Source organism: Alteromonas halophila (assembly GCF_014651815.1).
GTDB lineage: Bacteria > Pseudomonadota > Gammaproteobacteria > Enterobacterales > Alteromonadaceae > Alteromonas > Alteromonas halophila.
Map to the genome: position 1 here is coordinate 173,014 of NZ_BMXP01000001.1, position 40,825 is coordinate 213,838.

The following is a 40,825-nucleotide window of genomic DNA, read 5'->3' on the forward strand; positions in this document are numbered from 1 at the left end:
CAGTGGATTGAGGAGCAGGAAGGCGACGTTGACTGGCTGGCATATGTTGATGCCGTGCAGTCTGCCGACCAGAAATTGTCCGAACAGGATCGTAAAGCGCTAATTGACAATGAGCTTGATTCAGAAGATGCGTTATTGGCAAAGGCCATGCTGGCACTTGAAGAAGTTGCACACCCCCCGGCTGACTCTGATGGCCTTATCACCCTGACTGACAGTGCAGGCAAAACCTTCACGACGTCTATTGGTCCGGTGATTGAGCAAATTGTAGGCAAACTCAATGACGCCGAAGGCTCGGACAAACATCAGCAGGATCTTCAAGCACTGGCCGGTGTGCTGCTGACGCTGCAAAAAGAAGGCGAAGTGAGCATTGACAGTGATACGGTGATGACCAGGCTGGCTGACGCCTTACCCGCAGTCGATGCCAAAAAAGGCAGTGAGGCCGAAAAAGTCAGCGAATTAATTGCCAGCGCACTGAGTCAGGCAAACGCAGAAAACAAAAACCAGTCTCAGGATGAGGGAGACGAGGCACTGTTGCTCTCCTTAATTCAGAACGAGCTGAGCGCTGCCGATAAGAAAAAGAGTGACAGCCAGCTCAGCGCCGGGAAAGACAACGCCAGCATAATGTCGTCAGCAATGAATGCCACGTCGCAGATGGCCAGCGATGACAATTTGTCACAACTAATGCAGGACATGCAGACGATGTCGGACGCGTCCGCTGAGGATATGACGGACGCACTGAGCAGTAAAATTGTGGCGCTGATGCCCAACGCCAGCAGTGAGCAGCAACAAACGGTGAAAAATGCACTGATCTCGGGGATCAATGAAATTCAGCAGCAGCTGAGTAAAGGGCATGAGCCGGGTATTGATTTAAAAACGGTGATCCAGCAGGCGATGACCGAAGCGAATATTGCACAGTCTCAGTCAGTAATGACACAGATTGAGCAACAGGCAGCGCAGTTGCATCAGGTTGTTAGTACCGCGCAGCAAACCATGCAGCAGGTTCTTACTTCGCAGATGGTATCAGCCGATGCGGTGATACAGGAAAACAGCCAGATCCGCAGCGAGTCAGGCAAGGGGCAACAAAGCACTGATGCCATTGACAATAAACCCGTCAACATCACCAAGGCAGAAGGACAACAGCAGCTTCAGGAAAAAATCAGGTGGATGGTCAACAGTCGCAGTACGCTGGCTGAAATTCGTCTTGATCCCCCTGAGCTGGGAAGTATGCAGGTACGGGTGAATATGAATGGTGACGCTGCCAGTGTTAACTTTGTGGTGCAGTCACAGCAGGCCCGGGACGCGCTGAATGATGCCATGCCACGCCTGCGTGATATGTTAAGTGAGCAGGGTATTGAGCTGGGAGAATCGTTTGTACAGCAGGAAAGCGGCGATGGCAGCGGCGAAGCTGACGGTCAGGCCGGCAGCGGTAATGGACAGTATGCCAGTGAGTCGGATGAAGACACCGAGGTTCGCGAACAGCCTCTGACCCGCCAGGAAACCGGCGGTATTGACTATTATGTGTAAGTAGCAGGAATTTCGACGTAAGCAGCATTGCGATTTGTGACTGAACCTTGATAATAAGCGTCCATCGTCACTACAAGGGAAAGACATGGCAGAAGAAGAGTTACAAATAGAAGATAGCGGCAAAAAGGGCAAGTTGATGATTATCATCATTGCCGTGGTGCTGGTGCTTGGCGGCGGCGCAGCATACTTTCTGCTGTTTAGTGGCAGTGATGAGCCTGCAGCACAGCAACTCGAGGCAACACAAAACAGCGCGCCGACACCACAGCAGCAAAATGCTGAAGTTGGGTCTGCATTGTATGTGGCCATGCCTCGTCCGTTCGTGTTTAACGTGCCGGGCAGCGGACGTGACCGACTGGTTCAGATAAAAGTACAGTTAATGGTGCGCGGCTCGGAAAATGAAGAAGTCGCCAAGTCGCACATTCCGTTGATAGAGGGGACCCTGTTGCAGGTTTTCAGTACCTCTAACGCGGATGATTTAGTCACCGAAGCCGGAAAAATTGAGTTGCGTGATCAGGCCGCCAGTGAGGTGCAGCGCGTAATGAATGAAATTGCCGGTAGTGATGTGGTTGAACGTGTATTGTTCACCGGTTTTGTAATGCAATAACAGGATGACACTGTGAGCGATTTATTATCCCAGGACGAAATTGACGCGCTGCTACACGGCGTTGATGATGTCGAAGAAGAAGAAGCTGGCGAAGGCGAGTCAGATGCGTCTGCGCTGGAGTATGACTTTTCCTCTCAGGACAGGATCGTTCGTGGGCGTATGCCAACACTGGAGATTGTTAACGAGCGCTTTGCGCGGCACATGCGGGTAAGTTTGTTTAATATGATGCGCCGCTCTGCCGAGGTCTCGATCAATGGCATACAAATGATCAAGTTTGGTGAGTACATACATACGCTGTTTGTACCGACCAGCCTGAATATGGTGCGCTTCCGGCCGCTCAAAGGAACGGGGCTGATTACCATGGAAGCGCGTCTGGTGTTTATTCTGGTAGACAACTTTTTCGGTGGTGACGGACGTTATCACGCGAAAATTGAGGGGCGTGAATTTACCCCGACCGAGCGGCGAATTATCCAGATGCTGCTGAAAATTATTTTTGAAGATTATAAAGAAGCCTGGGCGCCGGTAATGGATGTGTCCTTCGAGTATCTGGACTCCGAAGTGAACCCGGCCATGGCAAATATTGTCAGCCCGACAGAAGTGGTAGTGATTAGCTCATTTCATATTGAGCTGGATGGTGGTGGCGGTGACTTCCATGTTTCGTTGCCGTACAGCATGCTGGAACCGATCCGCGAATTACTCGATGCCGGTGTACAAAGTGATAAAGAAGACACCGATCTGCGCTGGAGTAAGGCACTGCGTGATGAAATTATGGATGTGAATGTCGCGCTGACCACCCATATGCTGGATGTGGATATTCCGCTTCGCAACATTATGGAGTTTAAGGAAGGGGATATTATTCCGGTGGAGATGCCGGAACATATCACGGTACTGATTGAGGATCTGCCGACATTCCGGGCCAAACTCGGACGCTCCAGAGACAACCTGGCACTAAAAATTACTGAGAAGATCCCACGGCCTACCTCCGTGAAATCAGAACTGCAGTTATTAACCCGTGGCGGACGCATTATTGATAACGATGCCGAGCTGCAAGTACTCGAAGAAGACCTGTAATGAAGGGGAATACCCATGAGTGAAGAAGACGGTATGGACGATTGGGCAGAAGCCATGGCAGAGCAGGAAGAAGCAGAAGCCGGCGGCGATGAAAACAGTAATGCCGCGGGTGATGAACACGCCTCTGCTGACGATGATGTCAAAAAACCGGAACTGGACGAGCTGGAAGATGAGTCCCTGTCCGGTGATGAAAAGAAAAAACTGGATACCATTTTAGATATCCCTGTGACTATCTCCATGGAGGTAGGACGCAGCCAGATTAGCATTCGAAACCTGCTTCAGCTGAATCAGGGATCGGTGGTCGAACTTGATCGGGTGGCGGGTGAGCCACTGGATGTGCTCGTGAATGGCACGTTGATTGCTCATGGAGAAGTAGTAGTGGTCAACGACAAGTTTGGTATTCGGTTAACGGATGTTATTAGTCAAATCGAAAGAATTAAAAAGCTCAGGTAAAACATCATTAAAATCAAGGGTTTGCGCTTTGCTGCCCTTGCTTTTCTGCTTTTCTGCCAGCGCGCAGAGCGATAACTCCCTCACCAGTGTGAAAAGCGTAGTGTCAATTTTCCTATCACTATTATTAGTGATTGGGATTATTTTTGCGCTTGCATGGGTGATGCGACGGTTTAATGTCGCTCACGCCGGCAGTGGCCAGATGAAAGTAGTCGCCAGCATGGTTGCCGGGACCAAAGAGAAAATCATGGTTATCGAGGTGGGGGATGAACAACACCTGGTCGGTATCACGCCTAATCATATCTCGCACTTAAGCAAGCTGGAAACGCATCTAAAGAGCAAGCAGAGCCCGCCCGGCAGTGGCGGTGGGGCCGATCAGTTTAAGCAAAAGCTGGTACAGGCTATGGCCGGGAAAATGAATCCGGCGGTGAAGCAGGAGAACAAACATGACTAAACGTCACCTTTGTCTCATCACGCTTCTTCTCGCCACGATTGGCTATCTGGCGCCTGCCCATGCCCAGCAGGGGATTTCCGCCGTCACCGTAACCAGCAATCCGGATGGCAGTCAGGACTACACTATGACCCTGCAGGCGCTGTTTATTATGACGGCGCTGAGCCTTATCCCAGCCTTCGTACTAATGATGACGTCATTCACCCGCATCATTGTGGTGCTGTCAATCTTACGTCAGGCCATCGGTCTGCAGCAGTCGCCGTCAAACCAGATCCTGATTGGGGTCAGCCTGTTTTTGTCGATGTTTATCATGATGCCGGTGTTTGAAGAGATCAACGAACGTGCCCTGCAGCCCTATCTGGATGAGGAGATGACGTCAAAAGAAGCCTTTGATGAAGCCAAAGGCCCGATGCGAGACTTTATGCTGGCACAAACCCGGGTAAAGGATTTAGAAACCTTTGTCACCATAGCCGGTGAAGAAGACAAGTACGATGATCCCCGCGATGTATCGTTGAGCATTCTGATCCCCGCGTTTGTTACCAGTGAGCTGAAAACCGCCTTTCAGATTGGTTTCATGCTGTTTATTCCGTTTCTGATCATTGATTTGGTGGTCGCGTCGATTCTGATGGCCATGGGTATGATGATGCTTTCGCCGATGATCGTGTCTTTGCCTTTCAAACTGATGTTGTTCGTGCTGGTGGATGGCTGGAACCTGGTGTTCGGCACGCTGGCGAACAGCTTCGGCATGGGCGTGTAGGGGGACGTATGGCACCAGAGGTCTTTGTTGAAATTCTGCGCGAAGCCATGTTTATGGTGATTGTGCTGGTGTCAGCCGTCATCGTGCCCAGTTTGATAGTAGGGCTGATAGTCGCGGTCTTTCAGGCTGCCACATCTATCAACGAACAGACCATGAGTTTCCTGCCACGTCTTATTGTAACCTTGCTGGCGCTGAGCTGGGGGGGAAACTGGCTGGTGCAGCAGTTAATGGACTTTACCTTCCACATGGTCGAGCTGATCCCTCAGGTCGTGGGCTGAGTCGGGCACGCTGCCATGGAATTTGACCTAAGCACTCTTAACCAGTTTCTTGCCGATTTGCTGCTGCCATTTCTGCGCATTAGCGGACTGTTTGCGGCGATGATCGGCTTAAGTGCGCGTTCGGTATCACCACAGCTACGCGGCATGCTGGCTATACTGATTTCGCTAATCATTATTCCTGTTGTGCCGCCGGCACCGGTGACTGATCTGGTGAACCTGGGTACCTTTGTGCTGGGTATACAACAATTGCTTATTGGCGTGGCAATTGGCTTTATATCCATGCTGGTGCTCAACACCTTTGTGCTGGCAGGTCAGATCATTGCGATGCAGACTGGTCTTGGTTTTGCCTCTATTGTTGATCCGGTTAATGGCATCAATGTCCCCGCTGTAGGCCAGTTTTACCTTATTCTGGCCACACTGTTGTTCTGGGCGCTGGACGGGCATCTGGCCATGATCCGCATGATCGTAATGAGCTTTGAGGCATTTCCCATTGGCGATGTATGGTGGACCGGTGAGCAGTTTAAAGCCATTGCTCACTGGGCGGGATGGATGTTTGTGGCTGCACTGACGCTGTCTCTGGCACCCATTGTATCACTGCTGGTCGTCAATCTGGGGTTTGGCGTGATGACCAAAGCAGCGCCGCAGCTGAATATTTTCAGTATCGGCTTTTCAATCGCTCAGATGATGGGACTCATTATTATCTGGGTCACACTGCCCAATTTCACGTCGCATTTTACCAGTCAGTGGGAGCGGGCCCAGCAGTTTATGTGTGAACTTTTACGAATTTGTCCGAGTTAGGCTAAACCATGTCAGACGCGCACGAAAAAACAGAAGAACCCACAAGTAAGAAACTTGAGGATGCTGCCAAAAAAGGACAGGTGGCGCGCTCCAGAGAGCTCTCAACCACGCTGGTGCTGGTGGCGAGTGCGCTGGTCGTAATGATCATTGGCGGCTGGATGGCCGAAGCGCTCTATCGTGTGATGGGCCGCACATTCACACTCTCTCGGGACGAGACGTACGACATCACCCATATGTTCTCAGCGCTGGACACAGCCGTTGATGCGGTGGGGTGGCCACTCTTGTTTTTCATGATTGTTTCCACTATTGCGGGCATTTACGGTTCAGTTGCACTTGGGGGATATAACTTTTCCTGGCAGGCGGCGCAGCCAAAGGGCAGTAAAATGAATCCTGTTAGTGGTTTTAAACGCATGTTTGGAACAAACGGGCTGGTGGAGTTACTCAAAGCATTGGCAAAAGTTTTTGTCATTGCGGGGATGGGGTTAGCTTCATTATTGTATTTCAAGGATGAGGCTTTACACCTGGATATGGAGCTCTATCCGCGCAATATTTTTCACGCGCTGGATATGCTGGAATGGGCTTTCTTGCTGCTGGCCTGCGGTACGATCCCAATTGCGCTTATCGATGTGCCTTATCAAAAGCATAAGCACAATGAAGAAATGAAAATGACCAAACAGGAGGTTAAAGACGAGCGCAAAAACGCCGAAGGTGATGCAGAGGTCAAAGGCCGCATTCGTCGCCTGCAGTACCAGTCTGCTTCCCGCCGCATGATGCAGGACGTGCCCGAGGCAGATGTGGTTGTCACTAACCCGACGCACTTCTCGGTTGCCATTAAATACGATGAAGACGGCAGCCGTGCGCCTGTTCTGGTGGCCAAAGGGGCGGATGAACTGGCCATGCACATTCGTAAAATAGCCACAGCAAGCGATGTTCCGCTGCTACCCTCACCCATGCTGGCGCGGGCTATTTACTATTCCACCGAGGTGGATGAAGAAATTCCCAGTAAGCTGTTTATGGCCGTGGCGCAGGTGCTGGCATATGTGTATCAGCTGAAAGCCTTCCGTGCCGGCAAAGGCAAACGTCCCAAGCCGCTCAAAAAAGACCTGCCGATTCCGAAGGAGCTGCAGCGCTAGGGACGATGCGAATAAGGCTATCATCTCTCAGCGAATGCGTGACCTCTTTCAGATCCGGCGCAAACCTCGTTCAGATTTACCGGCAAACATGGCTACACGTTGTTCGGCTCGTTTGTTGTCGGCGAGGTATTACCGGCTGACACACGTGCCATCGTTGTTAGTGATTCTACTGCTTATCGCAGGAACACCCTATCGAGCCGTCGGCATTTTCCCACTCTGTATAGTGCCCGTTCGCGCCCGCTATCTGGCCTGCCTGCGACGTACACTCCATACGTAACTGATTACAGTAAGATGCACTACCGCCTACATCAATATTCGATATATCTTCTACGACCGCGTGGTCAACTGAGCCGCTGCTGCAACCGCCCAAAATAACCAGACCACACATCAACAAACATTTCATCACTGGTACTTCACTCCTTGTTACCTTCTGGTAATGCGACACCGCTATCCTGAAAGAAGTTCAGTCAATCATAGGTGGTGCCGATACACAACAGACCGGAGGTTACGGAATACGTTTATGTTTTTAGAACAATGGGGTACGTGTGGCGATAGACTGAGGAAGTAACGATCACGCCGTCGCTTGTGAAACCGATAAGCTGTGCTCCGTCAACGTACGTAACCGGCACTGAAATCACGAAAGGAACGCGATAGAATGCGTGCTTTTATGTAAGTAGAACGCAGTCGCGAAGCAATACAATGGCAATCAGCAGCTGGCTAAACAAAAAAATATACAAACGATCAGTCAGGTTCTGGCTTCTCATGCTGTTCGTTTTACCGGCCGTTCCACCGCTCGGCGCGACCTTTGGCTTACTGGCCTTTTCCTACTTTCCCTGGCCCATTACGTTTGATGTTGAAATGCCCGAAATCGCAGACAGTAATAGCGAGCTTATTGTGCTGGTCCACGGCAAGGGCGACACTGCCAGTACCTGGTCACTGGACTTCGCAAAATCATTAGGTAACAACGTGCTGGGTGACACCCAACAGGTATTTGCGATGGATTGGTCCGATTATTCTGACAACCTGTTTCGTTGCTCGAACAACGGCCGCCGGGTGGGTCTGCAAATTGGTGAGGCACTGGCGGCCAGTCCATCACTTAAAAACGTGCACCTGATTGGTCACAGTGCCGGCGCTTTCGTTGTGTATGGTCTGTGTGAAAGTCTTAAGCAACATAATCCTTCCATAACGGTGCACGCCACGTATCTTGATCCGCTTGGCATTTACAGTGGCTTTGACTGGAATTTCGGGCCTCGTAACTTTGGCTCCTGTGCTGATATCAGTGACGCATACATTGATGCGGATGATGGGGTGCCCGGCAGCAATGTCCCCCTGGCGCATGCCCACACGTTTAATGTTACTGCGCTAAAAAACACTGGCAATAATGCCTATCAGGGCAATGCTCACATGTGGCCGGTAGACTATTACCGGAACGCGGTGATGCATGATGCGCTGCCTTACTGGTCACCGGATGAAGAGGTGCTGCGCCGTTTTCCACGCGGTGAGCATACCGTGTTAACAGAGCAATAAGCCTGATAGCTATTGGGTGATGTGCACTGGCATGCACCGATGCTTATCATTCTGACGCCGCAACTGCCACGGATTCACAAAACTGGCACGGTGTTTGTAATTAGTCTCGTCAGACAGAAAAAGTGTCAAAATTCTGATAGAGACCTTAATCCGCTATGCAGTTATCCGGTTATTTACAGCGATTCGATAAAACGCAGCTTCAGCAGTTTTCCAGTGGCCTGGGCGCGCCGATTGTACTGCTGGCCATCATGGGCATGGTTATTTTGCCTATGCCGCCATTTTTACTGGATGTGCTGTTCAGTTTCAATATTGCCTTATCGCTGGTCATCATTCTGGTGGCGGTATTTACTAAACGTCCGATTGACTTTGGAATCTTCCCTTTAGTATTGCTGATTGCAACGGTACTACGGCTGGCGCTGAACGTAGCGTCAACCCGGGTTGTTTTGCTCTATGGGCACGAGGGCGGTGATGCGGCCGGGAAAGTCATTGAAGCCTTCGGTGAAGTGGTGATTGGCGGAAACTATGCCGTAGGTATCGTGGTGTTTGCCATCCTGCTTATTATTAACTTTAAAGTGGTTACCGCTGGTGCTGGCCGTATTTCAGAAGTCGGCGCACGGTTTACCCTGGATGCCATGCCTGGTAAACAAATGGCCATCGATGCGGATTTGAACGCAGGCTATATTGATCAGGACCAGGCACGCGCCCGGCGTGAGGAAATCACCGCTGAGGCTGACTTCTACGGCTCAATGGATGGTGCGTCAAAATTTGTGAAAGGCGATGCCGTGGCGGGCCTGTTTATCATGCTGATCAATATTGTTGGCGGCCTGTTTATTGGCATGATCCAGCACGACCTGGCATTTGGCAATGCAATCGAAGTCTACACCATTCTGACTATTGGTGACGGCCTGGTGGCGCAAATTCCTTCACTACTGCTGTCGGTGGCCACTGCCATTATTGTGACGCGTGAAAATGAAACCCAGGAGATGGGCAGCGAGATCACGGAGCAGCTGGGCAATCAGCAGGCGCTGTATATTGCGGCTGGAGTGTTGTTTGTTATGGGAATTATTCCCGGCATGCCACACTTAGCCTTCCTGTCATTTTCTGCCATGGCCGCAGGCTATGCGTTATGGCGTACCCGTCAGGCGAAAATTGCTGCGCAGCAGCCCGCTGCGCCGGCAGAAGTCAGTCAAAACGAACAGGTAGCCCCGGAAGTCAAAGAGCTGGGCTGGGACGATGTACAGCATGTCGATACCATCGGTCTGGAAGTGGGCTACCGGTTGATCCCGCTGGTGGATAAGTCGCAGGGTGGCGAATTACTGACGCGTATCAAAGGCGTGCGCAAAAAACTGTCACAGGAACTGGGCTTTCTTATTCCGCCGGTACACATTCGCGATAACCTGGATTTAGATCCCAATGCCTATGAGATTGCCTTATTAGGCGTCAATATCGGGGAAGCCCAGATAAGCCATGACGAAGAGCTGGCCATTAACCCTGGACAGGTGTTCGGAAAGCTGGAGGGGCGTGCCACTAAGGATCCGGCCTTTGGACTGGATGCAGTGTGGATCAAGCCGGGCAAACGCGAACATGCACAGACCCTGGGATACACCGTGGTAGACGCGGCAACAGTGGTGGCCACCCATTTAAGTCAGCTGTTAACCAACAATGCCTACCAGTTACTGGGGTACGAAGAGACTCAGCAATTGCTGGACATGCTGGCTAAGCATAACCCTAAACTGGTGGAAGGGCTGGTCCCCGATATTCTTCAGCTTTCAACCGTGGTGAAAGTGCTGCAAACCCTGCTCTTTGAAGGCGTGCCTATTCGTGACATGCGCACGATTGTGCAGACGTTAAGTGAATACGGGCCGCGCAGTCAGGACCCCGATGTACTGGTCTCTGCGGTACGTATTTCGTTAAAGCGTTTGATTGTTCAGGAAATCGTATCGGGCAACGCCGAGATCCCTGTCATAACTCTGGCACCAGAACTGGAACAGATGTTGCACCAGTCATTGCAGGCAGGTGGCGAAGATGGCGCTGGCATCGAACCGGGTCTGGCCGACAAGCTGCAAAAGTCATTGCAGCAGGCAAGTCAGAACCAGGAGCTGGAAGGCGAGCCAGCGGTGTTACTCACATCAGGCATGTTGCGGCCGGTGTTATCACGCTTCCTGAAATACTCTGTCGCTGGATTGAATGTCTTGTCTTATCAGGAAATTCCGGACGACAAACAAATAAAAATTGTCAGTTCTGTGGGTCAATAATCTGACACCCGAGTTGGTTACGAGGTTGCAATGAAAATCAGACGATTCTTTGGCAAAGACATGCGAGAGGCGCTCAGCCAGGTAAAAGCGGAGCTAGGTAGTGATGCAGTGATCATGTCCAACCGAAAGGTGGCAGATGGTATTGAACTGGTGGCGGCGTATGATAAAGAGCCGGACGCGGCACTGTCGTTAAAGTCAAAGACTAAAAAAGAGCAGACCACGCCCAGCCTGAGCGAGATCATTGGCGATGACGGCCCGGACACCTTACGCGCACTGCTTGAAAAACAGCAGGCGGGCGGTCAGCCAGGCAAACCCAATCCCGCGCAGCCGCAGGCAGCGGTTGCGCCGCAAACCGCTGCTGCGCAGCAGCAAGCGGCCAGCCAGCCTCAGGCCGCACAGCATCAAGATTACACGCCTGCAATGGATACCGCTTTTGATGCCGGTGCACCGCAGCAAACCGCAGACAGCGGTGACAGTTTGTCAGAAATAAAAGAAGAACTGGCATCACTGCGCAGTGTATTGCAGTTTCAGGTAGCCGATTTAATGGAAGCGAAAAAGCAGCGCCATCGCCCGGTGCATCATTATCTGCGCCAGCGGCTGATCGATATGGGCTTAAGTGAGCGTTTATCCGACCAGCTGATTCACTATGTACCCGCTGACTATACTGAACGCGAAGCCTGGGTTTACCTCCTTAACCTGTTGTCTAACCGCATCAATGTGACCGGTAACGATATTCTGTCGCAGTCGGGTGTCGTGGCACTGGTAGGGCCGACGGGGACTGGCAAGACCACCACGGTGGCCAAACTTGCTGCCCGCTACGCACAAAAATACGGTGTGGAATCGGTGGCCATGGTGACCATTGATACGTACCGGATCGCCGCGTATGAACAACTGGCAACCTACGGAAAAATCATTGGCTGTACAGTAAAAAAGGCGCAGAGCACCGAGGAGTTAGCCGATGTGTTGTTCCAGCTTCGGCATAAACGCCTTGTGTTAATTGACACGGCCGGCTTCAGTCAGCGTGACAGCCGTCTGATTAAACAGCTTCAGCAATTTGATACCGGGCAGATGCAGCGCGTGAAAAAATACCTGGTGACGCAGGCGAATACACAGTACCCAGCCTTACAGCGCATTATTGGTGCCTATGATCCGGTGAAGCTGGATGGCTGCATTTTCACCAAACTGGATGAATGCTACTCGCTGGGAGAGATATTAAGTGCGTCGGTTGAATATCAGTTACCGGTAAGTTATGTCACCGACGGACAAAAGGTGCCGGAGGATATAAAAGTGGCCGATGCGAAATCTCTGGTATCGGCTGCCGCAAAGCTTTATAAAAAGTACGGATTGAATCATACTAGTAGCACTAGTGTAGTAAATGCAGCACAAGCAGTATGATCGAAGATCAAGCGAGTAGCTTACGGAAAATGAATCAGTCAAGGTTAATTAAAGTCATTGCAGTAACGGGCGGTAAAGGTGGCGTTGGAAAAACCAACATCACTCTGAATACTGCAATTGCAATGGCCAAGCAGGGCAAGCGCGTGATGGTACTGGATGCCGACCTCGGTCTGGCAAACGTGGATGTCATGCTTGGACTGCGCGTAGAAAAGAACCTGTCTCACGTATTGTCAGGCGAGTGTACACTCGATGATGTACTGGTCACCGGGCCGCATGGGATAAAGATTGCGCCAGCAACGTCAGGTACGCAGGCGATGACCGAGTTATCGCCGACCGAGCATGCCGGTCTCATCAGAGCATTCAGCGAACTGCGTTCTCAGATTGATGTGCTTATCGTCGATACGGCGGCGGGAATTTCAGATATGGTGCTGAGCTTCTCCAAGGCATCGCAGGACATTATGGTGGTGGTGTGCGACGAGCCCACATCGCTGACTGACGCCTACGCACTCATTAAGATACTCAATCGCGAGCATGGTGTATTCCGCTTCAAAGTGGTGGCAAATATGGTGCGCGATGTCCGTGAAGGACAGGAGTTATTCAGCAAGTTATCAAAAGTAACCGGGCGTTTTCTTGATGTCGCTCTGGAGCTGGTTGCCACGATTCCGTTTGATGAAAATATCCGTCGGGCAGTGCGTAAGCAAACCGCCATTGTTGACGCGTTTCCAGGGTCGCCCGCGTCAGTGGCGATTTCTCAGTTGGCAACAAAAGCAGCATCCTGGCCAATACCTAATCAGCCAGGTGGACATCTGGAATTTTTCATTGAACAATTGGTGACGAGTAAAGTAGCGGGAAGTCAACGTTGAATAGCAAAGCCGCAGCTTACCAACAGCAAGCCGATAAATCACAACTTGTTGAACGACACGCACCGCTGGTGAAGCGCATTGCGCACCACCTGATGGCGCGTTTGCCGGCAAGTGTGCTGGTGGATGATCTCATCCAGTCCGGCATGATTGGTCTGCTGGAAGCCGCAAAAAACTTTGATGGCTCCAAAGGCGCCAGTTTTGAGACGTTCGCGGGGATCCGCATCCGTGGTGCCATGCTCGATGAAATCCGTAAAGGCGACTGGACACCCCGCTCGGTACACCGTAACAGTCGCGCCATAACGGAAGCGATTTCGCAGGTTGAAAGTGAGACCGGGCGCGATGCCAGAGACGCCGAAATTGCCACCAAATTAAACGTGAGTTTGCCTGACTATCACCAGATGCTTAATGAGGTAAATGCAGGTAAACTGGTCGGAATTGAAGATCTTGGTGTGTCTGAAGATGTGATAACCACGGAGCAGAACCGGGGCAGCGACACGCCGCTGGAAGATTTGATGCAAGGCGCTTTCCAAAAAGCACTTGCCCATGCTATTACTACATTACCTGAACGAGAAGCGATAGTGCTGTCTTTGTACTATGACGAAGAACTTAACCTGCGTGAGATTGGTGAGGTTTTAGAAGTCAGTGAGTCACGAGTCAGCCAGATACACAGCCAGGCCATGTTAAAACTCAAATCACGAATGAAGTCATGGCGGGCTGATAATTAGCCAATATTTACAACTATTTATAATCCTCACTGGAGGCCATTTTGGACAAGAATATGAAAATTCTCGTGGTTGACGATTTTTCGACCATGAGACGTATCATAAAGAACCTGCTTAAAGATTTGGGGTTTTCCAATATCCAGGAAGCGGACGACGGCAATACTGCGCTGCCTATGCTGCAACAGGGTGACTTTGACTTTGTTGTTACCGACTGGAACATGCCAGGGATGCAGGGAATTGACCTGCTGCGTGCCATCCGTTCGGACGACAAACTCAAACAATTACCTGTCCTGATGGTGACCGCTGAAGCCAAAAAAGAACAAATCGTAGCCGCCGCGCAAGCCGGGGTTAATGGTTATGTCGTCAAGCCGTTTACTGCAGCAACGCTGAAAGAGAAGCTTGATAAAATCTTCGAACGTTTAGGTTGATCCAGACGTCGTATAGTCGAACGAGGAACACCGGATGTCGACAGATGTAAACGTGCCTATCACGCTAGACGAAGCCAGGCAACTGGTTGCGTATCTCGAAGCTGGCGATAACGCGTCAGCGAAAGCGATACTCGAAGCCGTGTCGATGAAAGAGTCGATCGAACTGTTTGAAGAAGTGGGTAAACTGACCCGACAGCTACATGACGCACTCAACAATTTCCAACTTGATGAACGCATCGCCAACCTGGCTAATGATGACATTCCGGATGCGCAGTCTAGATTAACGTACGTGATGGAAGAGACGGAAAAGGCGGCGAATACAACGATGGATGCCGTCGAGGCCAGCATGCCCATTGCGGAAACACTTTCCAGCCGTATTGATAAAATCATGCCGGAATGGAAAAAACTCATGAGCCGCGAGATTGCGCTTGGCGAATTTAAAGCCCTGTGCACCGATATAGATCAACTGCTGGAAGATGCCTCACAGGAATCCGCCAAGCTAACCGGGTTGTTGACCGAAGTGTTAATGGCGCAGGGCTATCAGGATTTGACGGGTCAGGTTATACGCCGTGTGATTGAGCTGGTCAAAGAAGTTGAGGACAGTCTGGTCAACATGCTTACCATGTTTGGTGACACCGAACAGACACAAGAGCCTAAACAATCTAAAACCTCGTCCGATAAAGACAAAGTAGGCGCTGAAGGACCCATAATCGACGCTGAGAGTCGGGATGATGTGGTTCAGGGGCAGGATGATGTTGATGACCTCCTGTCTAGCTTAGGTTTTTAGGGGAGCAGGCGAATGTCGTTTGACGTTGACGAGGAAATACTACAGGACTTCCTGGTAGAAGCCGGAGAAATCTTAGAGCAGTTGCAGGAGCAACTCGTCGATTTGGAGAGAAATCCAGAGGATGGCGATTTACTCAATGCAATTTTCCGTGGCTATCATACCGTAAAGGGCGGTGCAGGCTTTTTGTCCCTGACTGAACTGGTTGAAATTTGCCACGGTGCTGAAAACGTGTTCGACGTCATGCGAAACGGACAGCGGACGCTTACACCGGAATTGATGGACGTGATTTTGCAGGCCACTGATGTCGTGGTCGAAATGTTCGAGAAAGTGAAAGCGCGCGAACCGCTGGAAGCGGCCGATCCCCAACTAGTTGATCTGTTACATAAACTCAGCGAGCCGGAAACGCCCGACGAGAATATCCTGAGTGAGGCGACTGCTGTTGGCGCAGCGCAAAATGCGCCAGCGTCTGACGATGAAGAATTTGCCGTAGAAGAGCCCCCCGAGCCTGCCGAAATCGATGCGGTTAAGACTAAAGAGCCTGACGGCAGCATTGAAGATATCACCGAAGATGAATTTGAAAAACTGCTTGATGAACTGCATGGCGAGGGCGCACCTGGCCGTCCATCGGAGCCGGCACAACAGGCAGAGCAGCAGAAGGCCGCGTCTGGCAAGAATGATGAAGACATCACTGATGATGAGTTTGAAGCGCTGCTAGACGAATTGCATGGTAAAGGCCAGTTTAACGCCGCGGATGACAGCGCCCCGGCTCCGGAACCACCACCGGCAGCATCGGAAAAGTCCGCGCAAAAAGCGGGTGCCGGTGATGATGAAATTACCGACGACGAATTTGAAAAACTGCTGGATCAGTTGCACGGTTCCGGCCAGGGTCCAACCGGTAAAGCCGGTTCTGCCGCAACGTCACAAGGCGCCAGCAAAGGCGCACAGAACAACGTGGATAAAACAGCCACCGATGCAGTAAATAAAGCCAAGGCGGCACAGAAGCCTACCCAAAGCAGCCCCAAGCCAGCTCCGTCGCCGGAAAAGCCGGCTTCATCCGGCAGCGCCGCACCACCGCCAGCAAAGAAAGACGACAAAAAAGCGACACCGCCGGCGCCGTCCGGAGAGACAACCGTACGGGTGGATACCAAGCGTCTGGACCAAATCATGAATATGGTGGGCGAGTTGGTACTGGTAAGAAACCGTCTGCTGAGCTTAGGAATTAACACCAGCGATGAAAGCATGTCCAAGGCCATTGCCAACCTGGACGTGGTGACCGGTGATTTGCAGGGTGCGGTTATGAAAACCCGCATGCAGCCTATCAAGAAGGTATTTGGACGCTTCCCTCGCGTTGTGCGCGATCTTGCGCGTAGTCTGAAAAAAGAGATTACGCTCAAACTGGAAGGCGAAGATACCGATCTGGACAAAAATCTGGTTGAAGCCCTGGCTGATCCGTTGGTTCACCTGGTACGCAACTCGGTGGATCATGGTATTGAGATGCCAGACGAACGCCAGGATGCCGGGAAGCCCAGAATGGGCACAGTACGGCTCTCTGCATCGCAGGAAGGCGATCATATTCTGCTTACCATTGAAGATGATGGTAAAGGTATGGATCCGGAGAAGCTGAAAGAAATAGCGATCAGCCGAAACGTGCTGGATGCAGATGCGGCAGCCCGCATGTCAGATGTAGAAGCGTTTAACCTGATTTTCGCCCCTGGCTTCTCGACGAAAACAGAGATCAGTGACATTTCCGGCCGCGGCGTGGGTATGGATGTGGTGAAAACCAAAATCAACCAGCTCAACGGGACCATCAATATTGATTCAAAGATGGGCAAAGGCACCCGTCTTGATATCAAGGTACCGCTGACACTGGCCATCCTGCCAACCCTGATGATCGTTGTGGGTCCGCAAACTTTTGCACTTCCGCTTGGCGCGGTCAGTGAAATAATCAACATGGATATCAGCAAAACCAACACCGTAGACGGCCAGCTGACCATGATTGTGCGCTCCAAAGCGATCCCTATCTTCTACCTGCAGGAATGGCTGGTGCGTGGTGGTCCCGGGCACATTGATCGTGAGAAAGGACATGTTGTTGTGGTTCAGATTGGCACCCAACAGGTTGGCTTTGTGGTCGATGCGCTGATAGGCCAGGAAGAAGTTGTGATTAAGCCGCTTGATGCATTATTACAGGGTACGCCTGGCATGGCGGGCGCGACGATTACATCTGACGGGGGTATTGCGCTTATTCTGGACATCCCTGGTTTGTTGAAACGATATGCCCGCAAGGCACTGAAGTAAGCAATCGCAATATAGCAATATAAAGGAAAGACGAGGTCATGGTGTTTAAAGTCCTGGTGGTGGATGATTCGACGTTTTACCGCCGTCGGGTAAGGGAGATCCTCGATGCCGACCGTGAACTGGAAGTGGTGGGTGAAGCGCGAAATGGACAAGATGCGGTAGACATGGTGCAGTCTCTGGCGCCCGATGTGGTGACCATGGATGTGGAAATGCCGGTTATGGATGGCATCACTGCTGTGAAAGCCATCATGCAACAGCGGCCTGTGCCGATCCTGATGTTTTCCTCGCTGACCCATCATGGTGCGCAGGCAACGCTGGATGCGCTGGAAGCAGGAGCGCTGGATTTTCTGCCGAAAAAGTTTGAAGACATTGCGCAGAACCGCAAAGAGGCAGCACAAATGCTCTGTACTAAAGTCCGGCTGATTGCCCGCCGGGGTATAGGCATTCGCCGTCCGTCACTGCGTGATGCAAAGCCGCTGCCCCCGTCCGCCCCCAAACAGAAATTTTTTCGCTCGTCGGGCTTATTGTCGGGGCGTAATGATGCCGCCTCACAGCCTACCGTATCGAGTGTCACGCGTTCCGGAAAATTGTATAAATGTCTGACCATCGGCGCCTCGACCGGCGGCCCAGTGGCCTTACAGAAAGTGCTGACACCGCTGCCTGCTGACTTTCCGCTTCCTATTTTATTGGTGCAGCATATGCCTGGCACCTTTACGCACGCGTTTGCAGAGCGTTTGAACGGCAACTGTAAGCTGGCTGTTAAAGAGGCCGAAGACGGCGATATATTGCGCGCTGGGCATGCATACCTGGCGCCAGGCGGTAAGCAAATGGTGGTTGAGCAGCAGGGAAGTATTAAGCGACTGCGCATTACCGATGAAACCGGCCAGGATAAAGTCAGTTATAAACCCAGTGTTGATGTAACGCTGCGTTCAGTGGCGAGTGTTTACGGCGGTGATGTGCTTAGTGTGATCCTGACAGGGATGGGGGCTGACGGCCGTGAAGGTTGCCGGTCGCTGAAAGAAAAAGGGGCCACTATCTGGGCGCAGGATCAGGCGTCTTGTGTTGTTTATGGCATGCCTCAGGCCGTGGCATCGGCAAATATTTCTGTAAAAAGTATCAGCATTGACGATATAAGTAATTGCATTCTAACGGAAGCGGGTTGAGCACGTCGGCCCACAATCCACTAATAGTTTGGTAGTCGTGAAGATTTGGACAATTGCAAACCAGAAAGGTGGCGTAGGCAAAACCACCACGACAGTGACGCTTGGCGGCTTGCTCGCTCAGCGTGGTGAACGCGTGTTGCTGGTTGATACCGATCCCCATGCGTCGCTGAGCTATTACTTTGGAATTGATTCAGAAGCGCTTTCAACCTCTGTTTACGACATTTTTGTGCGTGAAACGCCGGCAACCACCGATGATGTCCTCGACTGCCTGTGTCCGACAAAAGTAGAGAGTATGTACGTGTTACCTGCAACCATGGCGCTGGCGACGCTGGACCGTCAAATGGGCACGCAGCAGGGCATGGGATTGGTGCTTAAACGGGCACTTGCTCAGGTTGCCAGCGATTTTGATTATGTGCTGCTGGATTGTCCCCCGGTGCTTGGGGTTCTCATGGTAAACGCGCTGGCTGCCTGTGATAAGGTTGTCATTCCGACGCAGACGGAATATCTGGCGCTTAAAGGCCTGGACCGGATGATCCATACACTGGATATTATGGGCACGTCCCTGAATAAGTCCTTCGATACGTTAATTGTTCCTACGATGTTTGATAAACGGACGAATGCGGCACTGGCATCGCAAAAGCGGCTGATGACCGACTATGGTGAGCGGGTATGGGAAAGTGTCATACCCATCGATACCCATTTCAGGGATGCCAGTCAGGTACATTTACCTGCGAATGTGGAGTACCCGAAAACACGGGGCGTATTGGCTTACTCCAGGTTACTAAAAGAGTTGGAGCGATAACGCGATGGGTAAAAACTCTCCGTTTGCACGAGAAGGGGTGATGCAGGAATACCTTGATAGCCTGCTGCGCGCCCCGGAAGATCCCGCTGACGTAACCGCAAATACGGCAAAGTTGCTCGAAGATGCGGCCAGACGTATCAGCGAAGAGTCGACGGTGCCGCTGCCACCTGATGAGGACGGTGATAATGCAGACGTGGTGCAATCCTTTGATGCACCGGAAGCCGACACGCCGGATACAACGGCACCGGCGCAACAGCAACCGGCGTTAAGTCAGCAAGACATTGCAGCAACGCCAGTCGCATCATTGCTGGATGAGCAGTTTCAGGCACTGTTTTTTGAGGTCGCGGGGCTCACGCTGGCAGTTCCGCTCATAACCCTGGGTGGCATCCATCAACTGGAGAAAGTCGGTCCGTTGTTTGGAAAGCCGTCATGGTTTAAAGGTGTCATGCTGCACCGTGACGAAAAACTCAATGTGGTGGATACCGCACAATGGGTGATGCCGGAAAAATACGATCAAAGTCTTGCAGACGCGCTACACTATCGGTATTTGATCATGCTGGGTGAGAGCGAATGGGGCCTGGCCAGTGAAAACCTGGTGAATACGGTAACCTTGTCAAAAGCCGACGTTAAATGGCGGGAAGCACAGGGCAAGCGGCCCTGGCTGGCAGGGATGGTAAAAGAAAGAATGTGTGCATTAATTGATGTTTATCAGTTAATTGCTATGCTAAACAATGGCTTAGGTAGTAACGACCAGACGCCTTAGGAATGGGAGCCAAGGTTCATGAACGATAAAACAGCTAGTAACAATGCCGCTGAAGCAAATGATGAAATTCTTCAGTGGGTAACCTACCGTCTGGGGGATGAGACCTACGGCATCAATGTAATGCAGGTGCAGGAAGTCCTTCGCCATACTGAAATTGCGCCCGTACCCGGTGCACCCGATTATGTACTTGGCATCATTAACCTGCGTGGCAATGTTGTCACGGTCATCGATACGCGGGCACGGTTTGGTCTGCCGACAGCTGAAATCACGGACAATACCCGTATCGTTATCATAGAGTCAGACGAGCAGGTTGTGGGTATTCTAGTCGATAGCGTCGCTGAGGTGGTGTATCTCAAGTCGTCAGACATCGACAGCGCGCCGAACGTGGGTACCGAAGAAAGTGCGAAATTTATCCAGGGCGTGAGTAACCGAGATGGCGAATTACTCATCCTTGTCGATCTGAATAAACTGCTCAGTGATGAAGAGTGGGAAGAAATTCAGAATATGTAGCGTTGCTGGCGGAGCGCGGGTAATCGGTACGTTTACACGTAACTGCACTGCGCGCCCGCCGTCTGCTACTACCTTCACTAAAATACCGCAGTTACAGTGGGAGCCAATCAGTCACTTATGTCCTCGCTTTCGCTAGTCCAGCTTAGCCTCATTGCTGCGCTTGCCATGCTCACCGTGGCAGGCGTGCTGGCGATTGTGCTGCTTCATCAGCGCTTGCGCAAAACCCGGCAGGAACTTGAAAATGCCACTATCAGTCTGGTGTCGCTGAAAGAGGCTGTAAATGCACTTCAGCACCAGCAGAATGAAGATCAGACCCGCGTCGTGGTTGTCACCCGTCATTTAAGTACCATCGAAGAAAAGCAGACCGAGCTGGAAACCCAGATCCGCGACGTTAAATTGCAGGACCCGTCTATGCGGCTTTATCAGCGCGCTGCTGAACTGGTTAAACAGGGCGCGAGCATGGAGGAGGTTATGGAGGCCTGCGATATTCCCCGGGCTGAGGCTGAAATGTTGATCACGGTACATCGTAATCAATCCTGATAGAGTATAAATAAACGTTTGGACGTCTAGACGTAAAGATGTTGACATCTGTTCGGCAATCGCCACAATAGGGATCTGTCTTCCCAACCACTGGAGCTGTCATGCCGATTCGCATCCCGGACCAATTGCCCGCACAAGGGGTACTACTGGGCGAAAATATCTTCACTATGGACAGTGGCCGCGCCGCGTCTCAGGACATTCGTCCGCTCGAAGTGGGAATTCTCAATCTGATGCCGAATAAAATTGCGACAGAGGTCCAGCTGCTGCGGTTACTGTCTAATACCCCGCTGCAAATTAATGTCGACCTGATACGCATTGATAACCAGGCGCCGAAAAATACGCCCCAATCGCATATGGATGCGTTTTATCACGACTTCTCCAGCGTCGCTAACAAAAAATACGATGGACTCATCATTACCGGTGCGCCACTGGCGATGCTGGACTATGAGAAGGTCAAATACTGGGACAGTATAACGGCGATTTTTGACTGGGCGCAGCGTCACGTGCAGTCGACGCTTTACCTCTGCTGGGCGGCTCACGCTGCCATGTATAAGTTTTACGGTATTACCCGTCGGTTGCTGGATAATAAGTTCTCAGGCGTTTACCCGCACCGGGTCAAATCTCCGAATAATGAGCTACTGCGCGGCTTTGATCCTGTTTTTTACGCGCCACACTCCCGCTACGGCCATATAGACGTTGCTGATTATGAAGGGGTAGACGGCCTGCATGTTGTTGCTGAATCCGATGAGGTAGGGGCATATGTGGTGGCCTCTGAGGATAAGCGAATGGTATTTGTGACGGGGCATCCCGAATATGATGCGAACACCCTGGATGAAGAGTACCGCCGTGATCTGGCCGCTAACCAGGCGCCATCAGTGCCGGTTAATTATTATCTGCATGACGATCCGGCTTCTGAAGTAATGATGCGCTGGCGCGCGCACGGCAGCCTGCTGTTTACGAACTGGCTGAACTATTATGTCTACCAGACCACACCGTTTGATTTAAGCCAGCTTGCCGCCAAGCAACACAAGGTAAGGAGCCAGCATGAGTAACACAACCCTGACACAACTTCGTGATGCCGCTGCCAAACGTGTTTTGGTGCTGGATGGCGCCATGGGCACGATGATCCAGCAGCATGCGCTCAGTGAAGATGATTACCGTGGCGAGGCGTATGCTGACTGGCACTGCGATGTGAAAGGTAACAATGATTTGCTGTCAGTCACCCAGCCGGAGCTAATCTATCAAATCCACTGTGATTATCTTGAAGCCGGTGCGGATATTATTGAAACCAATACATTCAACGCGACTACCATCGCCATGGCCGACTACGATATGCAGGCGCAGTCTGCAGACATCAACCGCGCCGCGGCACGTGTCGCCCGACGCGCTGCCGATGAATTTACGGCAAAGACACCGGACAAGCCGCGCTTTGTGGCTGGCGTGCTCGGGCCGACTAACCGGACAGCGTCCATTTCGCCGGATGTGAATGATCCCGGCAAGCGCAATGTCAGCTTCGATGAGCTGGTGACGGCCTATGCCGAGTCTGTCAATGCACTAATGGATGGCGGCGTAGACATTATCATGCTGGAAACTATTTTTGATACGCTGAATGCCAAAGCGGCAGCGTTTGCTGTTGAAACGGTGTTTGAGGAGCGGCAGACGCGTCTGCCAGTGATGGTCTCCGGCACCATTACTGATGCCTCTGGCCGCACGCTTTCCGGGCAGACCAGTGAAGCGTTCTATTATTCTATGCGGCATATCAATCCGCTGTCATTCGGGCTAAATTGTGCGCTGGGTCCCGATTTACTGCGCCAGTACGTCGAAGAATTGTCCGCGGTCAGCGAATGTCTGGTCTCAGCACACCCTAATGCCGGGCTACCTAATGAGTTTGGTGAGTACGATATGGAAGGGCCGGAAATGGCCGCGCATATTGGAGAGTGGGCCGAGTCGGGCCTGGTCAATATTGTCGGCGGCTGTTGCGGAAGTACCCCTTCTCATATCCGCGATATTGCCGACGCGGTCGCAGGTAAGGCGCCTCGTCAGGTACCGCACTTTGCACCTAAAATGCGTCTGGCCGGCCTCGAGCCGTTCGTTCACTAGGAGGTTATGTGACACAACCAATCGCCACTTTTATCAATATTGGTGAACGCACCAATGTTACCGGCTCTGCCCGCTTCAAACGGCTGATTCTCGACGGTGATTACGAAACCGCCTTAGACGTGGCGCGCCAGCAAGTCGAAAATGGCGCCCAGATCATCGACATCAACATGGATGAAGCCATGCTTGATGCCGTTGACGCGATGCAGACGTTCCTTAACCTGATCGCCTCGGAACCGGATATCTGCAAGGTGCCGGTAATGATTGACTCCTCTAAATGGGAGGTAATAGAAGCCGGGCTAAAATGTGTTCAGGGCAAGGCCATCGTAAACTCAATCAGCCTTAAGGAAGGTGAGGCGCTGTTTATTAAACAGGCCAGTCTGATTAAACGTTATGGCGCGGCGACGGTGGTCATGGCCTTCGATGAAGACGGACAGGCCGATACCAAGGCGAGAAAAGTTGAGATCTGCGAGCGTAGTTACCGCTTACTTACCCAGACCGTAGGATTTGCGCCTGAAGACATTATTTTTGACCCGAATATTTTTGCCGTGGCAACCGGGATTGAAGAGCACAATAATTACGCGGTGGATTTTATTGAAGCGACCCGGGAGATCAGGGCGCGTTGCCCACACTCCCACATCTCTGGCGGGCTGTCGAATATCTCCTTTTCCTTCCGTGGCAATAATCCGGTGCGTGAAGCCATGCACTCGGTGTTTTTGTACCATGCCATTCGGGCCGGTATGGATATGGCTATCGTCAACGCCGGGCAGCTGGAAGTGTATGATGAGATCCCGGATAAACTGCGCGACGCAGTAGAAGATGTGATCCTGAATCGTCGGGATGATGCCACTGAGCGTTTGCTGGATATTGCGCCTGAATTTCAGGGCGATGGTAAAGCCGCTGCGAAGGAAGATTTAAGCTGGCGCGAACTGGAAGTCAATAAACGACTGGAGCACGCACTGGTTAAAGGGATCACCGACTATATTATCGACGACACCGAAGCGGCCCGCCAGGCTGCAGATAAGCCGCTGCATGTCATTGAAGGGCCGCTGATGGATGGCATGAATGTCGTTGGTGACCTGTTCGGCGAAGGTAAAATGTTTTTACCGCAGGTGGTGAAATCCGCGCGCGTTATGAAAAAGGCAGTGGCCTATCTTCAGCCTTACATTGAGGCAGAAAAAAGTGATGATGCGAAAAGTAACGGCAAGATCCTGCTGGCAACAGTTAAAGGCGATGTTCATGACATCGGCAAGAACATCGTCGGCGTGGTGCTGCAGTGCAATAACTTTGAAGTTATTGATTTAGGCGTGATGGTGCCCTGCCAGACCATTCTGCAAACGGCGCTGGACGAGCAGGTGGACATGATAGGGTTATCAGGCCTGATTACGCCATCGCTGGACGAAATGGTGCATGTTGCCAAAGAAATGGAACGTCAGGACTTTGATTTACCACTGCTGATTGGTGGCGCGACGACCTCCAAAGCTCATACTGCCGTAAAAATTGAGCACAATTATCATGCGCCGGTAGCCTATGTTGCCAATGCCAGCCGTGCTGTGGGTGTTTGCCAGAAGCTGCTGAACCGTGGGTCACGTGAGATCTATGCGAAAGAACTGGAAAAAGAGTACGATAAAGTACGTCAGCAGCATGCCAGGAAGCAGCCGCGTTCACGTCCCGTTACGCTTGAAGAGGCCAGAGCCAACGCGTTTGTACCAGATTTCAGTACACCACCTCCGGTGCCCAACAAACTCGGCGTATTCCCGGTTGACGCCGATCTGGCGACACTGCGTAATTACATCGACTGGACGCCGTTTTTTCTAACCTGGTCACTGGCCGGAAAATATCCCCGTATTCTGGATGATGATGTGGTGGGTGAGCAGGCCCGCAGTCTGTTTGACGATGCCAACGCCATGCTGGACGAGGTGATAGCAAGTGGCAGCCTGACGGCCAAAGGCGTGATCGGATTGTTCGCGGCCAACCGTACGCAGGATGATATTGAGATTTATCAGGATGACTCGCGCAGTGAGGTAATTGGCGTGTCGCATCATCTGCGACAGCAGACCCTGAAAAAAGACTTTGCGAATTATTGTTTGTCTGATTTTGTGGCACCCAAAGAGAGCGGCATTGCCGATTATGTGGGCGCGTTCGCCGTTACCGGAGGCATCGGTGAGGATGCGCTTGCTGAGCATTACAAGGCGGCCGGTGATGATTATAATGCAATTATGGTGAAGGCCGTGGCGGATCGCCTGGCAGAAGCCTTTGCCGAGTACCTTCACGAACGTGTCCGGAAAGAATACTGGGGGTATGCCAATGAAGAAGCACTTAGCAATGAAGAGCTGATTCGCGAGAAATATCAGGGTATTCGTCCGGCGCCAGGCTATGCAGCCTGCCCTGAACATACAGAAAAACAGCTAATCTGGGATCTGTTGGATGCTGAGGCACATACCTCAATGACGCTGACTGAGAGTTTTGCCATGTGGCCGGGCGCGTCTGTTTCTGGCTGGTATTTCTCGCATCCTCAGTGCCGATACTTTGCGGTAGCGAAAATTCAGGATGACCAGCTACATGACTATGCACAGCGTAAAGGCTGGTCAACAGAAGAGGCGGCGCGCTGGCTTGCGCCGAATTTACAGGATGGATAAACCTTTCAGTCAGGCCTGTGAAAATAACAAGGGCCCGATATTGCAAGTGTTGCGGCGTGTGCTTGCGGATAAAAAACGGGTCCTGGAAATTGGCAGTGGCACCGGGCAGCACGCCGTGCACTTTGCCGCGAATCTGCCTCACCTAACCTGGCAGACCAGTGATCAGCGCCAGTATCATAGCGGTATTCACCAATGGCTGGCTGATGCCGGGCTGGATAACGTGCGTCCCCCGCAACTTATCACCATAGGTGAACATCGTTTGCCTGCCAACACCTTTGACGCCGTGTACAGTGCCAACACAGCGCATATTATGCAGCCCCACGAAGTGAAAGCGATGATGCAGCAGGTCGCGGCAGCGCTCCCGGAAAAGGGCGTATTTTGTCAGTATGGTCCGTTTTTACGTCAGGGTAAGTACTCCTCACAAAGTAACCGCGATTTCGATGCGTCATTGCGTGCCCAGGGATATGGTGGTTACCGCGATATTGAAGAACTTCAGAGTTGGGCCGATACCCTTATCATTGAGGAAATAAATACGATGCCAGCTAACAATCTATTGCTTATCTGGCGCAGGGTATAGGGCAGGCTATATAGCTCTTAACTATTGCTGAAAGACGCATTTGTCAGCACCTTGATCGAAGTTTTCCTTTCAAAAATCAGTCATTTTGGTATAACCAATAGTCGAAAATGATAAAAAGATCAGGCTGCTTGTCTGGGAGCCAAACTGACAGAGGCAATCCGTGGACACGACCCGGTTTGCAACGACCAAACAATAAAAATGAGTAGGCACTATGAAGTCTTTGTCCCTCCAGAAGAAATTTATGTTAATTGTGGGAGGCAGTATTGCCGTCCTGCTGTTTATTACCGCAGTGATTGCGGTCAATTACGTTGGCAGCAAAACCCGTGAGACCGTTGAACAGGATGTCGCCAGTCTGGTTGAGGTGGAAGCGCTGGCAGTAGAGAGCTTTTTTGCCGAGTACGGCGGCATTGCCAAAGCGTTTTTAAGCAGCCCGTTTATTCATGACTTCTTCTACAACCACACCCAGCGTGGCGCTGCAGAATCTGCTATCCCACAGTCACGGGATATCTATCAGTTGTTCAAAAATATCAGTGAAAATGACGAAAACATTAAGTCTGCTTTTTTTGGCTCAGCGCTGACCGGTGAATACTTTTACGAAGTTGGGCGTGTCGGTGTAGATACTGAAGGGCCCGATGCAGGTGATGCTTCCAAAGGCTATTTTGCGACGCAACGTCCCTGGTTTAATACGGCTGTGGAGACTGGCCAGATGTATGTGACCCCGCCGGCTGTAGATTCTCAGGATGGCAGTGTGTCTGCGGTGGTGCAGACGCCGGTAACACATCGGGGAAAACTGATTGGCGTAGGGGGTGTTGATATCGCGATTAGTACCGTCGGCGAGGTTGTCGACAGCATTCGCTACGAAGGTAAGGGCACGGCCTTTTTGCTCGATGACGCGCAAAATATCGTGTATTTTCCCAAGCAGGGCAAGTCGCTGCCGCTCAGCCCACCCATTGCCTCATTTGACTCAGTTTTTGAAAACTCCAGTGGCTTCGGTGAACTGGCCACGCAGATCGCTAATAATGACAAAGGCATGATACCCGTAACGTGGCGCGGTGAATCTTACATTGCTGTTTTCAGGCATGCCTCACTCGATACCCCCCAGATGAACTGGTCTCTGGGGATCCTGATTCCCGAATCACTGATCACCGATCCGATTAACGACACCATCACGACGGCTGCGGTGGCGTCGCTCATCATCATTATTATCATTGCCGGGATCACCTTTTACGCAGGCTCCAGGATCACGACACCGATTGTGAAAATGCGTGAAGCAATGGCAGAAATCGCTAGTGGGGATGGCGATCTGACCAAGCGTCTGGATATTGTAAGGGACGATGAAATCGGTGCACTGGCTGCGGAATTTAATCGCTTTACTGATAAGCTCAGGGAGTTGCTCAGGCAAACGGCCAGCCATACCCGGGCAGTGGCCGAAGCGGCGGCGCATTTACGTGATGTATCACAGGATACCAGCTCGCAAATGAAACAGGAGCGAGCTCAGGTTGACAGTGTGTCGACGGCAGTAACACAGATGGCGGCGACGGTCGTGGAAATCTCTGAAAATGCGGCTCAGTCCAGTGAAGCCGCAACCGATGCGGACAGCCGCGTAGGCGATGGCAAACGACAGGCCGAAGAGGCAATGGCCGAAATCCGCTCGCTGGCGGAATCTATCAATGAAGGGGTTGAGGTAGTGAGTGGCCTCAGTCAGGAGTCAGATAACATTGGTGCTGTGATAGATGTGATCAACGGCATTGCTGAACAAACCAACCTGCTGGCGCTGAATGCGGCTATCGAAGCGGCTCGTGCCGGTGAACAGGGCAGAGGCTTTGCGGTGGTTGCAGATGAAGTACGCTCACTCGCCAGCCGTACGCAGGACTCGACAGATGATATCCGGCGGATGGTAGAGCGCCTGCAGAATATGGCTGAGCAAACGGACAAGGTCATGTTGCAAGGCAAAGAGAAATCTCAGCGGGGTGTTGAGAAAACCGAACAGGTGGTCGCGTCGCTTGAGCAGATCAATACGTCGATTGGCACCGTGCACGCCCAAAGCCAGCAAATTGCCAAGGCCACAGAACAGCAGACTGTTGTGGCGGAAGATATCGATAAATCGCTGGTTACCATTACCGGCCTGAGTGACACAACCAGCCAGCATGCAGAAGAACTCGCCGCAGAGGCGACCCAGTTAAGTGGCGTATCAGCGGAACTGCGCGAGCTGGTGAATCAGTTTAAAATCTAGCGGATTATATAGTCTAAAACTAAGGCCCACCCAGGTGGGCCTTTTCTTGTTTGCAGCGTGTGTCGTGGCCCAGCGCGTGTCGTGGCCCAGCGCGTTGCAACTGCCTGCCATTACAGGCACGCCGTAAACCCGTTCCCGCGTCGAATCGAAGAAACACGTCATTGCGGCGAAGGCCGCAACCTCCCGAATAGCCAGACTGACTTGAAATCGACCTTCTCACTCGCGGTACCAAATAATAGCTTCCCAGTAATTGCAGCCCCACGAGTAACAGGAGGAGGTCCTGGCTTTCGCCAGGATGACGATTCTCTCTGTTGCCAGCCAGTCACACCGCCCTTGCATCATCCAAACAGTAAAGCGTGGGCCTTTTTCGTTTGCAGCGTATGGCGTAGTCCAGCGCATTGCAACTTCCCGCCATTACAGGCACCCCGTAAGCCCGTCTCCGCGTCGAATCGAAGAAACACGTCATTGCGGCGAAGGTCGCAACCTCCCGAATAGCCAGACTGATCTGCAATCGACCTTTTTCGTTCCTATAACGGCTGGATATCTGAGACTGAGACTGCGGTTGCCAGGCGTCGCTGGATAACGCTTCGCATTAAGGTGGAGAGCTCCCTAAACACAGAGCGTGCAGGTGAGGTGTTTCGCCAGGCAAGCATATGCTGGCGCACGATTGGCATATCCAGTATTTCACAGACATGCAGGGCTTCGGGATCATGCAGCTCTGAATGCACATAAAGTCCAGGCAAAAACGCCATCCCCATGCCCATTACTACCATTTGCCGGAGCGTGTCCAGACTGGTGCCTTCATAGTCTCTGTCAATGACCGCGCCAATGCGGGCGCACACATCCTGCACCTGATAATGAAAATGGTGCCGGTCTTCCAGGGTCAGCACTTTTTCTCCGCGAATCGCATCCGGACTGACGAAGGTTTCGCCTGCCAGCGGATGTTCAGCCGGGATAACAAATTTCAGAGGTTCGAGAAACAGCGGCTGGACCTGGATTTGTGAATCCTTGCTGGACAGCGGAGACAGGATCAGATCAAAATCGCCGGACATCAGTCCTTCCTGAAGTTGTTTTGGCGCGGCTTCACGAACGTAAAACTTCAGTCCTGGTCTGGCTTTGTGAATATCCGGCAGGATATGCGGTAACAGATAAGGCCCAAGCGTAGGCGGGATCCCAAGCCGGTAGGTGGTTTTTTCGCCTTCTGACAGAGCCTGCGACATCTCGGTAAACTCCATCACCGCCTTTAGCACTTCTTCAGCATAGTCGAGCAGCGTTTTACCCTGCGCAGAGAGCAGGGTACCGGAGCGGGAGCGCTCAAACAGTGTGAGACCCAGTCCTGTTTCCAGCGCACTGATTTGACTGGTCAGGGTGGGTTGGCTGACACCAAGCACTTGTGCAGCACGCCGGAAGTTAAGGTGTCTGGCCACAGTGACAAAATAACGCAACTGTTTTACTGAGGGCTGCTTGCTGTCGCCTTGCATGAATGTCCTTAATTGTCGGTTTATACAGAGATGCTGATAGTAAAAAGCTATGGCGAAATAGTCTATCATATTATTGAACTATCAGAGGTCTTGGGATGTTAAAAGGTATAACGTTCAGGCGGTTTTAGGGTGTAAGTGCGTCGGGCTTGTCAGTCATACCTGGCAAGTTGCTGTATATTTGAGCAATTATTAGACGTGAATTTTCAACTGTTAGTCGCGGCGTAATCGATTTATGGCTATCACCTGTGTGATATGTGATAGCTTTCATCTATCTTGAGGTGCCTTGTTTTTCTATAAAGCCATTCGTTAATGTCATGTGAATACAACTAATTACCATCATACTTGTAGGAGATAACTATGAGACACCTGATCAAAGGGGTAGAAAAATTCCAGCGCGAAGTCTATCCCGAGAAGAAAGCAACGTTTCAGAAACTGGCGAATGGACAGAATCCCGAAGTCCTTTTCATTACTTGTTCTGATTCACGTATCGACCCTAATCTGGTTACTCAAACCGATCCGGGCGAGCTTTTTATCTGCCGCAACGCCGGAAACATCGTGCCTCCGCACAGTAACCAGACCGGCGGCATGACAGCTTCAATCGAATTCGCGGTAGCGGCACTGGGTGTTCAGCATATCGTTATCTGTGGTCACACCGACTGCGGCGCAATGAAAGGGGCACTAAACCCTGAAGGACTGGACAGCCTGCCGCATGTTAAAGAATGGCTGGGTCACTGCCGTTCTGCTACCGAAGTGGTAAAAGAACGTTGTGGCAAGCTGTCTGCTGACGAACTGGAAGAGGTCACCAAAGAAAACGTACTGCAGCAATTGCAACATCTGCGCACTCATCCGGCGGTTGCGTCGAAGATCGCCACTGGTCAGGTGATACTGCATGGCTGGGTGTATAACATCGAAAAAGGCGATGTCCTTTGTTACGACGATGAAACCGGTAAATTCGAAACCATGGATGATGCCTACGCTGAATCCAGTACGAGTGCGTAACGCATCAGTCTCAGAGGACGTGTTACATGAAGTTAGATTTAAGTAATATGCGTGGTGACATTACCGGTGGTATTACCGCCGGTATTGTTGCCTTGCCACTGGCGCTGGCATTTGGTGTGGCGTCTGGGCTTGGCCCCATTGCGGGCATGTACGGCGCGATCGCCGTTGGTTTTTTTGCTTCACTGTTTGGCGGCACACCGTCACAGATATCCGGACCCACGGGACCAATGGTGGTGGTACTGGCAGGTCTGTTCGCAAGCTTGTCGGGCAGTGCCACACTTATTTTTACTGCCGTCATACTCGCAGGGGTGGTGCAGATAGTCATGGGGGCCCTCAAGCTCGGTGACTATATCCGGTTGGTGCCATATCCGGTGATATCCGGCTTTATGAGTGGTATCGGGGTTATCATTATCTCTCTGCAGTTGGTGGTGTTACTGGGTGATCCCTCGCCAAGCAGCACGATTGGCGCCATTAATGCGATGCCTGAAGCGATTGCGGGTATCAATCCTTACACTATCGGTCTCGGGCTGCTAACACTGGTTATCGCCTATAAATGGCCTGCTTCACTGACAAAATATGTGCCTAGTACATTGGCGGCACTGATTATCGGTACCATAGCAAGCTTAGCGCTGGTTAGCTTTGCAGGTGCAACCGTTCCCATCTTGGGTCAGATCCCTACTGGGCTACCAAGTCTGATCATGCCTGAATTCACCAAAGACAGTATTATGCTGGTGGTTGAAGCTGCCGTTATCCTGGCGGTACTGGGGGCCATTGACAGTTTGCTGACATCGTTGGTGGCAGACAATATGACCAGAACGCGCCATGACAGTAATCAGGAACTGATCGGTCAGGGTGTGGGTAACACGGTTGCAGGTTTCATCGGTGGTATTGCCGGCGCAGGTGCGACCATGCGGACCTTCGTAAATATCCGTTCAGGCGGACGTTACAAGATATCCGGTATGGTACACGCGCTGTTATTACTGGCCATCGTGCTGGGTCTTGGCGGTTTGGCATCACATATTCCACATGCCGTATTGGGTGGGATCCTGGTGAAAGCTGGTGCAGACATTATCGACTGGAGCTATATCCGCCGTGCCCACCGTGGGCCACGCTTCGACCTGTTAATTATGGCAGTGGTACTGGGCATGACGGTGTTTGTCGACCTGATCCAGGCGGTTGGCGTGGGTGTTGTGCTTGCAGCACTGGCGTACGTGAAGCAGGTTGCGGCAACGCAGCTGGATCAACTACGCAAAATGCCAGAGCACCTGGATAACGAAGAGGAAGCAGAGCTGCTGAAAAAAGCCGAAGGGAAAGTGGCCGTGTTTGACTTTGGTAGTCCGCTTTCTTTTGGTGCCGCGGCCGACGTTGGGCACCATGTAAGGCAAAATGCAAAGCGTACAACTCAGGTGCTTATCCTCGACTTTGAGCGCGTACCCTTCATGGATGTTTCTGCTGCCCGGGCCGTAGAGACAATAGCCACAGATGCAGTAGCTGCCGGAAGGGTACTGTTGCTGTCGTCGGTGAAGGATAATGTAGCCAATGTACTTAAAGGGTTGGGCGCCGATGCACACCTTACTGACCGCGCATTTTTCAAAAACCGCTATGATGCCCTTCTGGAGGCGGTGAAACTTGCCGAAGAGAAGAGTAGTGAAGGCGGAGCGCCCGGTGGACCTGGCGATAATGTGCCTGGCACTGCATAAACAGTAAGTGTTACCCGACAGGGTATTATGAAGACAAAAAAACCGACTACGCCTGTAGTTGGTTTTTTATTTTCGCCGGGCTAATATTTCAAATATGGTCCGGTCTGAAAAAGGAGGGGCAGGTCAGCCCCTCTCAGGTTTACCAGATACGAACCCGCTCTTCCGGGGCCAGATAAAGATCATCGTCCTTGGTCACATCAAACGCCTCATACCAGGCATCATGGTTACGCGGAGCAAGTGCCCGGTAACGCCCTGGTGCATGAGTGCCCGCACGTAGCTGGTTCAGCATGCTTTGCTCGGTACGCTTTTCCTTCCATACCTGTGCCCAGGCTAAAAAGAAGCGCTGATCCCCGGTGAGACCGTCAATGACCGGGGCTTCCTTTCCGTCCAGGCTCAGCTGATAGGCGTGATAGGCCATGGCCAGACCGCCCACATCACCGATATTTTCACCCAGGCTGTTACGGCCATTCACAAAGTTGCCTTCGATAGGCTCATACTCGCTGTACTGGGCGGCAAGCTTGTCTGCTTTCTTCTCGAAGGCTTCGCGATCGGCATCCGTCCACCAGTTGCGCTGAATACCTTTGGCATCTGACTTTGAGCCCTGATCGTCAAAGCCGTGGCCCATTTCGTGGCCAATGACTGCGCCGATAGCGCCATAGTTGACGGCCGGATCGGCGTTAGGATCAAAGAAAGGCGGTTGTAAAATCGCAGCCGGAAACACAATTTCATTGAATGAGCTGTTGTAGTAGGCATTGACCCGTTGCGGTGTCATACCCCAGCGCTCGCGATCAGTCTTTTCAAGCTCACGCTCGACATCCTGCTGCTGGAAGAACTGGCGCAGGTTTCGTACGTTCTGTACCAGATTGTTTTCATCAACGTTCAGACCTGCAAAGCCCTGCCACTCGTCCGGATACCCAATTTTAGGGCGAAAGGCTTCAAGCTTTTCAAGCGCGTTCTTCTTGGTTTCTTCGCTCATCCAGTCCAGATCACTGATACGCTGGCGCAGCGCGGTACGCAGGTTTTCTACCAGCTCACTCATCTGTTGCTTGGAGCTTTCCGGAAAGTATTCATCCACATAGATTTTGCCAATGGCAAAGCCCAGTGACTCGGTCCCGGCCATTTGGTTTACCGCACGTTTCCAGCGAGGTTTTGGCTCCTGCTGACCACTGAGCGTCCGGCCGTAAAAGTCGAAGTTGGCCTGGTAAATATTTTCTGCCAGCAAATCGGCATTGTTACTGATGGTGTGATACGTCATGTAGGACTTCCAGTCCTGCAACGAGGCATCGTTAATAATGCTGATTAGGTCGCGCACCGGCTCAGGCTGAGTAATGTTCAGACTGGGTACTTTCAGGCCGCTTGGCTCAAAAAACGCATCCCAGTCGAAATCAGGATATTGCTCACTCAGCTTGTCACGTTCAATCTGATTAAGGGTGAGGTCACGATCGCGACGCTTTTCACGAGGCCATTGTATTTCAGCAATACGGGTTTCCAGGGCCATAATGGCCTGTGCTTTCTCTGCTGCTTTATCTTCACCGGCAAGACTGAGCATTTCCTCGATATGGGCCACATAGGCATCGCGAATTTTCGCGAAGCGCTCGGTGTCATTCAGATAGTAATCTCTGTCAGGTAATCCGAGGCCGGCAACACCGACGTTGACCTGGTACTCATTGGGGTCGAGGCGGTTATACCATAACCCTGACCACAGCGGGCTGATAGAATCGGTCAGCCAGGCGTTACCAAATGCGGAAGCAAGTGCGCTGGTGTCGTCGATACTGTCAATGTCGCTCAGTACGTCTTTAATAGGTGCAACGCCTTTCTCATTGATGGTCTTTGTATCCATATAGGACTGATAGAAATCATATACCAGCTTCTCTTCGGCATTCAGTTCATCTTTGCTCATCAGATCATCAATAATGGCTTTAACCTGTTCTTCACTGCGTTCGGCCAGTGCAGAAAATGCGCCGTAGCGGGTTTTGTCAGCCGGCAGCTCATAGTTGTCGTACCAGTTACCACTGGCGTACATAAAGAAATCATCGCCCGGATCGACAGACTCGTCTCTGGCAGATAAATCGACACCAAAGCTTCCCAGCTCTGCATTGCCCTTATCGACAGACGCGGTATCCGCGCTTTGTTTACTGGCGGACGCCGACTCGGACGTCGACGCAGGTGTCTCGGCCTTCTGACAGCCGCTGACACCCAGTGAGGCGGCAATAACTGCAGCCAGAATAGAGTATTTCATAGGTATTTCCCTTGTTGTTGGGTATCAGGCCGGGGGCGCTGATACCTTTATGGTTTTAAGGTTTGGGGTAAAGTTACTGTTAAACGGTAAAACATCTCGTGCCTGATTAAAATAATCAATGATCGCAATACGCTCTCTGCCAAGAAAATCATCAACGGCATGATGAAACGGACGCGCGAACAGCCGGTGAAGTGAGTAGCAATACACCGGTTCAAAGCCACGCAGAATTTTATGTTCACCCTGCGTGCCGGGATTAAACAGCGGAATCTGCCGGTCGATAGCAAACGCAATACCACAGGTATAGCAGCAGGCGAAGTGCAGGCCGTCTACGTCTTTCAGTGCGCCCCAGTAGCGTCCGTACAGACCGTTCTCGTCGTAGAAGTACAGCGCACTGGCAATATCCTCACCCTGCTGTCGGGCGACTACCAGCATAATCTTATCGCGCATGGCGCGAAAAATATGGTAGAAAAAGTCGGCAGACAGGTAACCGCTGTGCCCGCTTCGCTTAAGGTACGTTTGCTGGTAGCAGCGAATGAAAAAGGCAATATGTGCATCGCTAATCTCATCCGCTGTGAGGGTATGCAATTCGACCTGCTGTTCGGTCAGCTGCCGCTGCGCTTTGTTCAGGCTCTTTCTTTTTCGTGACGTCAAAGCGCTGAGAAAATCATCCATACTCTCATACGCATAATTGTGCCACTGGAACTGCACACTCAACCTGGCAAGATATCCGTGCGCTTTATAATCATCGGGTTTATCGTCTGAAAATAAAATGTGAGTGGATGAGTAACCCTGGTTCTCGAGACCTGCAAGTGCCTGAACAGCATGCTGCGTAATGAGCGTCCGGTCAGCGCCGTCTGCAAGGAGCAAACGCGCACCGCTGACCGGTGTAAAGGGAATGGCGCTAACCCATTTAGGATAGTAGGCCATGTTATGCTGGTAGTAGGCATTCGCCCACGCATGGTCAAAAACATATTCACCATAACTGTCGTATTTCAGATAGCCAGGCATCGCTGCCACCATCTGTCCATCCTGCTCAATAATCAGATGATGGGGTTGCCAGGCGGTCTGACCGCCCACACATCCTGATACTTCAAGGGCGAGCAGAAACCGGTGATCCAGAAATGGGATGGCGTTGTGCGTCAGCTGGTCCCATGTGGCGGCCGGAATGTCTGAAAGCTGTGAGATAAACCGTGTGGTTATGTTCATGGTGTCAGCAGTTACTTCGGTGAGTTGTCATGAGGGTGCGTCTCGCATCACAGGCATAGCAATAGTGAAAAGTGAGAAAGTTCGTTAATCAGCGTCTTTTAAGTAAGGTTACCATGTCAGAGTTTGATAGAAACGTCATCATCGATACGATCACCCGCATGCTGGCGCGGCGAGAGCACAGCGTACTGGAAATTGAGCAAAAGCTCAGACAAAAAGGGGTGCCTGAATCCGACTTTATGCCGGTTGTGCAGGAGTTTGTCGACAATGATATTCAGAGCAACCTGCGTTACGCCGAAGCCCGCACTCGTGCCATGGCATCGCGCGGCTCCGGTCCGGTAAAAATTCGCGGTGATTTGCGCCAGCGTGGTGTGGATGAGGCGGATATTGAACGTGCCCTTGATGAAGCAGACGTGGACTGGTACCAGTTGGCGTTTGAGGTGAAGTGCAAAAAGTACGGGGGTGCGCTTGCACAGGACTATGCTCAGCGAATGAAGCAGATGCAGTTTTTAAAATACCGGGGGTTTGCGATGGTGCATATTGAGTACGCGGTGCAGGGCGACTAAATTTTCGCGGCCTTGCTTAACAAGGCTTCGCGTTCCGTGGTATCTTTGCCCGCACTGGTGTGCGCGAAACGCCATCTGTTCTCTTTTTTTACGGCTTAACGATTAACCAGAATAGGAAGTTAGAATTTCAATGACTCTATCAACTGCTGACCTTCGCCAGAAATTCTTCGATTATTACAAAAGTCACGGCCATCAGGTGGTGGCAAGCTCGTCTTTGGTGCCAGCAGATGATCCCACGCTTCTTTTCACCAATGCGGGCATGAACCAGTTTAAAGACTTGCTGCTGGGTACAGAGAAACGAAGCTATACACGTGCAGTGTCGGCGCAACGGTGTGTGCGCGCCGGCGGAAAACATAATGACCTGGAAAATGTGGGCTACACGGCACGCCATCACACTTTTTTCGAAATGCTGGGTAACTTCAGTTTTGGTGATTACTTTAAAAAAGAAGCCATTGAGTTTTCCTGGACATTTTTAACCCGGGAGCTGGGCCTGCCGAAAGAAAAGTTACTGGTAACGGTATACACAGAAGACGATGAGGCCTTTGATATCTGGGAAAACCATATTGGTGTTCCGAAAGAAAAAATTATTCGCATCAGTACCTCTGACAACTTCTGGTCGATGGGGGATACTGGTCCCTGCGGTCCCTGTTCAGAAATCTTCTACGACCATGGCGAGCATATCTGGGGTGGCCCGCCGGGCACGCCCGAAGAAGACGGCGACCGCTTTATCGAAATCTGGAACCTGGTCTTCATGCAATACAACAAGCAGGCAGACGGGTCTATGGAGGCACTGCCTCAAAAGTCTATTGATACGGGTATGGGCCTGGAGCGCATTGCGGCGATATTGCAGGATGTGCACAGTAACTACGAGATTGATCTGTTCCAGAATCTGATTAAATCGGCGGCTGATGTTGTCGGCACGACCGATCTGGAAAACAAATCGCTGCGGGTCATTGCCGATCACATCCGCTCTTGCAGCTTTCTGATTTGCGACGGGGTGATGCCATCGAATGAAGGCCGGGGTTATGTACTGCGTCGCATTATTCGCCGGGCAGTACGGCATGGCTACAAACTGGGTGCCAGTGATATTTTCTTTTACAAACTGGTGTCTGCGCTGGCAAAAGAAATGGGCAATGCCTATCCGGAGCTGGTGGATCAGCAGCCCGTGGTCGAGAAAGTGCTGCGCGTCGAAGAAGAACAGTTCAGCAAAACACTGTCTCGCGGCATGGCTATGTTAAATGATGCACTAACGTCACTGGAAGACGACACAATTCCGGGTGATGTTGTATTTAAACTATATGATACCTACGGCTTTCCGGTTGATCTGACTAACGACGTGGCCCGCGAGCATGACCTGAAAATTGATATCGACGGCTTTGACAGTGAAATGGCCAAGCAGCGCGAACGTGCTCAGAAAGCCAGCAATTTCGGCGCTGACTACAATGCACGTTTGAACACAAACGCGACATCCACGTTCACCGGCTATACCGAGACGGCAGGTGAAGCAAATGTAGTGGAGCTGATTGCCGATGATGCCTTCACCGATGTGATTACAGATGGTCAGGACGGCGTTGTTATCCTGGATGCTACGCCTTTTTACGCGGAAGCCGGTGGTCAGGTTGGCGACAGTGGTGTGCTCAATGTCGCTGGTGGTGAATTTGTCGTAACTGATACTCAGAAAATGGGCAATGCGTTTGCACACTTCGGTAAGGCCAGCGGTACCATCAAAAAAGGCGACAAAGCCACCGTTACCATTAATGCCGAAAACCGTGAAGCAATTAAGAAAAATCACAGTGCTACTCACCTGTTGCATGCCACGCTGCGAGAGGTGCTGGGCGATCATGTTGCGCAGAAAGGGTCGCTGGTCGAAGCCCAGCGTATGCGGTTCGATTTCTCACACTTTGAGGCACTAACAAGTGAACAGATTGAGCAAATCGAACGTCGGGTCAATGAAGAAATCCGCGCAAACCATGCACTTACCACACAGGTTATGGGTCTGGAAGAGGCCAAAGAAGCCGGCGCCATGGCATTATTCGGTGAGAAATATGACGACGAAGTCAGAGTGGTCACCATGGGGCCGTTCTCTGTTGAGCTTTGCGGCGGTACACACGTGGCGCGGACTGGCGATATCGGCCTGTTTAAAATTATTGGCGAAAACGGTATTGCCTCCGGCGTGCGTCGTATTGATGCGGTAACGGGTGAAGAAGCGCTGAAGGTCGTGCAACAACAACAGGCGATGCTAAACCGGATTGCGGGCAGCCTGAAAACGGATGTGAATACCATTGTAGAGCGTATTAGCGCCCTGCAGCAGCAAAGTAAAGACCTGGATAAAGCATTAAGTGCGGCCAAACAAAAGCTGGCCAGCCAGCAGGGCGCAGACTTACTGGCCCAGGCTGAGGAAATTAACGGCACTAAGGTACTGGTTGCAAAGCTGGATGGCGTAGAGCCCAAAGCGTTGCGAGGAATGCTGGACGACATAAAGAACCGAATGGGGGATGGTGTCGTAGTACTGGGTATAGCAGGGACTGAAAAGGTCAACCTGATTGCTGGCGTGACCAAATCGCTAACCGCAAAGGTGAAAGCCGGCGATCTGGTGAATCATGTCGCTGCGCAGGTTGGCGGAAAAGGCGGTGGTCGCCCTGATATGGCACAGGCAGGCGGTGATAAGCCACAACTCCTGGATTCTGCGTTAGATTCCGTTAACGGCTATTTAGCAGATAAGCTATAATCAGCAAAAGTATACAGTGCGTTTTTGAAGTGACACAAAAACAGGGAATCACTGTTGCAATAACGGGGTCGTGCCTGTGATTGCATTGGATGGTAAGGGACAGATAAAGGAACAGGAGCAAGCGAATGCTTATATTGACTCGTCGTGTTGGTGAGACATTAATGGTTGGCGATGAAGTCACCGTTACTGTTCTCGGTGTTAAAGGAAACCAGGTGCGCATAGGCGTGAATGCACCTAAAGAGGTGTCTGTGCATCGCGAAGAAATCTATATGCGGATACAGGCTGAAAAAGGCGGACAGCCGGATACAGCTGAAAAAGAGTAATCTGAAAGGCCAGCATTTATGCTGGCCTTTTTATTTTCTGTGTCTGTGAGAGTTGTGCATAGCGTGCCCGCTTAAAATTAGATCCTTCCCAGAAGATAATGGTTTTTGTACAATTTGTTTAAAATGTCTGCAGGCGCACGGGTTTTCCCGAAAAAAGGTTTGACTCCTCACAGTGAATCCGTAAAATGCGCAGCACTTACGGAGAGGTGGGTGAGTGGCTGAAACCAGTTCCCTGCTAAGGAACCATACGCATTACGCGTATCGAGGGTTCGAATCCCTCCCTCTCCGCCATTTTTCGTTGGGTGTGGCGGCCAACAACAAGTTACGCGTGTGTAGCTCAGCTGGATAGAGTACCTGGCTACGAACCAGGCGGTCGGAGGTTCGAATCCTTCCACACGCGCCACAATTTAATTCGCCACCATTTACGCAAGTAAATGACATCGCTTTACGCGTGTGTAGCTCAGCTGGATAGAGTACCTGGCTACGAACCAGGCGGTCGGAGGTTCGAATCCTTCCACACGCGCCATATAAGAAAACCCACCTCTTGGTGGGTTTTTTTATATCTTGTGGTTGGGTGAGAACCGATACGAGGTTCGACACCATCGCCGGGAGCGATGGTGAACGCGCTTTAGCGCGGCCCCGCAGGGGCGAGGGCAGGATTGCCCGAGTAATCCTTCCACACGCGCCACATCAAAAGGCTCACCATCAGGTGAGCCTTTTTTCGTTTGCAGCGTGTGATTTAGCTCAGGGCGTTGCACCTGCCTGCCATTACAGGCACGCCGTAAACCCGTCCCTGGGGGCTCCGCTGCCGCTTCCCTGCGGCAGAGGGCCTGAAATGCCAGCCAGTCACACCGCCCTTGCATCACTTAAGCATTAAAATGCTGGCCTTTTTCGTTTGCAGCGGGTGATTTAGCTCAGGGCGTC

The 40,825-nt window shown here is 51.7% G+C and carries 36 protein-coding genes and 3 tRNA genes (1 of these 39 cut by a window edge); 35 read left to right on the forward strand and 4 right to left on the reverse strand.

Going from position 1 to position 40,825, the window contains the following annotated elements; all coding sequences use genetic code 11:
- The 9 genes from IE054_RS00830 to flhB form a co-directional block, all read left to right on the forward strand.
- Positions 1–1,524: the 3' portion of a flagellar hook-length control protein FliK gene (locus tag IE054_RS00830; RefSeq protein ID WP_189403195.1), read on the forward strand. It extends 357 nt beyond the left edge of the window; 1,524 of the gene's 1,881 nt are visible here — the last part of the coding sequence; its start codon lies beyond the left edge, outside the window; it ends in the stop codon at positions 1,522–1,524.
- An 85-nt stretch (positions 1,525–1,609) separates the two neighbouring features.
- Complete coding sequence (gene fliL / locus IE054_RS00835) at positions 1,610–2,128, forward strand: flagellar basal body-associated protein FliL (protein ID WP_189403196.1); 519 nt, start codon at positions 1,610–1,612, stop codon at positions 2,126–2,128.
- Positions 2,129–2,140: 12 nt separating this feature from the next.
- Positions 2,141–3,199 (forward strand): flagellar motor switch protein FliM, encoded by a 1,059-nt coding sequence (fliM, locus tag IE054_RS00840; protein WP_189403197.1) that lies wholly within the window; start codon positions 2,141–2,143, stop codon positions 3,197–3,199.
- Between the two features lie 15 nt (positions 3,200–3,214).
- Entirely contained in the window at positions 3,215–3,652 is a 438-nt protein-coding gene (gene fliN, locus IE054_RS00845; protein WP_189403198.1) for a flagellar motor switch protein FliN, read from the forward strand.
- A 100-nt stretch (positions 3,653–3,752) separates the two neighbouring features.
- Positions 3,753–4,103 carry a flagellar biosynthetic protein FliO gene (gene fliO / locus IE054_RS00850; RefSeq protein ID WP_373293781.1) on the forward strand — a complete coding sequence of 117 codons (351 nt, stop codon included), beginning with the start codon at positions 3,753–3,755 and terminating at the stop codon, positions 4,101–4,103.
- Positions 4,096–4,857, forward strand: coding sequence for a flagellar type III secretion system pore protein FliP (gene fliP, locus IE054_RS00855; protein ID WP_189403200.1), 762 nt, complete (start codon positions 4,096–4,098; stop codon positions 4,855–4,857). The genes fliO and fliP overlap by 8 nt, the downstream gene beginning before the upstream one ends.
- Before the next feature lie 8 nt (positions 4,858–4,865).
- Complete coding sequence (fliQ, locus tag IE054_RS00860) at positions 4,866–5,135, forward strand: flagellar biosynthesis protein FliQ (RefSeq protein WP_189403201.1); 270 nt, start codon at positions 4,866–4,868, stop codon at positions 5,133–5,135.
- A gap of 15 nt (positions 5,136–5,150) precedes the next feature.
- Positions 5,151–5,933 (forward strand): flagellar biosynthetic protein FliR, encoded by a 783-nt coding sequence (gene fliR, locus IE054_RS00865; RefSeq protein ID WP_189403202.1) that lies wholly within the window; start codon positions 5,151–5,153, stop codon positions 5,931–5,933.
- 8 nt (positions 5,934–5,941) lie between these two features.
- Positions 5,942–7,066 carry a flagellar biosynthesis protein FlhB gene (flhB, locus tag IE054_RS00870; RefSeq protein WP_189403203.1) on the forward strand — a complete coding sequence of 375 codons (1,125 nt, stop codon included), beginning with the start codon at positions 5,942–5,944 and terminating at the stop codon, positions 7,064–7,066.
- A 166-nt stretch (positions 7,067–7,232) separates the two neighbouring features.
- Here flhB and IE054_RS00875 read toward each other — a convergent pair whose 3' ends face one another.
- Positions 7,233–7,469 (reverse strand): hypothetical protein, encoded by a 237-nt coding sequence (locus tag IE054_RS00875; RefSeq protein ID WP_189403204.1) that lies wholly within the window; start codon positions 7,467–7,469, stop codon positions 7,233–7,235.
- A 359-nt stretch (positions 7,470–7,828) separates the two neighbouring features.
- Between IE054_RS00875 and IE054_RS00880 the strand changes: the two genes are divergently transcribed.
- The 18 genes from IE054_RS00880 (at position 7,829) to IE054_RS00965 (ending at position 28,662) form a co-directional block, all read left to right on the forward strand.
- Entirely contained in the window at positions 7,829–8,593 is a 765-nt protein-coding gene (locus tag IE054_RS00880) for an alpha/beta fold hydrolase (RefSeq protein WP_189403205.1), read from the forward strand.
- Positions 8,594–8,748: 155 nt separating this feature from the next.
- The gene (flhA, locus tag IE054_RS00885; RefSeq protein ID WP_189403206.1) at positions 8,749–10,848 is read left to right on the forward strand and encodes a flagellar biosynthesis protein FlhA; all 2,100 of its coding nucleotides are present in this window, start codon (positions 8,749–8,751) and stop codon (positions 10,846–10,848) included.
- A 30-nt stretch (positions 10,849–10,878) separates the two neighbouring features.
- On the forward strand, positions 10,879–12,243 hold the full coding sequence (flhF, locus tag IE054_RS00890; RefSeq protein ID WP_189403207.1) for a flagellar biosynthesis GTPase FlhF: 1,365 nt from the start codon (positions 10,879–10,881) through the stop codon (positions 12,241–12,243).
- Positions 12,240–13,106, forward strand: a complete 867-nt coding sequence (locus tag IE054_RS00895; protein ID WP_189403208.1) for a MinD/ParA family protein — start codon at positions 12,240–12,242, stop codon at positions 13,104–13,106. The genes flhF and IE054_RS00895 overlap by 4 nt, the downstream gene beginning before the upstream one ends.
- A complete protein-coding gene (locus IE054_RS00900) occupies positions 13,103–13,831 on the forward strand; it encodes an RNA polymerase sigma factor FliA (protein ID WP_189403209.1) in 729 nt (242 codons plus the stop codon). Before IE054_RS00895 ends, IE054_RS00900 begins: the two co-directional genes overlap by 4 nt.
- A gap of 41 nt (positions 13,832–13,872) precedes the next feature.
- The gene (gene cheY / locus IE054_RS00905) at positions 13,873–14,256 is read left to right on the forward strand and encodes a chemotaxis response regulator CheY (RefSeq protein ID WP_189403210.1); all 384 of its coding nucleotides are present in this window, start codon (positions 13,873–13,875) and stop codon (positions 14,254–14,256) included.
- A gap of 34 nt (positions 14,257–14,290) precedes the next feature.
- Positions 14,291–15,043, forward strand: a complete 753-nt coding sequence (locus IE054_RS00910; RefSeq protein WP_189403211.1) for a protein phosphatase CheZ — start codon at positions 14,291–14,293, stop codon at positions 15,041–15,043.
- A gap of 12 nt (positions 15,044–15,055) precedes the next feature.
- Positions 15,056–17,338: a chemotaxis protein CheA gene (locus tag IE054_RS00915; RefSeq protein ID WP_189403212.1), complete on the forward strand. Its 2,283-nt coding sequence runs from the start codon at positions 15,056–15,058 to the stop codon at positions 17,336–17,338.
- Between the two features lie 38 nt (positions 17,339–17,376).
- Positions 17,377–18,501 (forward strand): protein-glutamate methylesterase/protein-glutamine glutaminase, encoded by a 1,125-nt coding sequence (locus IE054_RS00920; protein ID WP_189403213.1) that lies wholly within the window; start codon positions 17,377–17,379, stop codon positions 18,499–18,501.
- 37 nt (positions 18,502–18,538) lie between these two features.
- Entirely contained in the window at positions 18,539–19,303 is a 765-nt protein-coding gene (locus IE054_RS00925; RefSeq protein ID WP_189403214.1) for a ParA family protein, read from the forward strand.
- A gap of 4 nt (positions 19,304–19,307) precedes the next feature.
- Positions 19,308–20,066: a chemotaxis protein CheW gene (locus IE054_RS00930; protein WP_189403215.1), complete on the forward strand. Its 759-nt coding sequence runs from the start codon at positions 19,308–19,310 to the stop codon at positions 20,064–20,066.
- An 18-nt stretch (positions 20,067–20,084) separates the two neighbouring features.
- Positions 20,085–20,576: a chemotaxis protein CheW gene (locus IE054_RS00935; RefSeq protein ID WP_189403216.1), complete on the forward strand. Its 492-nt coding sequence runs from the start codon at positions 20,085–20,087 to the stop codon at positions 20,574–20,576.
- Positions 20,577–20,693: 117 nt separating this feature from the next.
- Positions 20,694–21,116, forward strand: a complete 423-nt coding sequence (locus tag IE054_RS00940) for a DUF2802 domain-containing protein (RefSeq protein WP_189403217.1) — start codon at positions 20,694–20,696, stop codon at positions 21,114–21,116.
- A gap of 101 nt (positions 21,117–21,217) precedes the next feature.
- On the forward strand, positions 21,218–22,168 hold the full coding sequence (locus IE054_RS00945) for a homoserine O-succinyltransferase (protein ID WP_189403218.1): 951 nt from the start codon (positions 21,218–21,220) through the stop codon (positions 22,166–22,168).
- Positions 22,161–23,216 carry a homocysteine S-methyltransferase family protein gene (locus IE054_RS00950; protein WP_189403219.1) on the forward strand — a complete coding sequence of 352 codons (1,056 nt, stop codon included), beginning with the start codon at positions 22,161–22,163 and terminating at the stop codon, positions 23,214–23,216. The genes IE054_RS00945 and IE054_RS00950 overlap by 8 nt, the downstream gene beginning before the upstream one ends.
- Before the next feature lie 8 nt (positions 23,217–23,224).
- Positions 23,225–25,852, forward strand: a complete 2,628-nt coding sequence (gene metH, locus IE054_RS00955; protein ID WP_189403220.1) for a methionine synthase — start codon at positions 23,225–23,227, stop codon at positions 25,850–25,852.
- Positions 25,845–26,429: a DUF938 domain-containing protein gene (locus tag IE054_RS00960; RefSeq protein ID WP_189403221.1), complete on the forward strand. Its 585-nt coding sequence runs from the start codon at positions 25,845–25,847 to the stop codon at positions 26,427–26,429. The genes metH and IE054_RS00960 overlap by 8 nt, the downstream gene beginning before the upstream one ends.
- Before the next feature lie 211 nt (positions 26,430–26,640).
- Positions 26,641–28,662 (forward strand): methyl-accepting chemotaxis protein, encoded by a 2,022-nt coding sequence (locus IE054_RS00965; RefSeq protein WP_189403222.1) that lies wholly within the window; start codon positions 26,641–26,643, stop codon positions 28,660–28,662.
- A 527-nt stretch (positions 28,663–29,189) separates the two neighbouring features.
- On the opposite strand, the gene IE054_RS00970 is transcribed toward IE054_RS00965, so the two are convergent.
- Positions 29,190–30,143 (reverse strand): hydrogen peroxide-inducible genes activator, encoded by a 954-nt coding sequence (locus tag IE054_RS00970; protein WP_189403223.1) that lies wholly within the window; start codon positions 30,141–30,143, stop codon positions 29,190–29,192.
- Between the two features lie 357 nt (positions 30,144–30,500).
- Here IE054_RS00970 and IE054_RS00975 point away from each other — a divergent pair, with 357 nt between their 5' ends.
- Positions 30,501–31,142 carry a carbonic anhydrase gene (locus tag IE054_RS00975; RefSeq protein ID WP_189403224.1) on the forward strand — a complete coding sequence of 214 codons (642 nt, stop codon included), beginning with the start codon at positions 30,501–30,503 and terminating at the stop codon, positions 31,140–31,142.
- A 26-nt stretch (positions 31,143–31,168) separates the two neighbouring features.
- Positions 31,169–32,842, forward strand: a complete 1,674-nt coding sequence (locus tag IE054_RS00980) for a SulP family inorganic anion transporter (protein ID WP_189403225.1) — start codon at positions 31,169–31,171, stop codon at positions 32,840–32,842.
- Positions 32,843–32,981: 139 nt separating this feature from the next.
- Here IE054_RS00980 and IE054_RS00985 read toward each other — a convergent pair whose 3' ends face one another.
- Entirely contained in the window at positions 32,982–35,081 is a 2,100-nt protein-coding gene (locus IE054_RS00985; protein ID WP_189403226.1) for a M13 family metallopeptidase, read from the reverse strand.
- 24 nt (positions 35,082–35,105) lie between these two features.
- Positions 35,106–36,287 carry a GNAT family N-acetyltransferase gene (locus IE054_RS00990; RefSeq protein ID WP_189403227.1) on the reverse strand — a complete coding sequence of 394 codons (1,182 nt, stop codon included), beginning with the start codon at positions 36,285–36,287 and terminating at the stop codon, positions 35,106–35,108.
- A 113-nt stretch (positions 36,288–36,400) separates the two neighbouring features.
- Between IE054_RS00990 and IE054_RS00995 the strand changes: the two genes are divergently transcribed.
- The 6 genes from IE054_RS00995 to IE054_RS01020 all read left to right on the forward strand — a co-directional run bounded on the left by IE054_RS00995 (position 36,401) and on the right by IE054_RS01020 (position 40,427).
- A complete protein-coding gene (locus IE054_RS00995; protein WP_189403228.1) occupies positions 36,401–36,850 on the forward strand; it encodes a regulatory protein RecX in 450 nt (149 codons plus the stop codon).
- A gap of 130 nt (positions 36,851–36,980) precedes the next feature.
- A complete protein-coding gene (gene alaS / locus IE054_RS01000; RefSeq protein ID WP_189403229.1) occupies positions 36,981–39,578 on the forward strand; it encodes an alanine--tRNA ligase in 2,598 nt (865 codons plus the stop codon).
- Between the two features lie 125 nt (positions 39,579–39,703).
- Complete coding sequence (csrA, locus tag IE054_RS01005; protein WP_189403230.1) at positions 39,704–39,901, forward strand: carbon storage regulator CsrA; 198 nt, start codon at positions 39,704–39,706, stop codon at positions 39,899–39,901.
- Between the two features lie 200 nt (positions 39,902–40,101).
- Positions 40,102–40,192: transfer RNA gene (locus IE054_RS01010), tRNA-Ser, on the forward strand.
- Between the two features lie 35 nt (positions 40,193–40,227).
- Positions 40,228–40,304 (forward strand) — tRNA-Arg (locus IE054_RS01015).
- A gap of 46 nt (positions 40,305–40,350) precedes the next feature.
- Positions 40,351–40,427, forward strand: a tRNA-Arg gene (locus IE054_RS01020).
- Positions 40,428–40,825: the final 398 nt, after the last annotated feature.

What these genes read in the sequence shown, in the direction of transcription:
- IE054_RS00970 (WP_189403223.1), bottom strand. Translation starts at nt 30,143, where the DNA reads ATGCAAGGCGACAGCAAGCAGCCCTCAGTAAAACAGTTGCGTTATTTT.
- IE054_RS00975 (WP_189403224.1), top strand. Translation starts at nt 30,501, where the DNA reads ATGAGACACCTGATCAAAGGGGTAGAAAAATTCCAGCGCGAAGTCTAT.
- IE054_RS00930 (WP_189403215.1), top strand. Translation starts at nt 19,308, where the DNA reads ATGGGTAAAAACTCTCCGTTTGCACGAGAAGGGGTGATGCAGGAATAC.
- IE054_RS00895 (WP_189403208.1), top strand. Translation starts at nt 12,240, where the DNA reads ATGATCGAAGATCAAGCGAGTAGCTTACGGAAAATGAATCAGTCAAGG.
- fliR (WP_189403202.1), top strand. Translation starts at nt 5,151, where the DNA reads ATGGAATTTGACCTAAGCACTCTTAACCAGTTTCTTGCCGATTTGCTG.
- fliN (WP_189403198.1), top strand. Translation starts at nt 3,215, where the DNA reads ATGAGTGAAGAAGACGGTATGGACGATTGGGCAGAAGCCATGGCAGAG.
- IE054_RS00940 (WP_189403217.1), top strand. Translation starts at nt 20,694, where the DNA reads ATGTCCTCGCTTTCGCTAGTCCAGCTTAGCCTCATTGCTGCGCTTGCC.
- IE054_RS00985 (WP_189403226.1), bottom strand. Translation starts at nt 35,081, where the DNA reads ATGAAATACTCTATTCTGGCTGCAGTTATTGCCGCCTCACTGGGTGTC.
- alaS (WP_189403229.1), top strand. Translation starts at nt 36,981, where the DNA reads ATGACTCTATCAACTGCTGACCTTCGCCAGAAATTCTTCGATTATTAC.
- csrA (WP_189403230.1), top strand. Translation starts at nt 39,704, where the DNA reads ATGCTTATATTGACTCGTCGTGTTGGTGAGACATTAATGGTTGGCGAT.
- IE054_RS00935 (WP_189403216.1), top strand. Translation starts at nt 20,085, where the DNA reads ATGAACGATAAAACAGCTAGTAACAATGCCGCTGAAGCAAATGATGAA.
- IE054_RS00945 (WP_189403218.1), top strand. Translation starts at nt 21,218, where the DNA reads ATGCCGATTCGCATCCCGGACCAATTGCCCGCACAAGGGGTACTACTG.
- IE054_RS00950 (WP_189403219.1), top strand. Translation starts at nt 22,161, where the DNA reads ATGAGTAACACAACCCTGACACAACTTCGTGATGCCGCTGCCAAACGT.
- IE054_RS00980 (WP_189403225.1), top strand. Translation starts at nt 31,169, where the DNA reads ATGAAGTTAGATTTAAGTAATATGCGTGGTGACATTACCGGTGGTATT.
- IE054_RS00965 (WP_189403222.1), top strand. Translation starts at nt 26,641, where the DNA reads ATGAAGTCTTTGTCCCTCCAGAAGAAATTTATGTTAATTGTGGGAGGC.
- IE054_RS00910 (WP_189403211.1), top strand. Translation starts at nt 14,291, where the DNA reads ATGTCGACAGATGTAAACGTGCCTATCACGCTAGACGAAGCCAGGCAA.
- IE054_RS00875 (WP_189403204.1), bottom strand. Translation starts at nt 7,469, where the DNA reads ATGAAATGTTTGTTGATGTGTGGTCTGGTTATTTTGGGCGGTTGCAGC.
- IE054_RS00990 (WP_189403227.1), bottom strand. Translation starts at nt 36,287, where the DNA reads ATGAACATAACCACACGGTTTATCTCACAGCTTTCAGACATTCCGGCC.
- fliP (WP_189403200.1), top strand. Translation starts at nt 4,096, where the DNA reads ATGACTAAACGTCACCTTTGTCTCATCACGCTTCTTCTCGCCACGATT.
- IE054_RS00915 (WP_189403212.1), top strand. Translation starts at nt 15,056, where the DNA reads ATGTCGTTTGACGTTGACGAGGAAATACTACAGGACTTCCTGGTAGAA.
- fliL (WP_189403196.1), top strand. Translation starts at nt 1,610, where the DNA reads ATGGCAGAAGAAGAGTTACAAATAGAAGATAGCGGCAAAAAGGGCAAG.
- IE054_RS00880 (WP_189403205.1), top strand. Translation starts at nt 7,829, where the DNA reads ATGCTGTTCGTTTTACCGGCCGTTCCACCGCTCGGCGCGACCTTTGGC.
- IE054_RS00995 (WP_189403228.1), top strand. Translation starts at nt 36,401, where the DNA reads ATGTCAGAGTTTGATAGAAACGTCATCATCGATACGATCACCCGCATG.
- fliQ (WP_189403201.1), top strand. Translation starts at nt 4,866, where the DNA reads ATGGCACCAGAGGTCTTTGTTGAAATTCTGCGCGAAGCCATGTTTATG.
- IE054_RS00920 (WP_189403213.1), top strand. Translation starts at nt 17,377, where the DNA reads ATGGTGTTTAAAGTCCTGGTGGTGGATGATTCGACGTTTTACCGCCGT.
- flhF (WP_189403207.1), top strand. Translation starts at nt 10,879, where the DNA reads ATGAAAATCAGACGATTCTTTGGCAAAGACATGCGAGAGGCGCTCAGC.
- flhA (WP_189403206.1), top strand. Translation starts at nt 8,749, where the DNA reads ATGCAGTTATCCGGTTATTTACAGCGATTCGATAAAACGCAGCTTCAG.
- flhB (WP_189403203.1), top strand. Translation starts at nt 5,942, where the DNA reads ATGTCAGACGCGCACGAAAAAACAGAAGAACCCACAAGTAAGAAACTT.
- IE054_RS00960 (WP_189403221.1), top strand. Translation starts at nt 25,845, where the DNA reads ATGGATAAACCTTTCAGTCAGGCCTGTGAAAATAACAAGGGCCCGATA.